The 57,671-nt window shown below is 48.0% G+C and carries 43 protein-coding genes and 1 riboswitch (1 of these 44 running past the window's edge); of the genes, 9 read left to right on the top strand and 34 right to left on the bottom strand.

Going from position 1 to position 57,671, the window contains the following annotated elements; all coding sequences use genetic code 11:
• The 3 genes from C233_RS0114665 to C233_RS0114655 all read right to left on the bottom strand — a co-directional run.
• Positions 1–975, bottom strand: partial view of a SusD/RagB family nutrient-binding outer membrane lipoprotein gene (locus C233_RS0114665; RefSeq protein ID WP_018668330.1) — the 5' end (the start) only. 1,002 nt of this gene lie to the left of the window's left edge; the window shows 975 of its 1,977 coding nt (coding positions 1–975); the start codon lies at positions 973–975; its stop codon lies beyond the left edge, outside the window.
• Between the two features lie 24 nt (positions 976–999).
• Positions 1,000–4,197, bottom strand: a complete 3,198-nt coding sequence (locus tag C233_RS0114660) for a SusC/RagA family TonB-linked outer membrane protein (RefSeq protein ID WP_026314875.1) — start codon at positions 4,195–4,197, stop codon at positions 1,000–1,002.
• A 499-nt stretch (positions 4,198–4,696) separates the two neighbouring features.
• On the bottom strand, positions 4,697–5,899 hold the full coding sequence (locus C233_RS0114655; RefSeq protein ID WP_025068940.1) for a hypothetical protein: 1,203 nt from the start codon (positions 5,897–5,899) through the stop codon (positions 4,697–4,699).
• Between the two features lie 483 nt (positions 5,900–6,382).
• On the opposite strand from C233_RS0114655, the gene C233_RS0114650 reads away from it, so the two are divergent.
• The 3 genes from C233_RS0114650 (at position 6,383) to tnaA (ending at position 10,733) form a co-directional block, all read left to right on the top strand.
• Positions 6,383–7,069 (top strand): response regulator transcription factor, encoded by a 687-nt coding sequence (locus tag C233_RS0114650; RefSeq protein WP_025068939.1) that lies wholly within the window; start codon positions 6,383–6,385, stop codon positions 7,067–7,069.
• On the top strand, positions 7,047–8,843 hold the full coding sequence (locus C233_RS0114645; protein ID WP_018668326.1) for a sensor histidine kinase: 1,797 nt from the start codon (positions 7,047–7,049) through the stop codon (positions 8,841–8,843). The genes C233_RS0114650 and C233_RS0114645 overlap by 23 nt, the downstream gene beginning before the upstream one ends.
• Before the next feature lie 34 nt (positions 8,844–8,877).
• A riboswitch (cobalamin riboswitch) is annotated at positions 8,878–9,086 on the top strand.
• A gap of 273 nt (positions 9,087–9,359) precedes the next feature.
• Positions 9,360–10,733, top strand: coding sequence for a tryptophanase TnaA (gene tnaA / locus C233_RS0114630; protein ID WP_018668323.1), 1,374 nt, complete (start codon positions 9,360–9,362; stop codon positions 10,731–10,733).
• Between the two features lie 5 nt (positions 10,734–10,738).
• Here tnaA and C233_RS0114625 read toward each other — a convergent pair whose 3' ends face one another.
• From C233_RS0114625 to mutY, 4 genes are all read right to left on the bottom strand, one after another.
• The gene (locus C233_RS0114625) at positions 10,739–11,368 is read right to left on the bottom strand and encodes a 4'-phosphopantetheinyl transferase family protein (protein WP_018668322.1); all 630 of its coding nucleotides are present in this window, start codon (positions 11,366–11,368) and stop codon (positions 10,739–10,741) included.
• The gene (gldE, locus tag C233_RS0114620) at positions 11,368–12,720 is read right to left on the bottom strand and encodes a gliding motility-associated protein GldE (protein WP_025068938.1); all 1,353 of its coding nucleotides are present in this window, start codon (positions 12,718–12,720) and stop codon (positions 11,368–11,370) included. The genes C233_RS0114625 and gldE overlap by 1 nt, the downstream gene beginning before the upstream one ends.
• 23 nt (positions 12,721–12,743) lie before the next feature.
• Positions 12,744–13,199: a single-stranded DNA-binding protein gene (locus tag C233_RS0114615; protein WP_018668320.1), complete on the bottom strand. Its 456-nt coding sequence runs from the start codon at positions 13,197–13,199 to the stop codon at positions 12,744–12,746.
• Positions 13,200–13,271: 72 nt separating this feature from the next.
• Entirely contained in the window at positions 13,272–14,312 is a 1,041-nt protein-coding gene (gene mutY / locus C233_RS0114610; RefSeq protein WP_018668319.1) for an A/G-specific adenine glycosylase, read from the bottom strand.
• Positions 14,313–14,507: 195 nt separating this feature from the next.
• Between mutY and C233_RS0114605 the strand changes: the two genes are divergently transcribed.
• Together C233_RS0114605 and C233_RS0114600 are read left to right on the top strand one after the other, a co-directional pair.
• Positions 14,508–14,783, top strand: coding sequence for an HU family DNA-binding protein (locus C233_RS0114605; RefSeq protein WP_004290360.1), 276 nt, complete (start codon positions 14,508–14,510; stop codon positions 14,781–14,783).
• Between the two features lie 299 nt (positions 14,784–15,082).
• Positions 15,083–16,657, top strand: a complete 1,575-nt coding sequence (locus C233_RS0114600) for an Rne/Rng family ribonuclease (protein ID WP_018668318.1) — start codon at positions 15,083–15,085, stop codon at positions 16,655–16,657.
• Between the two features lie 147 nt (positions 16,658–16,804).
• Here C233_RS0114600 and C233_RS0114595 read toward each other — a convergent pair whose 3' ends face one another.
• From C233_RS0114595 to C233_RS0114560, 8 genes are all read right to left on the bottom strand, one after another.
• Complete coding sequence (locus tag C233_RS0114595) at positions 16,805–17,977, bottom strand: iron-containing alcohol dehydrogenase (RefSeq protein ID WP_018668317.1); 1,173 nt, start codon at positions 17,975–17,977, stop codon at positions 16,805–16,807.
• Between the two features lie 33 nt (positions 17,978–18,010).
• Positions 18,011–18,781, bottom strand: a complete 771-nt coding sequence (locus C233_RS0114590; protein ID WP_018668316.1) for a hypothetical protein — start codon at positions 18,779–18,781, stop codon at positions 18,011–18,013.
• Between the two features lie 98 nt (positions 18,782–18,879).
• A complete protein-coding gene (locus tag C233_RS0114585) occupies positions 18,880–19,812 on the bottom strand; it encodes a phosphoinositol dihydroceramide synthase (RefSeq protein ID WP_018668315.1) in 933 nt (310 codons plus the stop codon).
• On the bottom strand, positions 19,812–20,462 hold the full coding sequence (locus C233_RS0114580) for a CDP-alcohol phosphatidyltransferase family protein (RefSeq protein ID WP_018668314.1): 651 nt from the start codon (positions 20,460–20,462) through the stop codon (positions 19,812–19,814). The genes C233_RS0114585 and C233_RS0114580 overlap by 1 nt, the downstream gene beginning before the upstream one ends.
• An 11-nt stretch (positions 20,463–20,473) precedes the next feature.
• Positions 20,474–20,983 (bottom strand): GtrA family protein, encoded by a 510-nt coding sequence (locus C233_RS0114575; protein ID WP_018668313.1) that lies wholly within the window; start codon positions 20,981–20,983, stop codon positions 20,474–20,476.
• A complete protein-coding gene (locus tag C233_RS0114570; protein WP_018668312.1) occupies positions 20,968–21,441 on the bottom strand; it encodes a phosphatidylglycerophosphatase A family protein in 474 nt (157 codons plus the stop codon). Before C233_RS0114570 ends, C233_RS0114575 begins: the two co-directional genes overlap by 16 nt.
• A gap of 135 nt (positions 21,442–21,576) precedes the next feature.
• Entirely contained in the window at positions 21,577–22,866 is a 1,290-nt protein-coding gene (locus tag C233_RS0114565) for an inositol-3-phosphate synthase (RefSeq protein ID WP_026314873.1), read from the bottom strand.
• A 108-nt stretch (positions 22,867–22,974) separates the two neighbouring features.
• Complete coding sequence (locus C233_RS0114560) at positions 22,975–25,512, bottom strand: DUF5686 and carboxypeptidase-like regulatory domain-containing protein (protein WP_018668310.1); 2,538 nt, start codon at positions 25,510–25,512, stop codon at positions 22,975–22,977.
• A 177-nt stretch (positions 25,513–25,689) separates the two neighbouring features.
• Here C233_RS0114560 and aspT point away from each other — a divergent pair, with 177 nt between their 5' ends.
• Together aspT and C233_RS0114550 are read left to right on the top strand one after the other, a co-directional pair.
• A complete protein-coding gene (gene aspT / locus C233_RS0114555; RefSeq protein WP_018668309.1) occupies positions 25,690–27,384 on the top strand; it encodes an aspartate-alanine antiporter in 1,695 nt (564 codons plus the stop codon).
• A 774-nt stretch (positions 27,385–28,158) separates the two neighbouring features.
• A complete protein-coding gene (locus C233_RS0114550) occupies positions 28,159–29,793 on the top strand; it encodes a bifunctional aspartate transaminase/aspartate 4-decarboxylase (protein ID WP_018668308.1) in 1,635 nt (544 codons plus the stop codon).
• A gap of 23 nt (positions 29,794–29,816) precedes the next feature.
• Here C233_RS0114550 and C233_RS0114545 read toward each other — a convergent pair whose 3' ends face one another.
• The 19 genes from C233_RS0114545 to C233_RS0114450 form a co-directional block, all read right to left on the bottom strand.
• Positions 29,817–31,130, bottom strand: a complete 1,314-nt coding sequence (locus C233_RS0114545) for a sensor histidine kinase (protein WP_018668307.1) — start codon at positions 31,128–31,130, stop codon at positions 29,817–29,819.
• 146 nt (positions 31,131–31,276) lie between these two features.
• The gene (locus C233_RS0114540) at positions 31,277–32,635 is read right to left on the bottom strand and encodes a sigma-54-dependent transcriptional regulator (RefSeq protein ID WP_018668306.1); all 1,359 of its coding nucleotides are present in this window, start codon (positions 32,633–32,635) and stop codon (positions 31,277–31,279) included.
• Positions 32,636–32,774: 139 nt separating this feature from the next.
• On the bottom strand, positions 32,775–34,262 hold the full coding sequence (locus C233_RS0114535; protein ID WP_026314872.1) for a TolC family protein: 1,488 nt from the start codon (positions 34,260–34,262) through the stop codon (positions 32,775–32,777).
• Positions 34,263–34,429: 167 nt separating this feature from the next.
• Complete coding sequence (gene hisB / locus C233_RS0114530) at positions 34,430–35,578, bottom strand: bifunctional histidinol-phosphatase/imidazoleglycerol-phosphate dehydratase HisB (RefSeq protein WP_018668304.1); 1,149 nt, start codon at positions 35,576–35,578, stop codon at positions 34,430–34,432.
• A 22-nt stretch (positions 35,579–35,600) separates the two neighbouring features.
• Complete coding sequence (gene hisC, locus C233_RS0114525; RefSeq protein WP_018668303.1) at positions 35,601–36,641, bottom strand: histidinol-phosphate transaminase; 1,041 nt, start codon at positions 36,639–36,641, stop codon at positions 35,601–35,603.
• A gap of 111 nt (positions 36,642–36,752) precedes the next feature.
• Positions 36,753–38,045, bottom strand: a complete 1,293-nt coding sequence (gene hisD, locus C233_RS0114520) for a histidinol dehydrogenase (protein ID WP_018668302.1) — start codon at positions 38,043–38,045, stop codon at positions 36,753–36,755.
• A 13-nt stretch (positions 38,046–38,058) separates the two neighbouring features.
• Entirely contained in the window at positions 38,059–38,910 is an 852-nt protein-coding gene (gene hisG, locus C233_RS0114515) for an ATP phosphoribosyltransferase (RefSeq protein WP_018668301.1), read from the bottom strand.
• A gap of 310 nt (positions 38,911–39,220) precedes the next feature.
• A complete protein-coding gene (locus C233_RS0114510) occupies positions 39,221–39,712 on the bottom strand; it encodes a PaaI family thioesterase (protein ID WP_018668300.1) in 492 nt (163 codons plus the stop codon).
• A 108-nt stretch (positions 39,713–39,820) separates the two neighbouring features.
• On the bottom strand, positions 39,821–41,623 hold the full coding sequence (locus C233_RS0114505; RefSeq protein ID WP_018668299.1) for a glycerophosphodiester phosphodiesterase family protein: 1,803 nt from the start codon (positions 41,621–41,623) through the stop codon (positions 39,821–39,823).
• A gap of 129 nt (positions 41,624–41,752) precedes the next feature.
• On the bottom strand, positions 41,753–43,552 hold the full coding sequence (locus C233_RS0114500; protein WP_018668298.1) for a RagB/SusD family nutrient uptake outer membrane protein: 1,800 nt from the start codon (positions 43,550–43,552) through the stop codon (positions 41,753–41,755).
• A 14-nt stretch (positions 43,553–43,566) separates the two neighbouring features.
• The gene (locus C233_RS0114495) at positions 43,567–46,926 is read right to left on the bottom strand and encodes a TonB-dependent receptor (protein ID WP_018668297.1); all 3,360 of its coding nucleotides are present in this window, start codon (positions 46,924–46,926) and stop codon (positions 43,567–43,569) included.
• A 270-nt stretch (positions 46,927–47,196) separates the two neighbouring features.
• Positions 47,197–48,180 carry a FecR family protein gene (locus tag C233_RS0114490; protein ID WP_018668296.1) on the bottom strand — a complete coding sequence of 328 codons (984 nt, stop codon included), beginning with the start codon at positions 48,178–48,180 and terminating at the stop codon, positions 47,197–47,199.
• A gap of 244 nt (positions 48,181–48,424) precedes the next feature.
• Complete coding sequence (locus C233_RS0114485) at positions 48,425–49,027, bottom strand: RNA polymerase sigma-70 factor (protein ID WP_018668295.1); 603 nt, start codon at positions 49,025–49,027, stop codon at positions 48,425–48,427.
• Between the two features lie 252 nt (positions 49,028–49,279).
• Positions 49,280–49,963, bottom strand: coding sequence for a DUF2490 domain-containing protein (locus C233_RS0114475; protein ID WP_018668293.1), 684 nt, complete (start codon positions 49,961–49,963; stop codon positions 49,280–49,282).
• Between the two features lie 100 nt (positions 49,964–50,063).
• Positions 50,064–51,338 (bottom strand): histidine-type phosphatase, encoded by a 1,275-nt coding sequence (locus tag C233_RS0114470; RefSeq protein WP_018668292.1) that lies wholly within the window; start codon positions 51,336–51,338, stop codon positions 50,064–50,066.
• Between the two features lie 238 nt (positions 51,339–51,576).
• Positions 51,577–52,092, bottom strand: coding sequence for a hypothetical protein (locus C233_RS0114465; protein WP_018668291.1), 516 nt, complete (start codon positions 52,090–52,092; stop codon positions 51,577–51,579).
• Between the two features lie 68 nt (positions 52,093–52,160).
• Complete coding sequence (locus tag C233_RS0114460; protein ID WP_025068934.1) at positions 52,161–52,820, bottom strand: CatA-like O-acetyltransferase; 660 nt, start codon at positions 52,818–52,820, stop codon at positions 52,161–52,163.
• Between the two features lie 60 nt (positions 52,821–52,880).
• Complete coding sequence (locus tag C233_RS0114455) at positions 52,881–54,914, bottom strand: protein-disulfide reductase DsbD family protein (protein ID WP_018668289.1); 2,034 nt, start codon at positions 54,912–54,914, stop codon at positions 52,881–52,883.
• Between the two features lie 23 nt (positions 54,915–54,937).
• Positions 54,938–55,237: a Dabb family protein gene (locus C233_RS0114450; RefSeq protein ID WP_018668288.1), complete on the bottom strand. Its 300-nt coding sequence runs from the start codon at positions 55,235–55,237 to the stop codon at positions 54,938–54,940.
• 102 nt (positions 55,238–55,339) lie between these two features.
• Here C233_RS0114450 and udk point away from each other — a divergent pair, with 102 nt between their 5' ends.
• Together udk and C233_RS0114440 are read left to right on the top strand one after the other, a co-directional pair.
• Entirely contained in the window at positions 55,340–55,945 is a 606-nt protein-coding gene (gene udk / locus C233_RS0114445) for a uridine kinase (protein WP_018668287.1), read from the top strand.
• 137 nt (positions 55,946–56,082) lie between these two features.
• Positions 56,083–57,420: an MltF family protein gene (locus C233_RS0114440; protein WP_026314871.1), complete on the top strand. Its 1,338-nt coding sequence runs from the start codon at positions 56,083–56,085 to the stop codon at positions 57,418–57,420.
• Positions 57,421–57,671 lie beyond the last annotated feature (251 nt).

The raw sequence follows: 57,671 nt of genomic DNA, 5'->3' as shown, positions 1-57,671 counted from the left end.
AACGATTTTACCGTCTGCATTCAATCTTACATTCTTCATCATGGCAGGAACCAGCTTGGACAAACGGGGGTCGTCCAGCCCCGAACCGCCTGTAAACTTATTAGTAAGCAGGTTAACATACCAGCGCGTCAGGCGTTGCGTCCCGCCGTATCCGGTACAGTCCCAGACTACGGAAGCCTGGTAAGGGTCGCTCACCGTGAAATTGACTTCATCGCCCTCTACGTTATAATGTTTCATAATGGTATTGTCATCATTCGACTGGGGAGCTGCGTTCAGTGCGGCCAAAATGGCTTCCGGGTCGTACATATCCGCTTTCTTAGACAGTTTCAGCAGGTAACGGGCTTTCAGACCGTAACACAATTTAAGCCATTTGGAGACTTCTCCGCCGTTCCACAAATCGCCTTCACTCAATGCCGGGGCAATGGCATTCTGCTGTTTGCCGAAATTCTCAATGGCTTTATCCAAATAGCCCATGCAAAGCTCGTACATTGCCTTACCGTCGTCGTAAGCCGGGTCGGTCTTGCCTATGAATGCTTCGCGCACCGGCAACTCGCCGTGCAAATCGAGCATCATCATAAATCCCATAGCTTTGATACAGTAAGCTGCGCCTTCGTAATGATAGGCTCCTTCCGCCTCCGCCTTATCAATCAATGCCTCGATGTTTACACCTGCACCCAGATAAAAATTCTGGTAGATAGTGGTACACGAGCTTTGGGCAGGATTCCACGACGACAGCAGGCTGTTGGCAGCCGTACCGGAAGTCTGCGTCATAATGCCGGCAATCGTATTGGTACGCATGCTTGCCGTACCCCACGCATAAGCGTAATAGTTCTGTATCCACGGCAGACGGAGCTGCGGCGATACGGTTTCGGCAACCGGATTATCCGGGTCTGTATTCACATCCAAGTAGTCCTCGCAAGAAGACATTCCGAACACAAGCGCCAAGCCAAGTGCAATATGTATTAGTTTCTTCATACTCTTATCTTTTTAAGTCTGTTATTAGAATGTAAGATTAATACCGAACGACATGCCGGCAGTGGCCGGAACACCGCAATAGTCGATACCGGCAGAGCCGGAGCCTCCGGTTCCGGAGCCGGAAACGCATGTCTCGGGGTCCATACCCTTGTAATTCGTCCATACAAACAGGTTGGTTCCCGTAACCGTGGCAGTCAGTCCCTTGATTATGTTCTGCTTCTTCAACAAGTCCTTGAAATCATAGGACAAAGATATAGAGCGCAGACGCAGCCAATTGGTATCGGTAATGAAGTTATAGGCATTCTTCGCATAATTCTTATAATATTCCTGAATCATGTACTTACCGGAACGGGTGGAGTTGCCCACCTGATAGGTTTCATTGGCATTATAAGTAATCGTTTTGGTTTCGTAAGCCGGATTGGCGGTAGTACCCGTATTGACGACGCCCGTAAACGATACGGACTCCCGGTTCGCCGTCTTCGTGCTCAGTCCTTTCGTAACGAGATAGTATTCGGTTCCGTTATAAATATCGCCACCCAAACGTATGTCGAGCAAGAAAGAAAGGTTGAAGTTCTTATAACTGAAGCTGTTATTGAAACCGCCTATCAGTTTCGGCTCGCGGTTACCCACGATATTGGTTTCGACCTGCGTATCCTTATACAAGCCGGTGGATGTATCGATTACATTGTACGTCTTGCCGTCGGGACCTTGGGCTGTCTGGTACTTGTTACCCGTCAATCCCAGGAAATAACCTCCGTTGGGTATCGAACCGGCCTTAGCCGCACCTATCTGGGCATCCGTTACATAGAAAACATCCACACCGTCGATAAAGTCGCCCAAACGACCGCGGTTACCGGAAAGGTTCAAGGTCGCTTCCCATTGGAAATCCCTTGTAACGACAGGCTTGCCGGTAATGGAGAGTTCCATACCCTTATTTTCTACCGAGCCGCCGTTCAGGGTGAGGAAGATATATCCCGTAGACTGTGCCAGGCGCGGTGCGCAAATCTGGTCTTTCGTCTTGCTCTGGTAGTAGGTATAGTCGAATCCCAAACGGCCGTTGAAGAAGCGCATCTCCAAACCGAATTCGTAGGAGTCCTGTATCTCGGGTTTCAAACCGACGCTGCCGCCTGTCCAGCTATTGCCCATACCGTACTTGCCGCCGTTCAGGGTAGCTACCGGCCACATATAATATCCTAAGGAATATGCATCGGCATCCTTACCTACCCGCGCCCAGGATGCACGAATCTTACCGAACGAAAGCACGTCGTTCTTCGGCAACAGTTCGGTGAACACGAATGAACCGCTTACGGAAGGGTAGAAATAGGAACGGTTGTCTACCGGCAGCGTGGAAGACCAGTCGTTACGTCCGGTCACTGTCAGATAAACGATATTCTTGTAAGAAGCACGGAATTCTCCATAAAGGCCTACCATGCGTTTACGTACCGTGCTCTCCTTGAAATACTGGTTGGCTTTAATGATATTGTTGAAGCTGTAAAGCCCTTCCGTAACGAAATTATATCCCCAACGGGTGTTGTTCGTGGTTTTCGTGGCTTCCGTAGTAGTACCTACCAGGAGGTTCAGGTCGAAATCGCCGAAAGTCTTGTGGAAATTAGACATTACATTCGTCGTGATATACTGATAGTTCACATCGCCTTTGGACATATAACCGTTCTGGTATATCTGCTTGACGGCGCCGCCTGCACGGCGAAGCGTGTTAGTGCTGGTAGTATATTTATCTATACCCGCACGTGCCGATACATCCCACCAGTCGGTCAGTTTCAGGCTTGCGTTGAGGGCGCCTGTAAAACGGGAGGTCTCGTCTCCCAGGGTATTTTTGTTCAAAATCCAGTACGGATTCTCGATATCGTCTTCCAAATCCTGCAACCCTTCCAGTATGCGGTATTTGCTGCCGTCGTCGTTCAGATAGCGGCTCATCTGGTCGTCTATAGGCCACCCGTAAACAGCGGTCATGGCGCCGTTGCCGCCCTGTCCGTACAAACCTGCGCTGGTCAGGGTCTTGTCGGTACTTGCCTGCGAATACGAAACGTTGGCTCCTACCGTAAGGATACCGTATTTCTGCTCGCCGTTGAAACGGAAAGTCGTCTTGTCGTACCCCGTCGTAGGAATGATGCCGGACTGGTGGTAATTGGAACCCGATAAATAAAAAGAGCCGGTTTTGCTACCGCCGGATACGCTTACGCTGTTATCCCAAACGCTGCTTCCCTGGAAGAAATCGCCTATATTATCATAAGTGGCGCCGTCAATCCTGTCGCCCCAGGAATCCATTGTCTTATTTAAGAAGCTCCCGGAAGTGTTATACTCTCCGCGGCCGTACAGATTTTGAACTTCCGGTAATTTGTTAGCCCATGAATATGTATATTTACTGCTTACATTTACTCTTACAGCCCCTTCCTCGCCTTTCTTGGTAGTAATGATGATAACGCCGTTGGCCGCACGCGAACCGTACAATGCAGCAGCGGCAGCGCCTTTCAATACGGACATGCTCTCGATATCCTCGGGGTTGATATCCATTACGCGGTTGCTGAAAGTCGTTGCCGTCTTCGTCATGCCGTCCGTGCTGGAGTTACCCGTATTTACCGTAGAGTTATCATAGATAATACCGTCTACAACGAACAAAGGCTGGTTGTCGCGGGATTCGCTGGCAGAGTTACCTCCGCGGATTACGATGTTGGAACCGGCGCCCGCAGCACCGCCCGCCTGGGTGATATTCACACCGGGGATTTTACCTGCCAGGGAGTTCACCACATTCGTCTGCTTATTCTTCATCAGCTCTTTCGAGTTAATATCTGAAACCGAATAGCCCAAAGCCTTTTTCTCTTTCTTGATACCCATAGCCGTTACGACGACTTCGCTCAACGACTGGGTATCGTCTTTCAAGGTAACAGTGTAGTCCGTCGCCGTCCCGACCTTCAATTCTGCCGTAGCATATCCCACAAACGAGACTACCAATGTGCTACCCACCGGAGCTTCTACCGAAAATTTTCCGTCGATGTCGGTAACAGAACCTGTGCTGGAACCTTTCACCAATACACTGGCTCCGATAATCGGTTCGCCCGCAACATCCACCACTTTACCTGTGATTGTCTTAGCTTGCTGAGTACTCCGGGAACTTGGCGCATTATCAGCGGCAATAGCCGAGTATGGCGCACACATCCCAAACAATGCAAGCAACACTAATGATAAGCAATAATTTCTTTTCATAAGCTCTATTTTATTTGGATTTGTTTGCAAATTTATAAATTAATTTAGCAAATCAAAGAGGGTGTAGATTAAAATATATTAAATAAATATTAATATATTTGTTTTTATGGTTCCGTAATGTTACCAAATATAAAACAATAAACCTTATTATTTTATATACATACGGGGAGTATGTTTAATAAACAAGCATGGCTTTAAAACAACATATACATCTGTTTTACAACACTATAATAAGACAAATTATCAGTCTGCATAGGCAAGCGGACATTTCGCAGGGAATAGAAATTTACCGACAAGAAGGGAGTTTTGTTAATGATTGAAAATAAATATTCAAACAAAACAAAATGTCAGGGGAAAGAAAACAAAAAAAGACCGGGGGCAGGACACATCCTGACTTATCAGAAACAAAGTTCCCGGAGAACTAACTCTGTGACCTCCGTGAAACTCCGTCCCCTCTGTGTTAAAAAAGTACTATTGCTACACCGGCAACTTCCCCGCTTTATTTCCCAATCGGCTGTATCCGCCTTCTTACATCCTTGGATATTTCCAGGAACATATAATTCAATCTACCCGAATGGATGCCTTCTTCATTCTCCTTATATTTCCTGCCCGCATATTCCTTGGACTTATCAAAGGTAATACGGGACATCTGATTCTGTGTTTTACCCACCATAGTAGAATCCAGTTGTTCGTCAGGAAAGAAATCATCCAAATCGACATCGCCAATCATAGTGGTTTCGAGAAACCTCATATCTTTATGGCTTGCATCGGTATAGTAACCGACGAACATATGTCCGGGCGTACGCACCAGTATCGGTTCCATATTAATGGCACGGAGCAAAGATGCAAACAACACGCTCCCGTCCACACAGTTTATCTGCGAAGACTCCAAGGCGTCATCGAACGTGCGGACACGCTGAGAGAAAACCACATTGCTGGACAAGCTCGTGTTGGAAACGGAGCTATACCGGAAATTGCGCTTCTGCAGGACGTTCCATAAAGCATAAACCTGGTTATCGACAGCCTCGGGACTGCCTTGATAGCCGAGAAAACGGTTCACGATACGGGTGTTCAACGCCTCGCGCAGCAACTGGTCTATCATGGGATTTTCCTCATTGACGTAAGCGGCAAAGAATATGCCGGTATCATGGAATTTCGTACCTCCCGTAACATATCCCAATAAGCATTCATTGATACTGCGCACGAAGAAAGTACGCACCCGCTGCCCCAACTCCTTGCCATTCATCTCCACCGTAACGGCAACGCTTATCGGTTCCGCCTGGTTATTATTCTTCAAAGCTTCGTAATTCCATATGATATCGGGATAAATGGTATATTCGGTACGCGGCTTAGCCAATACGAACTCCGAGACGGAACGTGAAAAGAAAGGTGTTTCCGCAACCTCCACCCTCACCCGGCTATAAGCCTTCGCAGAACGGAGTTTCACCGAGATGCAAGATTTGGGATTTCCCACGAACATCGAATCGGCCGGTACGATAACCTGAGCATCCGTTGTAGCAACAGACAAGATACTGGAGGGGAAGATATTACCGCCCAGTTCGTCCGTTATCTCAAAACCGGAGCGGAAAGGGGCAACATTCAGCCAGACCGACCCGATGATTACGACCGCCAGCACAACGACCGCCAGCGGCACATGCCGTTTATATTGTTTCCGCCTCATTATATCCATTAATTCCTTCATACAGCTATCCGCCTTAAAACAATACAAAGATACGCAAAGACAGCCAATCCGTTGCAACCGGCTGTCCTTATTTATTCCCGGTACGGACAAATAGTGCCAAAACCGGATGCCGCAAACAAAGAGTTAACATCATAAGCCGCATAAAGTTAACTTCATCGGTACAATGATGTTAACTTGCCGCACCGCACTCTGTTAACTTCGTCAGGACAACCGAGTTAACTTTCCGTATAGGGTAAGAAACCGAACGGAAAACCGCCTGTCTTATTGCCAGCACAAGGGCAGAAACCGGGAATCGTATTCCCGCGACATGCCCCCTTACAGATATAGGAATTGACCGCCGAAACCGGGATTTTGTAACTGTAATGTAATACTTGTTTCACTCTATCGTAACAAAAATGCCGCACTTTTGTCGAAGAAAAGAAATAAAGTTTAACTTTGTAATAGAGATGCCATATGTCTCTCATTACAATAATAGAAAAGACAATGAACGAATACCGGATTTTAGTAGTAGACGACGAAGAAGATTTATGCGAAATCTTAAAGTTCAATCTTGAGAACGAAGGCTACGAGGTAGATACGGCAAATTCTGCCGAAGAAGCCTTGAAAATGGATATCAGTGCCTACAACTTATTATTGCTGGATGTGATGATGGGCGAAATCTCCGGATTTAAAATGGCAAGCATGCTGAAAAAGGAGGAAAAGACTGCCAAGATTCCGATTATATTCATCACCGCCAAAGACACTGAAAACGATACGGTAACCGGATTCAACCTGGGAGCGGATGATTATATATCCAAACCTTTCTCCCTGCGCGAAGTGGCGGCGCGTATCAAAGCCGTGTTACGCCGTACGCAACAGGGAGAGACGGGACGCATGCCCGAGCAAATCGTTTACCAGTCGCTGGTGCTGGACATTGTCAAGAAGAAAGTCTGCATAGACGGGGAAGAAGCGCCGCTCACCAAGAAAGAATTCGAGATACTCCTGCTGCTGTTGCAAAACAAGGGGCGCGTATTTTCCCGTGAGGACATCTTAAGCCGCATCTGGAGCGACGAGGTATATGTATTAGACCGTACCATAGACGTAAACATCACCCGCTTGCGCAAGAAGATAGGGGCATATGGTAAATGTATTGTAACCCGTTTAGGATATGGATACTGTTTCGAAGCCTGACAACGACAGGCATTTCCTGTCATTCAGCCGGAAGTTGTTCCTTTCGGTCATCTCGTTATTCCTTGTATTTGCAGCCTGCTTTATCGCTTACCAGTACCAGCGGGAAAAGGAATACAAGGCGGAGTTGCTCGATACGCAACTCCAGGATTACAACGAACGCCTGCATCAGGAACTGCGAAACATACCCGACAGCCTGCGTATATCTGTCCTGGACGAATATACCGCCAAAGAAACGAACGAAGCGCTGCGCGTTACCATTATAAACCTGCACGGGGACGTACTGTACGACAGCTACAATAAAACTCCCCAAGAGTCATTCGGCAACCACATCGGGCGTCTCGAAATCCAGAAAGCGCTAAAGGACGGCAAAGGGTACGACCTGAGGCGTACCTCCGAAACGACCGGTATCCCCTACTTCTACTCGGCGACCCTTTACCGGGATTACATCATCCGCTCGGCGTTGCCCTACAATGTAGACCTCATAAACAGCCTGGCCGCCGATTCGCACTATATCTGGTTCACGGTTACCGTTACCTTGCTCCTGATATTCGTTTTCTACAAATTCACCTCCAAACTGGGTACGGCAATCAACCACCTGCGCGAGTTCGCCAAACGCGCCGACAAGAACGAACCGGTGGAAACCGACATACAGTCCGCCTTTCCGCACAATGAGCTCGGCGAAATATCGCAGCACATCATACAGATATACAAGCGCCTGCGCGAAACCAAAGAGGCGCTCTATATCGAACGCGAAAAGCTCATCACCCACCTGCAAACTTCCCGTGAGGGCTTGGGGGTCTTTACCAAAGACAAAAAGGAAATCCTGGTCAACAACCTTTTCACCCAATACAGCAACCTGATTTCCGACTCCAACCTACAGACCACCGAGGAGATATTCTCTATCTGCGAATTCCAGAAAATCACCGACTTCATCAGCAAGGCGCAAAGGCGGCCTTCGTACAAAGAAGAAAAGCGGCTCTCCATTAATATCAATAAAAACGGGCGCATATTCATCGTAGAATGTATCATCTTCCAGGACTCGAGCTTCGAGATTTCCATTAACGACATCACACTGGAAGAAGAACAGGTACGTTTGAAACGGCAGCTCACGCAGAACATCGCCCACGAGCTGAAAACTCCCGTAAGCAGTATCCAGGGCTATCTGGAAACTATCGTCAACAACGAGAATATACCCCACGACAAGGTGCAGACCTTCCTCGAACGGTGTTATGCCCAAAGCAACCGCTTGAGCCGCCTGCTACGGGACATTTCCGTACTGACGCGCATGGACGAGGCAACCAATATGATTGATATGGAGAAGGTGGACATCAGCACGCTTGTCGCCAACATAATCAATGAAGTATCTTTGGAACTGGAGGAGAAGCATATCGCCGTAACCAACAGCCTGAAACCGAAAATACAGCTAAGGGGCAACTACTCGTTGCTCTACTCCATATTCCGGAACCTCATGGACAATGCCATAGCTTATGCCGGAACCGATATCCGTATCGACATCGACTGTTTCCGCGAAGACGAGAATTTCTATTATTTCAGTTTCGCAGATACGGGAGTGGGCGTACCGCCGGAGCACTTGAACCGTCTGTTCGAGCGCTTTTACCGGGTAGATAAAGGGCGGTCGCGAAAATTAGGCGGAACAGGGCTGGGACTTGCTATCGTGAAAAATGCCGTTATCATCCACGGCGGAACAATCTCCGCCAAGAACAACCAGGGGGGCGGACTGGAGTTCGTTTTTACGCTGGCAAAGGAGAAATAATTTCTTTCATTCATTCTTGTTTATTACTTTTTTCATTATCTTTGCGATGCATTGGTTTGCCCTCCTTCTTTCGGGGAGGGCGATTAAAAGGGAATCAGGTGCAAGTCCTGGACAGTCCCGCTGCTGTAAGTTTCGCATAATGTTACAGGCAACAACTCTCTCCATGCCACTGGGAGCCTGCTTCCGGGAAGGCAGCCCGTAACAGAAACAAGTCAGAAGACCTGCCATGCACTATCTTATCATTGCTTTCGAGGAAAAAGCGTTGAGTCTAATGAACCGGATACTTCGTCCAATCATTTCATTCATCCAAACTCTTTCAAAGAAAGTAAAAGAGAATAAACTCTGCCAAGTTTATTTAAGTAATGTCCGGCCGAAGTGATTCGTCCGGACATTCATTTTTTCAAAAAGTCACAAAAAGATTGCCCATTACATATAAACTCACTATATTAGGCGTTTAAAAACAGAGCCGGCGGTTTTACGCGCTGACTTATTGTCAAACTTCTAAATAAATAAGCTATGGAATTACCATTTGCCGAGGCATGGAAAATCAAAATGGTGGAACCTATCCGCAAAAGCACCCGCCAGGAACGCGAACAATGGCTGAAAGAAGCCCATTACAACGTTTTTCAACTCAAATCCGAACAAGTATACATCGACCTCATCACCGACTCGGGAACAGGAGCCATGAGCGACCGGCAATGGGCCGGCATGATGCTCGGAGATGAAAGCTATGCCGGCGCTTCTTCCTTCTTCAAGTTAAAAGAAGTCATCACCCGCCTCACCGGTTTCGAATACATCATCCCCACACACCAGGGGCGTGCTGCCGAAAACGTATTGTTCTCCTACCTGGTGCACGAAGGAGACATCGTACCGGGGAACTCCCATTTCGACACCACCAAAGGGCATATAGAAGGCCGGAAAGCGACAGCGCTGGACTGCACGATAGACGAAGCCAGGCAAACGCAACTGGAAATACCGTTCAAAGGGAATGTAGACCCCGCCAAGCTGGAAAAGGCGTTGCAGGAGTACGGTGACCGGATACCGTTCATCATCGTGACCGTTACCAACAACACCGCAGGCGGACAACCCGTATCCATGCAAAACCTGCGCGAAGTCCGGAGCATCGCCGACAGATACGGCAAGCCCGTCCTGTTCGACTCCGCCCGCTTTGCCGAAAACGCCTATTTCATCAAGACGCGCGAGGAAGGTTACCGCGACAAGAGTATCAAAGAAATCACCCGGGAAATGTTTGCGCTTGCAGACGGTATGACGATGAGTGCCAAGAAAGACGGCATCGTAAACATGGGCGGATTTATCGCGACCCGCCGCCAGGACTGGTACGAAGGGGCGAAGGGATTTTGCGTACAGTTCGAGGGTTATCTCACCTACGGCGGCATGAACGGCCGCGACATGAACGCACTTGCCGTCGGTCTGGATGAAAACACGGAGTTCGACAACCTCGAAACCCGCATCCGCCAGGTAGAATACCTGGCAAGGAAGTTGGACGAATACGGAATACCCTACCAGCGTCCTGCCGGCGGGCATGCTATCTTTGTAGACGCCCCTAAGGTATTGACGCATGTTCCCAAAGAAGAATTTCCCGCCCAGACACTGACCGTAGAGCTGTACCTGGAAGCCGGCATACGCGGATGCGAAATAGGCTATCTGCTTGCCGACCGCGACCCCGTGACCCGCGAGAACCGTTTCAACGGGTTAGACCTGCTCCGCCTTGCCATTCCGCGCCGCGTATATACCGACAACCACATGAACGTAATAGCCGCTGCGCTAAAGAACGTGTACGACAGGCGCGGAACTATCACGCGGGGAGTACGCATTGCCTGGGAAGCTCCATTGATGCGCCACTTTACGGTACAACTGGAAAGGCTATAAGTATGTTACAGGCTTAATGTCAAGACAAAATCCGGAAACAAGTAGTAGTGAATGCTAAAATTCCGTTTCTCCGCCGTGCGGTATTCCTCGGCGGAGAATACTCCTTGTTCGTCAACAGTGAAAGGCAATATACGCAGATGTTCCCGGAAATCGACGCCGGAGGCATTCATACATTTAAACATGGTTTCTTTTGCAGACCAATGAAGCAGCAACGACCAGGTTTCCGTATTCCGGAATAAAGTGGTTTTCTCATCCCCGCGCATAAATCTGTGTGCCACCTTCCTCACCCGCTCGCCATAATATTCGATATCGATGCCCACCTCCCTCCCGGGCATGCCCAATATAACGGCCACATAGCCTTTGGTATGCGATATGCTGATAGAAGCGGAGCCGTCCGCCAGATAAGGCTTTCCACCGGTATGGTAACAGATTTCCTTCTCTTCGCCGAGCATCTTATACAGCAGCACACGGACAGCCAGCCATTCCAACCGGCGCGCATCGGCCGCAAACTGCCGGGCAGCCGCCCGGTACTTTTCTTTCCGGGGAAGCAGGGCAAGCAGTTCTTCCAACGTTTCGCTTACTCTCCATACGCCCCACCGGCAGGATTCCCCGATATATTGCTTGAATACAGGCATTACTTCTCCTCTCCGGCAACCTCCCCTGCCGGCTCATTGACGGTAAACTTTACCTTCAGGATACGGCGGTTATCCATTTCGAGCACCTCGAACTCGTAACGGCCGTACGTCACCTTCTCGTGGAGTGCCGGAAACTCTCCTTTCAGCTCCAGCAAGAGCCCTGCCAGGGTATCGGCATCGCCGGCCACTTCATCGAAAGTTTCCTCGTCTATCTTGGTTATTTTGTAGAAGTCCGTTAACTGCGTTTTTGCCTCGAACACCCATGTATGCTCGTTGAGCACGGCATAAGTCCGCTCCTCATCATCGTATTCATCGCGTATCTCGCCTACAATCTCCTCGATAATGTCTTCCATGGTAACGATGCCCGACGTCCCTCCGAATTCATCCACCACAATGGCGATATGAATCTTATTCGCCTGGAAGTCGCGGAGCAAGTCGTCAATCATCTTGGTTTCCGGAACGAAATATGCTGGACGAATCAGCGACTGCCAGCGAAAATTATCCCCTTTGTTCAGGTGCGGAAGCAGGTCTTTGATGTAAAGCACCCCTTTTATATTATCGCGCGTCTCCGCATAAACCGGAATACGCGAATACGCATTCTCCACGATACATTTCAGCACGTCCTTGAAGGGCGTCCTAATCTCCAGGTCTACCACATCCAAGCGCGATGTCATTACTTCCTTAGCCGTTTCACCGCCAAAGCGGATGATGCCTTCCAGGATATTGTTCTCCTCCGAAAGCTCCGTCTTATCCGTCAGCTCCAGCGCATGCGACAGCTCGTCCACCGAGATGTTATGGTTCTTACGCACAAAATGCCTGTTGAGAAACGAGGTAGAATGCACCAGTACCGACGAGAGCGGGTAGAACACGGAACGGCATGCCATAATGCCGGGGGCGGCAAAACGGCAAAACACCAGTGTTTTCTGCGCCGAATAAATCTTCGGCATAATCTCGCCGAAAAGCAGCAGCAGGAAAGTCAGGACGACCGTCAGGATAAGAAACTCCGCAATAGCCGAATGGAACCGGAACACGTTCATGAAGAAGTAGTTGCAGAGCATGATTATCGTTACGTTCACGAAATTGTTCGTAATCAATATCGTAGCCAGCAGCCGTTCCGTATCATCCAGCAGTTTACTGATTTTTTCATCGGAAGGATGCCGTCTTTCCTCAATAGTGCTCAAATCGGAGGGAGAGAGTGAAAAAAAAGCGATTTCGGATGCCGAGGCAAAACCGGAAGCAAGCAAAAGCGTACCTGCCAGAACAATGGCTATGATAGCCGGGATAGAAGGAGTAAGTACGGTTATACCGTTAAAAATATCTGCCAACTGGCATAAATAAGCGTCTGGGTCCAAAGGTTCTTGTTTTAGTTAAACAATTAGAACGGTAAGTCGTCCGTCGGATTATTCTGTGCAGGATAGGCCTGCTGTTGTGCCGGTTGTACAGGAGCACCTGCCTGCCCCGGCATACCGGTCTGCGGTGCGGTTCCGGATGCCGCGGGTTTTGCGGAAAGCATTTCCATGTTATCCACAAAGATTTCCGTTATGTAACGTTTCGCACCGGTCTGGTCGTCGTACGAGCGGGTACGGATTTTGCCTTCCACATAAAGCTTGTCTCCTTTATGCACGTATTGGTCTACAATCTCCGCCAGACGGTTGCGGAATACGAGATTATGCCATTCGGTACGGTCGGGTATCTGCGTTCCGTTCTGCAAGGTATATCCCTTTTCAGAAGTGGCGAAAGATACCTGCGCCACACAGTTTCCACCGTCATAATAGGTCACCTTCGGGGGCTGCCCTACATTTCCTAACAATATCACCTTATTTACCGACATAAGCCTGCATTTTTAAAATCTGCTGCCAAAATTAACGAGAATAATAACATGATGCAAGAATACGGACAACTTTTATACATATTTCTCCAAGAACGCATGTACCAAACGGGACACCGGATAGCGCTCCAAATCTTCCGCTGCAATACGCTGATAGCCGGAAAACGAGCGGGAATTTTCGGGCAGCACCACCTCATAAAAATTAGTATGAATGACCCTGTGGGACAGCACATGCCTTACATTACGGAATACGGAATGTACCACCGGCGTCTCCCCCTCCGCAAACAGCGCACGGAAAGGAGCCGATGCCAGAAATTCCTCTTCGGGCAAATCCCTGTCCGTTTCGACCAGCGGCAATTCGAACAGGTTTTTCCATATATCCTCACCCGTCCGCTTATGTATAAAGGTACACGCGCCCATGCGTACATATATATAATTGAAATAGCGGTCGGATGTTTTTGTCTTATGACGTTTTACGGGAAGCTGCATTACCAGCCCTTTCGACAAGGCGGTACAACTCCCGGCAAGCGGGCAAGACATGCAATCAGGAGACTGCGGCGTACACTGGATAGCTCCAAAATCCATAATCGCCTGGTTGTAAGCTGCCGGCCGGGATTTATCGAGCATCTCGCCCGCCAAAGCCGCAAAGAGTTTCTTGCCTTCCGCAGAGTCGATAGGAGTGTCGATGCCCCAATAACGGGAAAGTACGCGGTACACATTGCCGTCTACCACCGCATACGGCATATCGTAGGCAATGGAGCAAATGGCGGCAGCCGTATAATCTCCCACTCCCTTCAAAGCCCGTACCTCCCGGTAAGTTTCCGGAAACCTGCCGTTCATGCTTCGGGCGGCGGCATGCAGGTTACGGGCGCGGGAGTAATATCCCAGCCCCTGCCAGTATTTCAGTACCTCCTCTTCCGATGCCGACGCCAGAGCTGCCACATCAGGGAAACGGTGGATAAAACGAAGGAAGTATTCATACCCCTGCGCCACTCTCGTCTGTTGCAGGATGATTTCGGAAATCCATATCCGGTAAGGGTCGGCAGTATCCCTCCACGGCAAATCGCGTTTGTTGTCCGCATACCAGTCCAGCAAGGTTTTTGTTAATATATTCATACCAGGTTACGTGTTCAAAGAAAAATCATCTTCCCTTTCCGGAAGAACAAAAGTACGGATTTTCAGTCTAACAAAGCTTAATGCTTAGACTTTTTTCAAAAAATGTCCAGAATATATTTTTTAGAGCCGCCAAAAAGCTATATATTTGCAGTCCAAAAAATTAGAAAATTATAGTAATAATATTTTTTAAGAAAAATGACTAAAGCTGATATTGTAAACGAGATTACAAAGAACACCGGAATTGACAAAGTCACAGTACTTACAACCGTTGAAGCGTTCATGGACGCAGTGAAGGCATCTTTATCAAAAGATGAAAATGTTTATCTCCGTGGGTTTGGTAGCTTTGTAGTGAAGAAAAGAGCTCAGAAAACAGCTCGCAACATCTCTAAAAACACTACTATCATTATTCCGGAACACAACATTCCGGCATTTAAACCCGCTAAGACATTCACCATTGCTGTGAAAAAATAATAAACAATTTAGTATTAACCCATAAAATTTTGAAGCTATGCCAAGCGGAAAGAAGAAAAAAAGACATAAAATGTCAACGCACAAGCGTAAAAAAAGACTAAGAAAGAACAGACATAAAAGCAAAAAGTAATTTTTAGTCTGAAGGACAAAATAAAGAACAAACTTGTGAAGCTAAATTGTCTCGCGGGTTTGTTCTTTGTTTAAGTAACAAACCGGTTTGCCACCAATATCCGAGAGTGGTTTACCGGTAAATCCAAACAGAAAATATCTGTATAACTAAAATGTAAAAGCAAACTATTGTGACAAGCGAACTCGTTGTAGACGTACAGCCCAAAGAAGTCTCCATAGCCCTGATTGAAGACAAGAGCCTGGTGGAACTTCAGAGCGAGGGAAGAAACATTTCCTTCTCTGTGGGCAATATGTATTTGGGGCGCGTCAAAAAACTGATGCCCGGCCTGAATGCCTGCTTCGTGGACGTGGGTTACGAGAAAGACGCTTTTCTTCATTACCTGGACTTAGGTCCTCAATTTAACTCGTTAGAAAAATACGTAAAGCAAACTTTAAGCGACAAAAAGAAGCTTAATCCAATTACCAAGGCAACCATACTTCCCGACCTCGAAAAGGACGGAACCGTATCCAACACACTCAAGGTAGGACAAGAAGTAGTGGTGCAAATCGTAAAGGAGCCTATCTCGACCAAAGGGCCGCGCCTGACTTCCGAACTTTCCTTTGCCGGAAGATACCTTGTGCTAATCCCTTTCAACGATAAGGTTTCCGTATCGCAAAAAATTAAATCGAGCGAAGAACGCGCCCGTCTCAAGCAACTGCTGATGAGTATCAAGCCGAAAAATTTCGGTGTCATCGTCCGCACCGTTGCCGAGGGGAAACGTGTGGCCGAGCTCGACGGAGAGCTTAAAGTATTACTGAAGCATTGGGAAGAAGCCATTACCAAAGTACAAAAGGCAACCAAGTATCCGACACTGATTTACGAAGAAACCAGCCGCGCCGTAGGACTGTTGCGCGACTTGTTCAATCCTTCTTTCGAAAACATCTACGTGAACAACGAAGCTGTATTCAACGAAATCAAGGATTACGTAACACTCATCGCCCCTGACCGGGCAGGAATCGTAAAACTGTACAAAGGACAGCTTCCCATTTACGACAATTTCGGTATCACCAAGCAAATCAAGTCGTCATTCGGCAAAACCGTTTCGTACAAGAGCGGGGCATACCTGATTATCGAACACACCGAGGCGCTCCACGTAGTAGACGTGAACAGCGGCAACCGCACCAAGAACGCCAACGGACAGGAAGCCAATGCGCTGGAAGTGAACCTGGGTGCAGCCGACGAGCTGGCACGCCAGCTACGGCTGAGGGACATGGGTGGTATCATCGTGGTGGATTTCATCGACATGAATGAAGCCGAAAACCGACAAAAGCTTTACGAACGCATGTGCGCCAATATGCAGAAAGACAGGGCACGCCACAACATCTTGCCGCTCAGTAAATTCGGACTGATGCAGATAACGCGTCAGCGGGTACGTCCGGCAATGGATGTAAACACTACGGAAACCTGTCCTACCTGCTTCGGCAAAGGAACCATTAAATCGTCCATCCTCTTTACGGACACCTTAGAGAGTAAAATTGATTATCTTGTCAACAAACTGAAGATAAAGAAATTCTCGTTACACATCCACCCGTATATCGCCGCCTACGTCAACCAGGGAGTTATTTCCCTGAAACGCAAATGGCAGATGAAATACGGATTCGGTATCAAGATTATTCCCAACCAGAAATTAGCATTCCTGGAATATATCTTCTACGACCCGCAAGGGGAAGAGATTGATATGAAGGAAGAATTCGAAATCAAATAAAAGAAGGGGTTGTGCTGAGTTCATCACAGATTACCCGGGTTTTCACAGATTATCTATATCGATAATGGATTATTCAAATTCAATCTGTGAAAATCCGTGCAAATCTGCGGTGAGCTCCCGGCACAGCCCCTTCTTTATTATTCATTATCATAATGCCAGGCGGTAAATCTCTTTACTGTCCTGCTTAGCCAGCTTCACATAGTTGCCTACAAACTCTCCCTTATTACGGTGCAGGCTGTCTGCCAGGCGGTCTATATCGGGATTTTCTATACCCAGTTCCTTAAAGCTCACCGGCAATCCCATATACCGGAAAAAATGCTTCAAACGGACAATTCCCGCCAAAGCCGTCTCTTCAAGGTCTTCCGACTGAGGAATACCGAAAATGCGGTTGGCAAATTGGGCAATCTTCTTCGGATTATGCGCCGTAACGAACGTCATCCATGCCGGCACGATAACCGATAACCCCGCACCGTGCGTAACACCGTAAACGGCACTGACCTCGTGTTCCAGGAAGTGCGAAGCCCAGTCCTCCTCGCATCCCACGCCGCAAGTCCCGTTATGGGCGATAGTGCCGCACCACATGATATTGGCACGTGCACCATAATCCAGCGGGTTCTGCCTGATACGGTAAGCCTCCTTGATGATAGCCGTCAACGTGCCTTCGCAAAGGCGGTCGCTGATTTCCACATCCTGCGTATTGGTGAAATAACGCTCCATGATATGCACCATCATATCGGCGATGCCGCAAGCCGTTTGGAAAGGCGGCAGTGTATAAGTCAGTTCGGGATTCATAATGGAGAAAACAGGGCGCAACAGCTCCGGCACGCGTAAGCTAAGCTTTTGCAGGGTATCCACTTTCGTAATTACCGAGTTGCCCGAACCCTCGCTGCCCGCAGCGGGAATAGTCAGGACAACGGCAACTTTCAGAGCCTTCGCCACCTTTGCCTTGCCGATGAAGAAATCCCAGAAATCGCCCTCGTAAGGCACACCGGCCGCAATCGCCTTTGCCGTATCGATAACGGAACCGCCTCCTACGGGAAGCAGGAAATCCACCTGCTCGCGACGGCATATCCCGATACCCTCGTACACTTTCGTGTCCACCGGGTTAGGCTGTACGCCGCCCATTTCACAATACCGGATGCCGGCTTCCTGCAAAGACTGCCTTACCCTGTCCAGCAAGCCGCTCCGCACCACAGAACCGCCGCCGTACACAATCATCGCCTTCCGCGCGCCATACTTGTGCGCCAAAGTGCCGACCTGCATTTCCGCCGCCTTGCCGAACACAAATTCGGTAGGGCTGTAAAAGACAAAATTATTCATATTACATTCGTTTATAAATGAAAATTCAGCGACTTAAAATGTCAATCTCCGAGGCTTCTGCTCCGTATAAAGCTGCGACTTCAATACCCTGGGCTTCTTACGACCTCTGGAGTCGAAAAGAGGGGTAAAACCATATTTGCCCTCGAACACCTCTTTCAACAAATCGGTCGTATCCTTACCGACAGAAGGGGCTAATAAGATAGAGCGAATAAGCTCCGTGTTCCTGCACTGATAGTCCAGGTTTATACCCAGCTCCTTCGTCTTGTTCTTCTTGACGATTATAATACGGATTTCATCCTCATACTTGTATGCAATTCGTTTGAGCAACAACAGCCGCGCATACCATTCAGGACTTTTGATTTTGGGAACAGGAGCTTGGAACGGGATTTTACCGAGCTCCCGTTCGATATCCGCAATCCTCATATACTCCACTTTTCCTATGTATATATCGTATTGCCGGGTATATCTCCGCAGCTCATCCAGCAATTTCATTCTTTCTATCCTGAATTCGATACCTATCTGCTGGTGGGTATAAGTATTCCAATAAGCCTCGCTTGTCAGGGTCTGGGTCATGCAGATACAAAACACCTGGTCTTTCCAAATGAAATCGGTTTCTTTCCCGTTATCGTTATAACGCGCTTCGATAAACTTTTTTTCGAACGGGTCTTTCCACGTTACCGGATTCGAGAACCACAGTTGTTTGTTATTCAATGTTTTAAGCGCATACTCCAATGGCATATATCTATGAAGCAACTTCGTGCTCAGAAATTCCTTTTTCGTTATATTCAAAAACTTAATATCCATAGTATTCCATATTCCAGATTGCTAAACACAGCCTGCCCGGCATAAGCCGGGAGAAAACAGAAGGCTATCCGCCAAAGGTATAGCCCTGCTCCGAATTATCATTCCACATACCGGCTGTACCTCCCGAAGAAACGCCCGAACGCCCCCCACTTCATCAGTCCTTTCTCGAACACCAGGATACCCAGCAAGGCACAGCCGATACCCAGCATGACGTCAATCAGGTAATGATGCCCGGAATAGACGGCCGTCCACCAGATACCTACCATGATTACGGCAAACAAAGCAATCAACCATTTCCTGCAACGCCCTATAACGGCATACGCCAGGGCTACGACCATGTAAGCCGCATGCAGCGAAGGCACGGCAGCGAAAACATTGGCATTACGCCCGTAAATGGAGTGGAAAACGGAACACCCCAGCAACTCGTCGAAACGTCCCAGCCCCGCTACATTGCCCGGGGTATCGAGAACCGGCTCGAAACCATAGTTCATGGCATACCAGGGCGGTGCTGCCGGATGAATATAATACCCGGCAAAGCCGATAAGGTTTACCAGCAGAAAGACCATAGCGAAGCGAAGATACAGCTTACGCTCGCCTTTCAGGTAAAGCCACAAGCCGAATGCGATAGGCACGGGAACCCAGCAAAGGTAGAATATGCCCGCAAGGAAATCACCTGCCGCACAGTGGTTCCGTGCGAAATACTCGCAAGGTATCAGCGTCGTGCCGTCCACTGGGATGCCGAACAACGACTTCTCCGCCTCGTACAGCCCCTGCACGTCGATAGGATTTACCTGATAATTGGGATACACCCGCATCCAGTCGTAAGAAATGCCGAAAATGATGAAAGGAAGCAGCGCCACCGCCAGCTTACGGGTTGTTTTGCCGGCAAAGAACAGCGCCAGGAACAAGCCCGTCATCAAAAGATGCTCCGCACGCAAGCCGATACAGGCTGCCGTCAGCAACAAGAACACTACCGTAATGGCAAGGACGGGCACAGCCTCCCTCACGGAAGGGAATATATCTTTTCTCATTATTGTTTCTTTAATAGTTTATGGCAATGCGCGATGCGTGCAAATGCCGTCAAATTGGCGAGAACGGCTATCACAGCCATAGGGACGACCAGTATCAGCATGGGGTCGAACGCCGTGCAGTCTCCGAAAACACCGCAGAACAAAGCGCCGAGACTGGTAAGCACCACCCGTTCGGGACGCTGCATGAAACCTACCTTGCACTCCAGCCCCAGCCCCTCGGCGCGTGCACGCACATAGCTCACCATAAGCGAACCCACCAGTGCGATAAAAGTAATCATCGACCCCCACAGATACCCCTGCAAAATCAGATAATAAAATATGCCGAACAAGGTAACCATTTCGCTGTAACGGTCGAGCACGGAGTCGTACAACGCCCCAAAAGTGGAAGACATATTGCCTACCCGCGCCACACGTCCGTCCATCATATCGAACAGGCCGGCAAAGAGAACGATTCCTCCTCCCCAGCCCACATAGGCGAGCTCGCCCGGCTTGTACATGCCCGCATACACGAATACGCATGCAGCCGCGATGTTCAGCACCAGTCCGGTAGTAGTAATGAAATTAGGCGTAATGCCTATCCTAATCATGCCGTGTATAACAGGATTTATAATCTTGTAAATCAACTGTTGCAGCCAATCCCTATAATTCATATCAGTTCGTTTTAGTCCCTAAAATATTGTCGTATAAATTTCCTGAAGTTATGATTGCGGTACACGAAGACCCGTTGCAACTGGTAATTCCAGAAAAACGCCACCAGGACTGCCACGACAACCTTGGACAAGATAAACACATCGTCGATGTAATGTCCCAGCAACCCGTCTACCCAGTGCATACCGGTCAGCCACTCGGTCAGGGCGAATGTGCCCCATGTATTCAATAAAATACTACCTCCCCAGACAAAAAGATACTTCAGCGCAACGTGCGTTTTCTTGCAGTCGTCCGCATGGAATACCCACCCGTAGTTAATAGCGCAATTCACCATGCCGCCAGCCACGGAGCCCAAGAAAGTAGCATACAAATAAAAAAGTCCGGATAATTTAACTAACAGAATGGTTACGAAGAAGTCGGCCAAGCTTGCCACATACGACGAAAGCTGGGCCTTGGCAAAGACCCAAACAGCATGGCGCCAGCCTGCAAATCCCGTAGTTTCCTTCCTCAGCCTATCAGCCATCTTATTCCGATTAAGACTACAAAGCTATAAATTCCCGCCAGAATATCATCCAGCATCACGCCCAATCCTCCGGGAAAACTTTCCATGCGCCGGATACCCAGCGGCTTGAAGATGTCGAACAGGCGGAAAAGAGCGAACGCCCCCAGTGCATACCATACGTTTCCCGACGGTGCGGCAAGCAGAGCAATCCATACCCCCACCATTTCGTCCACTACCACGCGCGAGGGGTCTTCGCCCCAATAAGGTTCGAGACGGTTCGTAGCCCATACCCCCATTACCGTAAACAAGAGGATAAAAGCCGCCGTCAGCCATACCAGGCATGCAGCCGAAACGATGAAAGACAATCCGAACCAGATAAGCGCAGCCAGCAAAGCGCCCGCTGTGCCCGGAGCGAAAGGAGAAAAGCCCGAACCGAAGCCCGTACCGATGAGAACCGGGAAAAAAGAGGGTTTCTTCATTGATAAAAAAGTGATAATGCAATAAAGCGGTAAGGCGACAAAAGTGATAAGGCAGTAGAGTGATAAAATCCCGAAACGAAACTTGTTTATCACCCTATCACCTTATCACTTTTATAACCTTACCACCGTTTTATTTTAGTCCAGATAACTCGGTGCGGTTTCACCCACCATGTTGCGGAGCGTTTCCTTCACCATTCTCCACTGCTGGAACAGGTCGTGTACCGGCTGGTGATCGAAGTCGTGCATCGGGCTCTTGCAGAAGAACGACAGCCAGGTCTGGATGCCGCACATGCCCGCACGCAGGGCGAGGTCGCTGAAGATAACCAGGTCGAGGGCGATAGGAGCAGCCAGGATAGAGTCGCGGCACAGGAAGTTAACCTTGATTTCCATAGGATAACCCATCCAACCGAAGATGTCGATATTGTCCCATGCCTCCTTGTTGTCCTTGCGCGGCGGGTAATAGTTGATACGTACCTTGTGGTACACATCGCCGTAGAGGTCGGGGAATTTTTCGGGTTCGAAGATATTGTCGATAACGGACAGCTTGCTGACCTCCTTGGTCTTGAAGTTTTCCGGCTGGTCGAGCACCTCGCCGTCGCGGTTGCCCAGGATATTGGTAGAGAACCAACCGCTCACACCCAGCATACGCGTCTTGAACATCGGGGCAAGCACGGTTTTCATCAGCGTCTGTCCGCTCTTGAAGTCCTTACCGGCAATGGGTACATTCATTTTCTGCGAGAATTCCCACATGGCAGGAGTATCCACGCACAGGTTGGGAGCGCCCATGATGAACGGAGCACCCTCGGCAATGGCGGCATAAGCGTAGCACATGCTCGGAGAGATAACCTCCGTGTTGTTGTCCTTCATAGCTTTCTCCAGTGCGGCGAGCGATTTGTGCTCATCGGCCAGGGGAACGTAAATCTCGGTACTTGCAGCCCACAGCACGACGATACGGTCGCAGTTGTTCTCTGCCTTGAAAGTACGGATATCGTTGCGCAACTGTTCCACCATATCCCAACGCGTAGCGGCATTCTTGATGTGCGTACCGTTCAGACGCTTTGCAAAATTATGGTCGAAAGCGGCAGGCATGGGCTTGATAGCCTGCAACTCGTCTTTCACGAGATTCAGGTCTTTTTCCTTCAGCACCTCCGCATACACCGCAGCTTCGTATGCATCGTCCGCAAAAATATCCCAACCGCCAAAAACGATATCGTTCAAATCGGCCAAGGGCACTACATCCTTGATAAGGTGTTCCTTGCCGTCCTGCATACGCATAGTAGCCATTTGTGTGATTGAGCCTATAGCTTTTGCCAAACCCTTACGGGCAGCTAATGTACCTGTAATCATAGTGGTTGCAACCGCACCACCCACTCCGACTACCAGTACACCCAAACGTCCGGTTGCCGGCTTAATGTTTTCTTTCATTGCCATTGTTATTATTTAGAGTTTAAAAAATTGCTCAAATTTAGGGTATTTTACCCAATTGAGATTAGTCATTTTATCCGATTTAATGTTCTGTTAGTAAGATTTAAGTTAAAATGTCATGTGCAGGCTAATTCTGAGCCCGGATTTATCTGTATTCGGTAAATTCCGGTACGTCAAACGCCACACATAATCCACCCGGAGCACCTTCAGGATATTCTCGATACCCACCCCCGCTTCCACATACGGAGTATGCCCCATGGTGGTGCTTCCTGCCGGAAAAGCGAACAGCCCTCCGCTGAGTTCCGGGTTGTTCTTGTCGCTCAGGTTTCCGTAAATGCCCCGGCAGGACAATACCTCGCGCCATTTCAGTTTCTTCAACAACGGAATGCGGTTGAAGAGAAAACCGTTCAGGAAATAAGTCACGTCCCACGAAGCATATTCGTCGTTCATAAACTCCATGGCATTCATCAGCGAGTAAGACTCCGGCTGAATAGTGTAAGACAAGTTGGCGTTGGGAATGATAAGCAACGGAAAAGGAACCTTATTCCACACCTTGCCCGCCTTCAGGATAACATCCGTGTAGCCGAAAGCCGAAAACCAGAAACGTTTCTGGAAGCCCGCCTCCGTGTAATGATAGGTGTAGTCTCCGCCCAGCACCCCCTTGGCAGCCATTGTATGTGTCAGCGTAAATACCGGGGCATCCAGCGACACCGGGAAACGGTTCCACTGCGTCTGGAAGAACTTCTCGTTAGGGGCGTAACGCAATTTCAGCTCCAGCTCGCTGGTAGAAATACTCTTTACGAACGTCCTGTCCGCATCCTGCCTGATGAAAGGGATAAGATGCGAAGACTCGTCTTTCCGCAGACGTGTGGTCAACTGGAAAGAAAAGCCCGAATGGAACTCGTTGGTGTACGTCAGCTCCGCTTTCCGCTGATAGCCGATGCGGTCGTCCTTCTGGCGTTTCAAGGCAAGGAACACATTGTCCTGGCTGGTGTAAAGGTAATGCTGCCCGTACTGGTTGACGTCGGACAAGTAACGGAGCTTCAGCGAGTGAATGGGAAATTCGTTGGCATACTCCTTTTTCCTATGGAAAGAATATTCCAACTCCGCCAGCCCCTTCACCCGCTCGTCGCGGAAACCGTAAGCGGCATACCCCCTGCCGAACCAATGGGGATTGAGCCACGCCGTCGTCATGCCGCCGGCACGTACGCGCAGCCCTTCCAGCGTATTACCGCTAACAGTGGTATTCATCATGCCGATATAGAACAAAGGCTCTTTCTCTTTAGGAGCGGGGATATACCCCGTGAACAGCACCTTCAACACCTTCTCCGTCCAGTAATAAACCGGATAACTGCGCAACTGCGTCATCATCTTATCTACGGAAGTCTCCTTCCGGCTCACCTCCACAAACCGGTTGGCATCCCAGTAAGCATCGGAACGGGCGGAAGCCTCCATGCCCTCGATAACCTTCTCCGGCCTCCGGAACGCCTGCAAAGCATCATCGGTAGCCCCGTAGGCATAATTCCGGTAGTAAACATCGCGCTTGGCATAAATACCGTCACTGTTATCCACCAGCTTGAATTCCGTCGTGATGCTTTCGTCGGTAAGCTGCCTCGTGCCGTCGTCCGCACGGTCGAAGTTCTGCTCTATCTTCATGTAATCCACAAAGTTCAGGTTGATTTTCCGGGGGAAGTTCATCACCACGCGGCGTACGAAATACGTGCTGTCCAGCATCACGTACAGATGCCCCGTAAAGCCGAACGACTCGGAGTTGAAAGGTACGAAAGTAAGGTCTACGCAAGGCTTCCCCGCCACGGTCAGCGTATCCATGAGGTAGTATTTGTAGAACGAAGGGCCTATGGAAGAAAGCGGGCTGACGAACTTATTGGTGAACAGCGTTATATTGTTCCGGTAAATATCCACATCTGTCATGGTGACGCTGATAGCCTGCTCCATGCCCTGCTGGGATAGCATCTCGTCCACACCCGCCTGCCGGCGCGCCTTTACCCACTGCCTCTCGCTACGGGGCGACCGGCGGTAATAGTCCGTAGCCAGCAGCTCGCGGTTAGACACCGCCAGCACCGGTTTTCCGGTGACGGCGGAAGTATCCACATAATCGGTGAGGAACTTGAATTTGCGGTACAGCCATTTCTGCTGCTTCACGCTGTCGAAGTTATTAATGGCGAACGTCATTTTCTCGTAACGCTCGCGTTGCCAGTAGTCGTGCTCGTCCGGCGAGAAATCGTCCCGGTGCTCTATCATCTGCCGCACGAACTCCACCGCCGGATTGTCTTTCTTCCTGTAACGCTCGCGCTTGGGTTTCACCACCACCTCGTTCAACGCATAGGCAGTGGGGGCAAGCGCCACCCTTATACGCTCCCTGCGCGCCGGGTGAATCAGCCGGGTATATTCGTTATAGCCCACAGCCGAGACTACCAGCCGGGCTTCCGCACGATAAGTCTTGAAGGAAAAGGCTCCCTTGTCGTCCGTCATCCCCCCTTCCGTAGTCCCTTTCAGGTAGACCGAGGTGTATGGCAACGGCTCCCGCGTCAGCGAATCAGTGACAACGCCCTGCACCACATACTGCGCCCGCAAAGGCACGGCAATCGCCTGCAACAGCAGAAACAGCCTAATAAACAACCTCATACCTTACCCTTCTATCATTCAGTGCGCAAAGGTACGGAAGAAAACTTTTTCCGAAAGTCCGGTTTTACGGAATAAATGTTCTAAAAAACCACTTTTATTTAAAACACTTCCCGTTAAAACCCGTTGTATAGCGAAAGCAACTTGCAAAAAACATACGAATGACCTAAATTTTTAATTATGGAATGGATTTTCAACCAACTTAGGGAGCGTCCCGAATTAGCTATTTTCCTCACAATCTTCCTGGGATTTTGGCTGGGCAAGCTACGCATCGGCAAATTCAGCCTGGGAACCGTTACCAGCGTACTATTGGTAGGCGTGGTGGTGGGACAACTGAATATCGCCGTGCCCGGCCCTATCAAATCGGTATTTTTCCTCCTGTTCCTCTTTGCCGTAGGCTACAAGGTAGGTCCCCAGTTTTTCCGCGGGCTGAAAAAAGACGGGCTGCCGCAGGTAGCATTCGCGGTGCTGATGTGCCTGTCTATCCTAGGAGTAACCTGGCTGCTCTCCCTCCTCATGGGATACAATATGGGAGAAGCGGCAGGGCTGCTTGCCGGCTCGCAAACCATATCCGCCGTTATCGGCGTGGCGGAAGACACCATGGCCAATATGGAGTTGGACGAGGCACAACGGCAGAGTTACGCCAACATCATCCCGGTGTCGTACGCCGTGACCTACATCTTCGGTACTGCCGGCTCCGCCTGGGTACTCTCGTCCATAGGTCCGAAGATGCTGGGCGGGCTGGACAAGGTGAAAGCCGCCTGCAAGGACATGGAAGCCCGAATGGGTAACTCGCAGGCAGACGAACCGGGCTTCATGCACGCCGCACGTCCCGTAACCTTCCGCGCCTACCGCATCGAGAACGAGTGGTTCGGGAACGGGAAACGGGTGATAGACCTCGAAATGCACTTCCAGCAACAAGGCAAGCGCCTGTTCGTAGAACGGATACGCAAAGCGGGCGCTATCCGTGAGGTCGGCCCCAACGTGCAACTGGAAACTGGCGACGAAGTCGTACTGAGCGGACGCCGGGAGTACGTTATCGGCGAGGAAGACTGGATAGGACCCGAAGTAGTAGACCCGCAACTGCTCGACTTCCCGGCGGAGAGACTGCCGGTCATGATAACCAAAAAGACCTTTGCCGGCAAAACCGTTTCGGCAATCCGCAGCGAGAAATTCATGCACGGCGTCAGTATCCGCAGCATCAAGCGTACGGGCATCGACATTCCCGTTATGGCGCAGACCGTGGTAGATGCCGGCGACGTCGTAGAGATAGTGGGAACCCGCCAGGAGGTAGATGCCGCCGCCAAGCGCCTGGGCTATGCAGACCGCCCCACCAACCAGACGGACATGATTTTCGTAGGGTTGGGTATCCTCGTGGGCGGGTTGTTCGGTGCATTGTCCGTCCATATCGGCGGCGTGCCGATAAGCCTGAGCACCAGTGGCGGGGCACTGATAGCAGGGCTGTTCTTCGGCTGGCTGCGCAGCAAGCATCCTACCTTCGGGCGTATTCCCGAACCGTCGCAGTGGGTATTGAATAACGTAGGGCTGAATATGTTCATCGCCGTGGTAGGCATATCGGCAGGTCCCAGTTTCGTACAGGGTTTCCACGACGTAGGGGTCAGCCTGTTCCTGGTAGGCGCGGCTGCCACTACCCTCCCCCTGATTATCGGGCTGCTGCTGGCAAGGTATTTATTCAAGTTTCATCCGGCTATCGCCCTGGGGTGTTGCGCAGGTGCAAGAACCACCACGGCAGCGCTCGGAGCCATACAGGATGCCGTAGAAAGCGAAACGCCGGCACTGGGCTATACGGTGACGTATGCCGTGGGCAACACTTTACTCATTATATGGGGTGTGGTTATTGTCCTGCTGATTTAACGTGCCAAGACACTCTAAATCAACAGCCTGTAATTAGGGAACTGACCTGCAAAGCAATGCAATCTAATCTTACAAAAGTTGTTGTAAGATAACTTCACAGCTGTTGTATGATAAATCAACAGCTGTCGTAAGAAAACAACCCGGTTGTTGTACGAATAGTTTTCAGCTATTGCATGAATCATTCTCAGCACATGAATCATTCTCAGCATAAGTATTAGTGAATAAGTAATTGTTAGTGAATAAGCAAGTGTTAGTGAATAAGTAAATGTTAGTGAATAAGCAAGTGTTAAAATTTAATTTATATCAAGAGTATCTGTCATTCAACGTAGCAAAGTATGATTTGACAAATTCTAAGCCTGAAAGGCTTTTATCATACAGCCCGGGGTAACACCCCGGGAATGTGAATATGACTAACATTGCGCCCTGTAAGGGCAAAAGATAATATTCAAAGATTTTGCCCTTACAGGGCGCAGAATGCTGAGGACATTTATCCCCCGGGGTGTTACCCCGGGCTGTATTATAAAAGGCTTTCAGCCTTAGGAATGACAGACGTGCAACAATTTATCAGAATAAAGAGAATTTATTATCAGAACAAAGAGAACTTATTTTCAGAATAAAGAGAATTTATTATCAGAACAAAAAGAACTTATTTTCAGAACAAAGAAAACTTATTTCCGGAATAAAAAGAACTTATTTCCGGAATAAAGAAAACTTATTTTCAGAACAAAAAAAACCTATTTTCAGAATAAAGAAAACTTAAAAACTTCAGATTATATGGATACAAAACTTTTAGAAAAGAAAATGGAGAATATCAGCCCTTTCGAGCTGAAAAACCGCCTTATCGACATGGCAGACGAAAGCCTGAAAAAGACCGCCCGCAGCATGCTGAATGCCGGACGCGGTAATCCCAACTGGATTGCAACCACCCCGCGCGAAGCATTTTTCCTGTTGGGCAGGTTCGGGCTGGAAGAATGCCGCCACGTTATGTTCCTCCCCGAAGGCATTGCCGGAACTCCTACCAAGCAGGGCATCGCCGCCCGCTTCGAGCAATTCCTCAAAAGCAACACCTACCAGCCGGGAGCCAAGCTGCTGGAACAAACCTACAACTACATGCTGATGCAGCATGCCGCAGACCCCGACAGCCTTGTCCATGAATGGGCGGAAAGCGTTATCGGTAACCAGTATCCCGTACCCGACCGCATCCTGCACTTCACCGAGATACTGGTACGCGACTATCTGAACCAGGAAATGTGCGACAACCGTCCGCCCCGCGGCGCCTTCGACCTCTTTGCCACCGAAGGCGGAACGGCCGCCATGTGCTACATATTCGACTCTTTGCAGGAGAATTTCCTGCTGAACCAGGGCGACGGCATCGCCCTCATGGTTCCCGCCTTTACGCCCTACATAGAGATACCGCAGTTAAGCCGCTACCGGTTCAATGTAACCGAGCTGCACGCCAACCGCATGAACAAGGACGGGCTGCACCTGTGGCAATACAGCGATGAGGACATAGACAGGCTGAAAAATCCGGCTATTAAGGCGCTGTTCGTCACCAATCCGAGCAACCCGCCCAGCTACACGCTCAGCCCCGAAACAATGGCGCGCATCGTAAACATCGTAAAGGAGGACAATCCCAACCTGATGATTATTACGGACGATGTGTACGGCACTTTCAGCCCGCATTTCCGCTCGTTCATGGCGGAGATACCGTACAATACGCTCTGCGTATATTCCTTCGCCAAATACTTCGGCGCTACCGGCTGGCGCAACGCCGTCATCGCCCTACACGAATACAATGTGTACGACCGGCAACTGTCCCGGCTGCCGAAGGAGAAACGCGAAGCCCTCGACCGCCGTTACGCCACGCTCACCCTGCACCCGGAGAAGCTGAAATTCATAGACCGCATGGTGGCGGACAGCCGCCAGGTAGCGCTGAACCATACCGCAGGCCTGTCGCTGCCGCAGCAGATGCAAATGAGTCTGTTCGCCGCCTTCGCCCTGCTGGACAAGGAGAACAGATACAAGCAGAAGATGCAGGAAATTATCCGGCGACGCTTGCAGGCGCTTTGGGACAATACCGGTTTTACACTGTTGGAAGACCCTTTGCGGGTGGGTTATTACACGGAAATCGACATGCTGGTCTGGGCGAAGAAATTCTACGGAGACAAGTTCGTGGAATACCTTAAAAAGACGTACAGCCCCCTGAACGTCGTGTTCCGCCTTGCCAAAGAAACCTCCCTGGTGCTCCTGAACGGCGGCGGCTTCAACGGTCCGGAATGGAGCATACGCGCCTCCCTTGCCAACCTCAACGAGGAGGACTACGTTATAATAGGCAAAAGCATCAAACGCATATTAGATGAATATGCCGCAGAGTGGAAGAAAAGCCAAGAGGGAAAGGCGAAGAAGTAAAGGCGGACTGCCTTCCTCCGCTTTCAGCTAAACAAGATTCGGAAACGGGTCATGCCGTCGCTGTACGTACGCAAGGAGAAGGTACAACCGTGGCGGCTCAGCACTTCCCTGATAAATACCAGACCTATTCCCTGCCCGTTCGGTTTGGTGGAAAAGAAGGGGCTGAAAAGTTTGGCTTCGGTTTCTTTACTGATTCCAGGACCATTGTCTACGATTTCTATGGAAGCGGGGGCAATGGTCTTTACCGTTATCTCGCCCTGCCTGCTTGCCGCTGCGCCGGCGCTCTCTATGCTTTCGGCGGCATTCTTTATGATATTGACCAAGACCTGCTCGAACAGCGAAGCGTCCAGACGTACCTCACCCACCTCCGGGTCGCACTCCAGGCGGAGGGCGATGTTGCGGTCGTTGCACATCCCCTCCATAAAACGCTTGCACATGGATACCAACTCGTTCAGCCGCACAGGAGCCAGCGTGGATTCGGGAATTTTCACCACATCTGCAAAACGGGTGATGAAACGGCTCATGGAGAAACAGCGCTCCGTACACACGCGCATCACATCGCAGATATCCTCCATGCCTTCCTCGGTAGAGAGCGCCTGCTCCACCGTATCCAGCGTAGAGGTGATGCCGGCGGTCGTATTGTTCACCTCGTGGGCAATCATGCGGATTACCTTACCGTATGCACGCTTCTCGGCTTTCATCACCTCGTCCGTCATACGTTCTATCAGAAAGAAAGGATGCTTGAAGCCTCTGTCTATAAACGAGGAGTGGGTACATTTGTAGATATTCGCATCATTCAGCCGCACCACCGAGGTTTGCTCCTTGGGGATAGACGCCAGCTCCTCCGCCAACGGCGAGTCAATATGTTCCAGCCGCCTACCCTGTGCATCTTCCCGGCGGATACCCAGCATCTTTACCGCCATAGGGTTGAGCTGCGACACCTCGCCGTCCAGCGTCATGATGACGAGTCCCATAGGCGACGCCTGAATCAGCAGGTCGAGAAAATGGTTCTGCTCGCGCATGCGCAAACGCTCGTTCTTGAGCTGCTCCATCATACGGTTGAAGATGTTCACGATACGGTCGGCTTCGTACTGCCCCACCAGGCTGAGCCGGCTGCTGAAATCCTGCTCACGCAGCAGCTCCATACCGCTCCCTATCGTGCTCATCGGCTTTACAATCTTACGGTAGAATACCAGCAGATAGACGAGTATAAGTGCGATGCCCCCTTCGGCAACGTACAGATGTATGGAGTGCGTCCCGCCCCACAGGTATATCAAAGCCCCGCCCATGCCAAGCAGAAGCAATGCGAGGATGAAAAAGTAGAATTTGATGCGCATGTGAGTAAGGGATTAGGGGTTAGCGATTAGAGATTAGTAATTAGTAATTAGCGGTTAGCGGTTAGCGATTAGGGGTTAACAGTCAACGATTAACTGTTAGGATTTAAACGGATAAACACTTATCGCTAAACCCTAACCGTTAACCGCTAATCACTAACCGCTATTTTATATTTTTCCAACCGCCGGTACAACGCCGCCCGGCTGATGCCCAGCGCCAGCGCCACTTGGCTGAGGTTGCCTTTGTGCTGTTCCAGCGCCTGGAGGATAGTATGCCGTTCTATCTCGTCCAGCGTCATACCTGCAAAGGAAGTGCCTGCGGCGGCTCGCGCCGGCTCGTCGTGGCGCTGGTATTGCGACTCGAAGTCCGAGGCATCCAACATCTGCTTGCCGCTGACGAGAATGGTGCGTTCCACCAGGTTTTTCAACTCGCGGATATTGCCCGAATACGGCAGGCGGGAAAGGAAATTCAACGCGTCCGCCGAAAACTCGGTATGGGGCAGGCCGTTTGTCGCTGCCTGGCGGTCGGCAAAATGGCGTGCCAACAGAGGGATGTCCTCGCGGCGCTCGCGCAGGGCGGGCAGCTTTACGGTTATCAGGTTGATACGGTAGAAAAGGTCTTCGCGGAATGTGTGCTCGGAAACCATTTTGCGCAAATCGGCATTGGTGGCGGAGACTACACGTACATCGACCTTGCGCGGACGGCTGTCGCCCAGCACCTCGAAAGTCTGGTCTTGAAGCACGCGCAGCAACTTCACCTGGCAGGAGAGGTCGAGGTCGCCTATCTCGTCGAGGAAAATAGTGCCTTTGTTGGCAAGCTCGAAACGGCCTATGCGGTCGGCGCTCGCATCGGTAAAAGCTCCTTTCTTATGGCCGAACATCTCGCTCTCGAACAGGCTCTGCGAGATACCGCCGAGGTTTACTTTCACAAACGGCTGCTTCGTGCGCTGGCTGTTGATGTGGATAGCCTCGGCTATCAGCTCCTTGCCCGTGCCGCTCTCGCCGGTAATGAGCACGGAGGCGTTGGTGCGGGCAATGCGCGCCACGGTATTGAGCACTTCCATTAGTCCCTGCGATTTGCCTATGATGTGGCTGCGGTTCAGCCCTTCCGCCTGCTCCTCCGGCACTTCCTTCGGAGCGGCGCTCAGTTCCAGCGCCGTTTCGATACGTTGCAGGAGGGCGGCATTGTTCCACGGCTTGGTAATGAAGTCGAAAGCGCCTGCCTGCATACCCTGCACGGCAAGTTGTATGCTTCCCCACGCCGTCATCAGTATAACGGGAACATCGGGGCGGAAAACCTTTACCTGCCTCAGCAGGGTAAGCCCTTCTTCCCCGGTGGTGGAAAGCGTGAAATTCATATCCATTAATATCAGCGCAGGCGATTCCGCACGGACTATATCCATTGCCTCACGAGGGCCCGGAGCTGTTTTTACCTCATAACCGGCGCGCTTCAGCATAAAGCTGAGTGAAGAGCGCACGGCGCTATCGTCATCGACTATCAGTATCATGGTGTTTCGGTATTTCGTTGGTTGTCGGGTACAAAAATAACGATTTCACCACAGAGGACGCAGAGTTCCACAGAGTTTTTTTCGAGGTTGCGGTACGGGGGAAGGAACTCTGTGATGCTCTGCGTCCTTTGGGGGAAGGCTATCCTTTGATGATGTCCTCAAAGTCCGCTTCCAACTCCGTATTCCGTTCGAAATCCCAGAGGGTCAGGCTGCGGAGCTGATAGAAGTAGTACCAATAATAGTAGAGCTCGGAAATATGCTTCTGGCGGGCATCATCCTTGGAGTTCTGGGCGTCGTTCAGGTCGAGGGTACTTATCTTGCCAATCATAAAGGTTTCCACACTGGTTTTGTAGCGTTTCTCGGCTATCTGGTCGGCTTCTTCGGCTATCTCCAACTGTTGCGCCTGGTTGTTGAAGTTAGCTACCAACAGGAAGATGTCCTGGTTGAAGTCCATTTGTTCCTGGCGGATTTTGGACAGCACCACTTCGCGGTTGCTCTTGGCTACCCTTACCTTTCCGCGACGCTTTCCCCAGTCGAGGATAGGTATCTTTACGCCTACCTGCACTATCTGGTTATCCAGCAGGTCGTGGTAGGCAGAGGAGAATTCGTGGTTCTGCCCGGTATATCCCACGCTGGCAAACAGGTCGATGCTACGCAGGTTGCCGCGTGCCGTGGCTACTTCGTAATCTGCCTCCAACTGGCGACGGCGTATGTTCTGGGCAAACGAGTTGCGCTCCAACGCCTTGTTCAGCACGCGGTCATAGTCCATTTTGATGCCCGGAACGGCGGCGGGCACTACCGGATTGAGTCCCTCTTTTTCCGATACGCCGAGAAAAGAACGGAGCTGGAACATCTTGGCGTTCAGGTTGCTTTCGGCCTCCGTTACATCTGCCTTGCCTTGCAGGGAGTTCAGTTTGAGTTGCAGCAGGTCATTTTCCGAAATCTGCCCCATTTTACGCTTGGCAATGGCTACTTCGTAAAGGCGGTCTGAGTTCGCCTTGTTCTGCTGTGCCGTGCCGAGTGCTTCTTTTGCCAGCAGCAGTTCGAAAAAGTAGGTAATGGTTTTCATCGTCACCTCCTCCGTAGCCGATATAAAGGATGCCTTTGCCTCCGCATAGCGTACCGGCTCGATACGGCGGTTCCACTTCAGGCTGTTTACGCCGAATATGGGCTGTGTCAGTTCGAGGCTCACGGGCACGGACATGAACTGCTTGCTGCCGCCGGAGCCTAACTGCCTGAGGTAATCGAGGGAGGATGCCAGCGACAGCTTGCCGCCCGTAAACCAGATGTTCTGGTCGATAGACAGCTCGCCGGACAGCCCCAGCGTATTGTTGCGGACGAAGCTGTACGAGCCGTCCGAGTTCTGGTAGGTGCTGTACGATTTATTGTAGTTGGGCAGTGTGCCCGTAAAGTTTACTTCGGGCAGCAGGTCGGCACGGAAAGTACGGTATTCCCAATAGGCTGTTTTCAGCTCGTTCAAGGCCACCGCCGCATCTACCGACTGGGTACGCGCCAGTGCAATGGCTTCTGCCAGCGTGATGTTGCGTTCGTGTACCACGGTGTCGTTTTGTGCCGAAGCAGCCAGCGGCATCCAAAAACAAGCTACGAGTAAAATATTCTTTTTCATGTCGGGGTCTTTAAATTTATCGCTGATAGAAAAGCAAAGAGTGTGCCAAGCAAGCAGGAGGGGCTTACGCAAGGGGGAGTGTCCGAAATCGGACACTCCCCCTGTTCGTTTGCGGACGGTCGGTAATATGCTGGCACGCGCAAATACGTCTTGAACGGCTTTCTTGCTTACAGCACTCCTTTCGAGCTCGGCAGCTCATAATGGTAGATATCCCGCTTTACCGCCATTTTCAAGGCTCTTGCCAAGGCTTTGAAGATGCCTTCTATCTTATGATGCTCGTTCTGTCCTTCCGCCTTGATATTGAGGTTCATCTTGGCTGCATCACTCAGCGACTTGAAGAAGTGAAGGAACATTTCCGTAGGCATCTCTCCTATCTTCTCGCGCCTGAATTCGGCGTCCCACACCAGCCAGGGGCGTCCGCCGAAGTCGAGGCAGACCTGGCACAGGCAGTCGTCCATAGGCAGCGCATACCCGTAGCGCTCTATGCCCCGCTTACTGCCCAGCGCCCGGTAAAGGCAGTCGCCCAGGGCAAGGGCTGTATCTTCGATTGTATGGTGCTCGTCTACCTCCAAGTCGCCTTTTACATGGATTGTCAAGTCCATACCGCCGTGCTTTCCTATCTGCTCCAGCATGTGGTCGAAGAAGCCGAGCCCGGTACGGATGTCGCAACTACCGTGCCCGTCCAGGTTTACGGCTACATGGATATCAGTTTCTTTCGTGGTACGGCGCACCTCGGCTTTCCGCTCGCCGGCAAAAAGGAATTCTGCCACTTTATCCCAGTCTTTCGTAGCCAATGCACAGACTTCCTCCAAGCCTTCGCAGGCGGCTTGCCCGCCGGCGGACTGCGGTTTCAGCATCTCCGTATCTTCCTGCAACAGAATGGCACGGCAGCCCAGATTCTTTGCCAGCTCCACATCCGTGGGGCGGTCGCCTATCACATAGCTGTTAGCCAGGTCGTATTCGGGATTGCCGAGGTACTTCGTCAGCATGCCTGTACGTGGCTTGCGGGTAGGTGCATTGTCTGCCGGCATGCTACGGTCTATGCAGATGTCATCGAACGTTATGCCCTCGCCTTCCAGTGTTTTCATCATCAGGTTATGCGCCGGCCAAAAGGTTTCCTCCGGAAAGGATGCCGTGCCCAGCCCGTCCTGATTGGTAACCATAACAAACTCGAAATCCAGCTTGCTACGCACGAAGCCGAGGTTGCGCATCACTTTCGGATAAAATTCCAGTTTCTCCAACGAGTCCAACTGGTAATCTACGGGCGGCTCAATCACCAATGTCCCGTCACGGTCTATAAAAAGTACCTTCTTCATATTATACTATTTATAAAAGGATTCATCCCTTATACCTCCCCAACGCCTCAACCAGTTTTTCATTCTCCGCCCTCGTACCTACCGTTACCCGCAGGCAGTTTCCGCAGAGCGATACGGAGTTGCGGTTGCGCACGATGATACCCTCGCCTACCAAGTAATTATAAATCTTCACGGCATCCGTTACGCGGGCTAAAAAGAAGTTGGCGTCGGAAGGGAATATCTTTACCGTGCAAGGCAGCTCCGCAAACTCTTTTTCCAGGTTGTTGCGCTCCTCTTTCAGGGTTTTCACCCAACGCTCTATTTCATAATAGCGGTGCAGCATCTCTATCGCCTGCTTCTGCGTCAGCCGGTTTACGTTATACGGGTATTTTATTTTGTTGAGAATCGAGATAATCTCTTGCGAAGCAAATGCCATACCTAAGCGTATGGCGGCACATCCCCATGCCTTGGAGAAGGTTTGGAGGACAATCAGGTTGGGATATCCGTCCAGTTCTTCCAGGAAAGAGGGCGCTTCTGAAAAGTCGTTATAAGCCTCGTCCAGCACTACCAGCCCGTCGAAGCTGCGGACAAGTTTCTCAATCTCACTGCGGAGCAAATCGTTTCCAGTCGGATTGTTGGGCGAACAGAGGAATATCAGCTTCGTATGTCCGTCGGCAGCTGCCAGCAGCCTGTCTGCCGAGAACTGGAAATCTTCATCCAGCAATACTTTGCGGTACTCCACATCGTTTACTTCCGCACATACCTGGTACATGCCGTATGTGGGGTCTATCGCCACCACATTGTCTACACGCGGCTCGCAGAAAGCGCGGAACACAAGGTCTATCGCCTCGTCGCTGCCATTTCCCAGAAAGATATGCTCGGAGGGGACTTTCTTTATCTTCGACAGCTCTTTCTTCAACTCTCGCTGCATCGGGTCTGGATAGCGGTTGTGAGGCATGTTGTACGGATTTTCGTTCGCATCGAGGAAAACGGATGCGGCAGCGCCGTTATATTCGTCGCGTGCCGAAGAATAAGGCTTAAGGCGCCAGATATTCGGCCGGGTAAGTTCTTCTAAGGTTCTCATAAGAGAAAGGGTATTTTTGATTTATGATGTATGAATTATAACTTATGATGTATGATGCAAGTGCTTGTGTTCAATTGCCTTATACTTACATTTATTACTTAATTATAGTTTTTAATGCCCGGCTTTCAACTTTCCCAGCCTGACAGTTACTGCATTTTTATGCGCATCCAGATGCTCGTTGGCAGCCATTTCCTCGATAGCAGACCCAATGGCGAGTATTCCTTCGGGGGTAATCTCCTGGAAAGTTATCTTGCGTATGAAGCTGTCGAGGCTCACACCGCTATATGCCTTGGCATAGCCGTTGGTAGGCAAGGTGTGGTTAGTACCGGACGCATAGTCTCCGGCGCTTTCCGGCGTCAGGGAACCCAGGAATACCGAACCGGCATTGACTATCCGCCCTGCAACGGACATATAATCCTCCGTCTCGATGATGAGATGCTCCGGTGCATAGGAATTCGTTAGTTCGATAGCTTCCTCCATATCGCGTACTGCAATCAGCTTGCTGTTGGCAAGGGATTTTTCCGCAATCTCCTTGCGGGGTAACAGAGCCAACTGGCGCTCCACTTCCTTTTTCACCGCTTGCAGCAGTTCGGGAGAGGTGGTAACCAGCATAGCCTGGCTGTCTACGCCATGCTCTGCCTGGCTCAGCAGGTCGGCAGCCACAAAAGCGGGATTGGCCGTTCCGTCCGCCAGCACTTCCACTTCCGAGGGACCGGCAGGCATGTCAATAGCTACATCGCGCAGGCTTACCAATTGCTTGGCAGCCGTTACGTATTGATTGCCCGGGCCGAATATCTTGTAGACTTTCGGTATGCTTTCCGTGCCATATGCCATTGCTGCAATGGCCTGTACGCCGCCGGCCTTAAAAATACGGCTTACTCCCGCCACCTTAGCTGCAAACAGTACGGCGGGATGCACCTTGCCGTCTTTGCCCGGAGGGGTACACAGCACTATTTCACGGCATCCCGCAATCTTTGCCGGAACAGCGAGCATCAGCACCGTGGAAAAGAGCGGAGCCGTTCCGCCGGGAATATACAGTCCTACTTTTTCTATGGCGACCGCTTTCTGCCAACAGGTTACTCCTGGCTGGGTTTCTACCCGCCTGCCTTCGAAACGTTGTGCCGCGTGGAATGTCTCGATATTCTGCTTTGCCAGGCGAATGGCTTTTTTCAGTTCTTCGCTCACCAGCGTTTCCGCCTCTTCCTGCTCCGCCTTCGTTACAGCCAGTGCAGCCAGCACAGCCTTATCGAACTTTTCTTCATATTCCAATACGGCACGGTCGCCTTCCGCCTTTACACGGTCTATAATAGCCCGTACCGTATCGAAAAGGTTCTCCGTATTCATTACCGGACGTTTCAATAATTCCGTCCATTGGGATTTATCAGGGTTGATGATTATATTCATAAGTTTAACGACTTTAAATTATCATTTTCTCAATCGGCAGCACCAGAATACCTTCCGCCCCCAGCGCCTTCAGTTTGCCGATAATCTCCCAAAAGCATTTTTCATCCAACACCGTATGCACAGAGCACCAGCCCTCTTGCGCCAACGGCATCACCGTGGGGCTTTTCATGCCCGGAAGCACGGCTACTATCTCGTCGAGCTTGTCTTTCGGAGCATTCATCAGCACATATTTTTTGTCTTCCGCAGTCTTTACCGCATCCATACGGAACAGCAGTTCTTTCAGTATCTCCTTCTTGTCCTCGCTCATATTCTTGTTGCCAATCAGCAGCGCTTCGGACTTCATCACCACTTCCACCTCTTTCAGGCGGTTACTCACCAACGTAGAGCCGGAACTCACGATATCGAAAATGGCGTCGGCAAGACCAATGCCCGGCGAAACCTCTACCGAACCGGTAATCACATGTATCTCCGCCTTCACTCCCTGCTCTTTGAGATAGCGGGAAAGGATACCCGGATACGACGTGGCAATCTTCTTTCCCTCAAACCACTGTACTCCAGGATATTCGACATCTTTCGGCAATGCCAGCGACAGGCGGCATTTACTGAATCCCAAGCGTTTTATAATCCCGGCATCTTCGTCCTTCTCCATGAACTCGTTCTCGCCTACGATACCCAAGTCGGCAACTCCTGTAGCCACTGTCTGCGGAATATCGTCGTCCCGCAAGAATAGCACTTCCAGGGGAAAGTTGGAGGACTGCACCAGCAACGTACGTTTCGTTGCACTCAGTTTAATATCCGATTCTTCAAGGAACGACATCGTCTCGTCGAAAAGACGGCCTTTAGCTTGCACTGCAATTCTTAACATGATTCGATTTTCTATTTAACGATTTATTATTCACTATTTCAACTTACGGCATGTTGTCCGTTTTGGCGCTCCGGACGGCGGAAAACGAAAAACGAGGTCTACCGCTGTTCGGTAAGCCTCGTTCTTTATATGTCCTTCGTTATACACATACACTCATACGCCCACCGAGTTATTCGTCAGGATGATAATGATGATAATGTGCAACGGTATTCTTCATGCTCTTTTTTATTTTCAATGCGACAAATGTAAACGATTTGTTTTAAACAGCCAAAGATTTATCACAAAAAGTTCATTTTTTCTTTCATTTTCATCAAATCAGCGGTAATATTTCATCCGGTTCTACATCGCAATGGTGAAAGCACATCTCTTTTTCGGCTTTCTCGCGGGGAAAGGTAAAATAGGTACAGGTAGCCTCCGTGCAGAGTTCGCCCATACTGTTATACAGCCTTGCCTCTATAACGGCGATATTACGCTTCTGCTCGCGCAGCGAGGCACGCAACACCACATGTGTATCGTCGGTAGATATGGACTTGCGGAAACGGGTTTCCATTTTAGATGTCACTCCGCCGGTCTGCAATTTACGGAATACCACCCAGCCGCAAATCTCGTCCAACAACACGGACTGAATGCCGCCATGCAATGTGTTCAACCACCCCTGATACTCCGGACGGGGCTTCCAGATGCTCACTACCTCATCGCCGTCTTCATAAAATTCCATTCTTACGCCCGCCTCATTGTCGGGGGAACAGCCGAAGCAGTTATAGCCTTCCATGCTTTTCCATGGGTTGATAATCTTCTTCATACAATATTCCTTTTATTTCCTCTCACAAAGATACGAATTCTTTATTATAGCAGAATAGAAGAAGTATAAAAACAATGTTCCCAACCAGTCTCTTTCATTTATGAGAATTCATCTATCTATTTGTATTTTCAGATAAGCACGATCATCAAATGAATAATTTCCTTTTTGTATTCCTTTAGTACTCTTATACAGCCGGATACATAAAGGATCTTTTTCCAAAATATCTGCTAAGTAACATTCCGACTCATGTAAAGTAGAATATAAATGAGGATAACCGTCAGAAGCCAATATCACTTCTTTCGCATCACCCACCGGAAAAATATTCACTTGCTCCATCTGTACAGTAAATCCGTCAAACACAGAAAAAGAGAACTGTTGTCCTTGTACCGGGCAATTCTGCAAAAATGCTTGTTTTTGCAGAAAAGGATAAATAAATTCCCGCCCCGGGTCACGAGACTCCAAATCTTTCATTGTAGCCCCACCCAACAAAGCAGCTTCGTTTACTACTGCACGAACATTCGCCATAATAGCATCGACCTCTTTCTCATTAGACGAATATAAATTATCAATGATGCACTGACAATCGCCTACCTGCCAGACTTCATTTCTGGCATAGCTGTAAATCACCCCATTAGCCGTAAAACGTTTACCCGGCTCAGCCTTCAATTCATCAAGCAGATTATGTTGCACATAAAAATCGTATATTTTTTTTGTTATCCGGCGAATGGCGTCAGCAGCGTCAATATCTTTCGGAAAATCACGTATAGCTTCCAAAACAAGTTCCATAGCCAACCTACCTGTTTTCTTACCTTCATAAGTGAAAGTAGATTTAGCCGTAGCCCCGTCAATCACCGCAGCAAAATAAGGAGTGACAATCATGCCATCCTCATTGGTCTGTGAGCTCTTCTTACCTTTCAGAAAACATTCCTCAACCTTAAAATAAGGAACGGAAGGAGCCTGAAATTCATTTTCCGATTGTAAATATGTCCAATCGCGTTCGCAATCCATAACTTTCGACTTATACTTCAAATAATCAATCAGGTACGCCGGACGGTCTGTTTGCAAAATCGTTGCACCTAAATTTTCTATTAGATAACCATACCCTTTATCCGGATTCACCAATGAGCAATCGTCATCATGTCCACCAGCATGTGTATCCCACAGAGTATTATACCAAATATGTGATTTCCCAGCCATTATCCTTTTCACCTCGTAGGGTAACGGATTCGTATCATGAGCGAATTTAAATTCGATAGCTACCGGTTTCAATATCCGAAGATAATCATTTAACTTACAGATAGCATCTTCATCATCCAAATTAACTTTTGGCATAAAGATTACTTTATCCAGATATTTTCCGTAATCGCGTTGTACATCTTCGGCCGACGCATCGCTTTTCATTATCACCAAATTAGTAGTTCCAGTCTTCTCCAATAATTCATAGACCTGATGAAAATAGTCAAAGGCCTTATCCAAGTTCAGCATCACCTTTCCTTTGGCTTCCAACAGCACTTCTTCCAGAGTAGGGACTTTATAGATAGTCTTGATATTACACCCGTTCCGCAACCGTAATCGCTTAATTTCCGCCAGTGTCAAGTCCTTAACATACCCTTTTCCAGTAGTTGTACGATCTACCTTGTCATCGTGCATTACTATCAGCTCGCCATCTTTTGTTCGTCCTAAATCTATTTCAACAATATCCACTCCCATCCGGATGGCATTCTTCACTGCCTCAACAGAATTTTCACAGGCATTTCTCCAGTCCCCTCGATGAGAAACGACCAGCACATCCTTATTATTAGGGTTAAACAATTTTTCACGAATAACTTCCACTTTATCTGTTCCCTGCGCCCGTATAACTACTTGGCAGAGCAACAAAAACAGTAAGATATAATTTCTTCTTTTTTTCATAACTCAGATGTATTCTTATTTTTATATTATTCGTATCTATCGCACTGAATGTAGTAAGAAATCTACTCTTTTCATATTACGTACACAAGAGATTCTTACCACATCCCAACTATGCTTTAATGCAAAGTACTAATAGTATCCCTCGTTTTGCTCCTCAGTAATCACACCAGCAGGATTCAATCTGTCAATATGCGTCTGAGGTATCGGGCGTAACTTATGGAATTCTTTCAAGCCAGTGGCATCCGGGTTAAATGTTTTTACCCACTCATAAAACTTCTCGGTACGTACCAAATCTTCCCAACGACAAGTTTCACCAAGCAGTTCCCGTCCCCGTTCGTCCAGCATAAATTCCACAAAATCCGTATTGCGCAGTTGAGCTTCAGTGACCTTAATCGCATCGAATGTACTATGTGTATCATTTACTCCTCCCTCAATGGTATAAAATTGTGGCGCCTTCACTTCCCCCTCATGCCATGCAGCACGTTCACGCACCTTATTCACATAAGTGGCAGCCAAATTATAATCACCTTTTCTCCCCGCAGCCTCGGCAGCAATCAGGTAAGTTTCTCCCAAACGCATCCGTACCCATTCGCGAGAGGACGCCTTCTCGGCAACCGACGGACGGTTAGGTGCCATATGCTTTATCAGATTAGGATAATGTTTCAAATCCTGCACTTCATACGGATAATAAGCATATTTTTTACCGGCACGTAGTTTCTTCATTTCCAAACTTTGCGCTTTAAAGCCTGTTTTTTCGACAGTATAATAAATGGCTGTATCACCTAAGGCAAACTTTTCTTTCCCTTCCACTTGTCCTTTGGCAGGATCGGGTGTGAAATATACACTTCCATCCTCTTCCAACTTCTTCCAAACAGGAATTGTTTCCTCGTTATTAGAAAGAAATGCCCAACGAAAACTCTTATAAAAACGAGAGTCATTCTTACGGTCGAATAAACCAAACAATGTTTTTTCGCTTGGACGGAACCGCTTGTATGGACGTCCGTAATTGATGTCACGCTGCATACCCGGTTCATCGTCATATACTGGCAACCAATATAAATGAAAAGTATTGCCACTATCATTAAAGATAGAATTGTTAGTAAATTGAATAGCAAAAATCACCTCCGAATTCCCCATATTATTGATATCCCATAAATCCGCAAAGTCCTCAAGCAGCTGATAATCTTTACCTTCCTTAATAACCTTTTCCGAATAATACAAAGCGCTATCCATGTCAGTAGATTTCTGTCCCCGCTTATCAGCAACCGCACTGCCCCGGGTGAGATAGACCTTTGCCAGCAGATGAGCCGCTGCATAAGAGGTGGCGCGTCCCTTTTCTTTAGTAGTAGGAGATAAGTTAGCAATACACTCCCGTAAATCCGTAATAATCTGTTTATAAACATCTTCAACAGAAGCTCTCTTAAAATCGGTTCTCACCTCCAAGCTGCCCTTCGTCACTAACGGAATGCGTCCGAACTGTTGCACCAAATCAAAATACAGAAATGCACGAATAAACTGCATTTCGGCATAACTTTGTTTCTTGTCGTTTTCACTCAGTCCAGAACCCAAGATACGTTCCATACCGATATTAGCTGTACCGATACCTTTATAATGATTCTCCCACATCTCGTCCAATATATCCAAATCCGGATTCAACTGCGTTCCATACATATTGAACGACGCTTTATAGTTACCATCACTTCCGGCGATGAATAAATCCGTACCCATCTCCGTCAAGACATCAAAGCGTTCACCGCCACATCCCCAACGCAGATAGCTGTAAGCAGATATGACGGCTGCATCCACTCCCTCCTTCGTTTCGTAATAATCATAAGTCAACTTCGGGGCTCCATCTTCACTCAGCCAGTCCGAGCACCCTACCAAAGCAGACGACAAGGCTATTACCATAAAAATTTTTATCGCTTTCATAATATTTTCTTTTTTTACATTGACAAATTAATACCGAACATCCAAGTGCTGTAACTCGGTGTTGTACGCCCGTTAGCACCTTCCGGGTCTATACCTGTAAAGTTGGTAAATATCGCCGGATTATTCACACTCAAGTAAATACGGATTTTATCCATCAGCATTTTCTTACTCCACATTTCGGGTAATGTATAACCCAAAGTAATATTCCGTATTCTGAGGAAATCTGCCTTGTCATACCCCAATGTAGAAATATAATCCAGTTTTTCCACATCCACACTCGGCCTTGGAAAAGCGTTGGTAGGATTGGTAGGAGTCCAGTAGTCCACTTTCACTGTATTACCTCGTCCCGGTTTTTCCATAAACTCAATCTCGTTTCTCAATAACCCGCCCACACTGGCATACAGAAACACAGACAAATCAACCCCCTTGAACTCAAAACTATTAACCATACTCGCTACAAACTTAGGGCGCATGCTTCCCAGTATTTGCTTATCTTCTTCCGTAATCTTATAGTCTCCATTCACATCCTCCAGCCGGATAGACCCAGGCTTAAAGTTAGCTCCATTCCCGTTGAACTTAGCCATTTCAGCCAAATCATTTTCCGTATTTTGCCAAATACCTATCTTCTTATAATTATAATAGACATCAATAGGTTGACCAATAAACCAAAGATTGCCCACATCGTCAATCTTTCCATTATACAATTCTACGATTTCCTCTTTATTGGCGGAAAAAGTCAAATCCGTACTCCAAGTAAAATTCCTGTTCATTATATTACGGGTATTCAACGTAATCTCAATACCTTTATTTCTGGTAGAGCCTACATTAGACATCACACTGGAAAAACCCGAAACCACAGGTAACTGGCGTTCGAGCAGCAAATCCTTCGTATTCTGAAGATATAACTCAATCGTACCGTTAATACGGTTTTTCAGGAAACCGAAATCGACACCTACATTCCATTGGTCAGTAGTCTCCCAGGTAAGCTGATTGTTTGCCATGACGGAAGGAGTATAGCCTATATATTCCGAACTTCCATTATTAAATACATAATGCCGCAAAGCCAGTTGTCCCTTAGTCTGATACGGGCTGACCGCAGAATTACCTGTCTTTCCGTAACCGACACGCAATTTTAGGTTATCCAACCAAAGAATTTTTTTCATAAACGGTTCATCACTGATACGCCAAGCCAATGCAGCAGAAGGAAAAAGTACCCATTTATGCCCCTCGGCAAGCCTGGAAGAACCGTCATAACGGGCAGACAACGTTAACAGATAACGTCCCATATAGCCGTAATTGATGCGTCCCATAAAAGAAGCCATATTCCATTTTATATAGCCACTCTCCACCCCATCAATCATCAATCCGGAAGCCAAATCATAATACTTTAGAATGTCAGAAGGCAATTTTTGTACTTTCCCGCTAAGGTCTTCCTGCAAATCCTGTTGAATGGATTGCAGCAAGGTCACGCCTAATGAATGCTTTTTATTGAAATCACGACTGTATGAAAAGTAGTTTTCCCACGTCAACATCGTATATTTAATTACGGAGTTAGAAGTAAAAGAGTTTCCTAATTGACGTTCGGTAGTAGCGGAAGCAAAATATTCATAATCCTGTTCCGTTCGAGAGTCTATACCCAGATTGGAACGAAAAGCAAGACCTTTTACCGGGAGTTTTATATCTGCAAAGTAACTACCCAAAAATCGGCTGTTTTTCAGCGGACGATCTACAGCTCCGTCTACCATATTCATCAATGGATTATACATTTGTGAGTCACCACCTACCAATCCGGGATAAGTTCCGTCCTCATTCTGAAATTTCCCAAGCGGAGTGATACGATACAAGTATATATCTTCTTCCATACCGCTTCCACGATTTTGTACAGAATGAGAATATTGCGTCTGCCCTCCTATCTTTATATATTCATTTATTTTGTGGTTAAGATTGAAACGAATGGAGAACCGTTCATAATTCTGATCTTTCATAATACCATTGTTTTTATTGTAAGTGGCTGAGGCCATGAAGTTTGTTTTTGCCCCACCACCTCTTACATTCACCTGATGGTCTGTAACAATACCGGTACGGGTAACTTGGTCGAACCAATCGAATGAACGAATCTTGGACGGATTATAATTTCCATTCTCGTCGTATGCCATCATCACAGATTCGAGTACATAGGCATCCTGCTTAAACATAGGTAGCAGCATATCCAACTCTTTATTGGGAACATCGGACAAGTATTTATTGGAACCTGTACTATTTCTATATGCTTCGCGCGTATATTCTGCATATTCAGCACCGTTCATCATTTCCAGTTTGTTCTGTATGGTCTGTATTCCCACATACCCATTATAGTCAACGTGTGTTCTTCCCTCTTTACCTTGCTTGGTAGTAATCAAAATAACACCGTTAGCACCACGCGAACCGTAAATAGCCGTTGCCGAAGCATCTTTAAGTACTTCCATGGATTCAATTTCCGCCGGGCTAATCTCGCCCATCCCTCCTGTCACCGGAATACCGTCTATTACGAACAACGGATCATTGCTGGCATTAATGGAACGCTTTCCGCGAATCAAGATAGAAGGCGATGAACCCGGTGACCAATTCGACGTAGATACCACTACTCCTGAAGCACGTCCTTGCAAAGCCTCTACAGCCGTAGTAGCCGGTACGGCAGATATGGTTTCAGCATTCAAGGAAGCCACAGAACCAGTCAGGTCACGTTTCTTTACAGTGCCATAACCAACAACTACAACCTCATCCAAAAGTTCATTATCTTCTTTCAAAGTAATCGTTGCCAAATTTTCATTATTCGCCTTAAATTCCACCGTTTTATAACCAATATACGAAAAAGATATTATTCCGTCTTCCGGAACATCAGACAAAGTATAGTTCCCATTAACATCGGTAATAATGCCATTGGTAGTACCTTTCAATACTACACTGGCACCAATTACCGGTTCTCCTGCCTGGTCGACAACCCTACCCGTAATCGTTGTAACCTTGACTTGCTTTTCCTCATCCATATTTTTCTGTTTACCCACAGAAATCGTATTATTTTCCCTATTGAAATATAATTTTGTTTGCAAAGAAATCTCGTCTAAAACAGATTGCAAAGAAGCATTATTAACATTTAAAGACACGCGGGGTGCGCTATTCACGATTGTCTGGTCATAGAAAAACTTCAACCCGGTTTGTAGGCTTAATCGATTAAAAACATTTTCTACCGTCTCATTTTGGACATTCAACGTAATGTTGTTCCGATTTTGTGCCAGGACATAATGGGGTGTAAATGAAAAGCATACGAAAAGTAAAAAAGCTAAAAACTTATAGGTATTTTTACTTTTCCTTTTAAGATTAAAAAGAATATTCATAAATTTGTGCGTTTTAGTAATTGAATAAATTATTTAAAACAATGGTTTGTAATACGCGATACGTTATTCACACGGGTCGAAACGAATGAATATTTGTCCGGATTACGGAATAGGGGCTTCTCTGAGAGACGGCTCCTATTTTTTCTTGAAAAATAGATTAAGTCGATGTTTTCATTTCTGTCTTTTTTAGAATTAAAGGTTAATATTCACAGGACTTATATACAATACACACTCACTTCCAGCAACAGGAGTGCAATTAATATATTTTCACTATTTATATAATAGAATGTGGCTTCCTTTTTTTCTATAATGAATACCGCTTGTATACTCAATAGACTGTAACACAGCCTCCAAGCTTTTATTATCATGTTCTCCCGATATAAGATTATCAAATTCCTGCCCTTCGGCAAAAGTAATACGGCAGTTATACATACGTTCCAATTCTTTAGCTACATCACGTATCGGGGTACTATTAAACCGCAATCCTCCTTTTCGCCAAACAGCTACCCCACGTTCTTCACGCCTCTTGTTGTACTCCCCCGAAACGGTATTTATAAGAATTTGTTCTTTAGCCTTCAGACGCATCATTGCTTCGGGTAAGTCTACTTGGACTTTACCACTTTCCACGTCTACCGAAACAAGCTCGTCAGAGGAGTAAGATTTGACATTGAAGCAAGTACCCAATACACGCACATCAAAACGGTGAGTGTTTACGATAAAAGGGTGCTCCTCATTATGATACACGCGAAAATACCCCTCGCCTTCCAATTCCACCTTGCGTTCTTTACCTGCAAAATGATTCGGATAACGAATGCGAGAACAAGAATTCAAAGTAAGTTGCGTACCGTCCGGCAGTAGTATTTGTTTACGCTCACCATAAGAAGTAGAAGCCTCCCAATAAGTAACTTGTTGTTCGTTTATATAATTCAGATAACTGATACTACCTACAACAAGACAGACTACCGCAGCTACGCTTGCTGCCACCAATGCAACGCGGCGCATCCACATATGCTTTTTATGCTCAATATGTTTTAGCAATAATCGTGCTTCCCTTTTGTATTGTTCCCGCTCAAGGTCGGTCTGCGGTTGTTGCAAAGAAGATTCTTCCCACACATCGGCCGCCAAATCTTGAAACATATCGGCATCATGTTCCGGATTCCGGAACTCGCTCATCAGCTTACGGGCATCTTCCGTTGTATATAAATTGTCCAGATAACGGCGAAACAGAGATTTGCTATTTTCATTATGTTCCATAATTCATGATTTAAGACATAAGGACTATCAAAATTATGCCTTTTATATAGAGTATACACATAAGAAAAAAGGGACTGGGGTGTGATTAATATTTTTTAAGAGATAAAATCCACTAAAAGACATATATAGGAAGTTAATATAATATTTTTAGGAAGTTAACTTATCGAACATCAATCAGTTAACATCATTACTGTTATGTAGTTAATTTATTATCAAAGAAGAAGTTAACTTCTATTGTAAGTTTTTATAAATTCAGACAAATAAGAAACAGGACAAGCTCGGCGCCAATTACCGAATTCTTCTCCAAGCAAGTACGTAGTGTCCTTAAAGATATGGAAATAGACTCCTGTACCGTATTAACAGAGATACCTAACGCTTCAGCTATTTCACGGTGTGACATCTGTCGTTCTCTGCTCATTTCGAAAATTTCGCGTTGGCGGGGCGTCAACTGCTGTAATGCACGGGAAATAAATTGCCGCAAATCATTGACAAGAATTTCATCTTTCGTCTCATTGGTATAATTTACTGCCTGTGAAAAAATTTGTTCTCTGAGTTTATCCCGATTGGCTAAATCGCGTAATTGATTCAATATGCGATTACGCATAATCGTATATAGATAAGCGGAGAACGATGCATCCGGATTAATGAAACGGCGACTTTGCCAAACAATCGTAAAAGCATCCTGAAAGATATCTTCCGCATATTCACGCGATTTCAAAAAACGCATTGCAAAATATATCAGGCGATTCTTATAAGCAGCATAGAGTTCACAAAAAGCATCTTCATCTCCTTCAATCAGTTGAAGGACAAGGGCGCGTTCATCAATGGAAATATCTGCTGCGTACATGTTATATATTTATTTTCGGACACAAAGGTATCGTTACAATGTTACAAACGTATGTAAATTCCGGGAAATAAAAAAGGAAAAAACAAGATTCTGTTCTTCATTATACTGAATTCCCATACAGGGATGTACGACTACTGCCGGAATAACTTTTCGCTGAACAACGGTTTCGGTACGCTGCAAATACGTATAGGGGCAATTCCTATCCGAAATAAAAGAATGTCGGAAGGAAAAACGATGACAGTCCGGTTGTAATCAGAAAGTATAGGTACAAGCCACTCCGACTATATCTTTCCGTGCCTTGCTCTCCCATTGCCGGCAATAGAAGATATCGGCTTCCCAATCGGAAGAAAGGGGTAAGGTCACCCCACCACGATAACGCATGCGTTGTACATCAAACCGTTCTCCGCGATTCAGCCCGTTATACATTTCGACAGAGGCATACGGTTCTATCTTGCACTGGGGAATATCATAGGCCAGCTTGATGCGCGAACGCCAGTAAAGTTCATCGTCGCTACGTTCAAGGGTGTGCTGGAAGCGTTCGCGAAGCGAGACTTTCAGCCTTTGTACACGTGTAGAAAGTGTTCCGTCAAAACGGTAGCGGTGACGGAATTTCCAACCGGCGCCCCCGCGGTTACGGTAATGTACCTCGTATCCTGCACCTACTTTCAAAAAAGGGCATACTGCGTATGTACCGCCTACATCCAGCCCCCAGCGGTCAGTTTTATCAAGATTGTCCTTGGTACGCCACTCTAAATTACCGGATAGGGTGAACGTCGGTTTTACTTTATATTTAAAACCGGCACTCGCCCATGTAGTGAAGTCCCTCTCCTGTGCATACAGGGAAACGGGCACGGCACATGCCAACGCTACCAACAAACTACAGATTCTCCATATACCGGAAGTCGTCTTTACCATAATTATCTCAGAATATATCATTTAGCATTTCGTTTGCGCAAAGCTAAAGATTAATTCTGGAATAATTCTATAATATCATATTTCTTTGGCCGGAGATTGTTTTTTGCAGTTAGTTACCCGGCTATTTCCTCAAAGCCGCAAGCTTATTCCTGTAATAAAGCTCTACATCTTTCCAATGGTAGTAAGGAGCGGCATCGCTTTTGACGGGTAGGCGGGCTTCGTGCTCGTTAAGCAGAACCTTTACCAAAATATCGTCGCTTCCTTTTTTACGGTAGAACACAAACTGTATGTTACAGGCCATAGGGAAAATCTTGTAATTGCGCCATGTGGCATCGAGCTTGCTAAGGTCGGCAGTCCGGTATCCGCAATCGTCCAGTTCCAGCAAGCAGGCCAAAGGGAGAAGGCAAGACTCGTGACCGAAACGCAAAGTGGCGTAACTGTCTTTTTTCACTATGCAAGTATCTGCCGTATTCAGGATATTTTCCAATAGATTGGCCTCTATGGAAGGCATCTCCCCCTTGGTCAACGGAGACGGGCCATGGGAGATATACCACCCTTTGTTGCTCAGTTGCCACAAATCGTAACACTCCTCTTTCGTGAAAAGGGAATAAAGCTCCATATCGGTATCATGGCTCTGCATATTGCTTGCCACGTTGAACAGAGAAATCATCAGTTCGCCTGCATTTACTTTCCACTTCAGATAGTCAGCATCGGTGAATAAAGTTTTCATCAGGCGTTCGGGATGTAGGTGTTCTTCCCTGATAGCCTTCTTCGCCGCTTCCACTTCCGGCAATTTACGTATCTCCCTGATGCGCGGCTCGCCGCTGAAATTCATATAATACATATCATGGTAGCTGGCATCGTTCTTGAACTGTAGTTTCGGGTTCAATGCCTGCAGTTGCATACATTCGGCCATCATGGACAGAATACAGCGTATAACGACCGTGGAGCGTGCATCGATTTCAATCTGTCCCTTGAAGATTTCGGGAAAATTCCTGTACATCCTTGCGGCAATGCCTCTGTGTTGGCGTGCGCCCAAAGGGGTAAGCTCGCCATATCTGCCTTTCGCCATACGCGATATACTGTCCAGTACACAGAGTGTTTTCTTGCCGAGCTCGGTAAGCACTCCGTTACGGTCGGCTTCGCGCATTACTTCCAGCGGCTTCTCGTAATCATCGGGACTGATGAGGAAACGGGAACCGTGACGGGCGTAATGGCTCAAGTAGAAAGGTTTGTAACCGGCAGGCGGAGCTGTCAGTTCGGCGGTAACGGCCGGATAAGCATAGTAATTGGCAGCAGAACGGTGAATATCTGCAAAAATTTCTTCTTTAGCAGTCTGAGCACTCGTTCCGAGTACCAGAAGACAAAGGACTGACAGTAAAAACAAGCGTTTCATAGTCGTTTATTTTGGATTTTAACAGTTTGATATACTCAATCGAAGAGCAAGCTTTTATCAAGGTATTCGATAAACAGAGGGAGCGATTCGATAACCGTACGGCTTTCAGCAGCTCACATGAAACGATGTTCCAAATAACTTTTTTACAAAAATACGATAATTCCCCGAACGGACATCATATCAGGCCGCTTTTTCGACGCCGCACACGGAGTATTCAAGAACTTCCGCCGCCGGAGGCTTATATATCGTCTACATTTATCCGGTAGCTCTTGTCTATCAAGACATAATTGTACTTTCTCGATATACATTGTTCCAGATTATACCGGTTGGCTTCGCTCATTTCCTCGAAGGCCGTATCTGCCGGCAGCCTTTGCTCTATGACATTCTCGTACTTCAGGATATCCCGGAAATTGTGCTTTATATACTCCTGGCTGAATATAAGGCAGATGTATTTTATCTGTCGCATGTATTCATCCGTAAAGTCTTTTTCCCAGCCGAAAGGGATATAGCACCCTTCGACAATTATATGTTGGGAGTTCTCGATGCAGGTTTTTATCATTTCCCTGACAATAGGCCACAGGTAATTTGTAAGCTCCGCATCATTGCTTTCGGCAGATAATTTGCACTGTCCGCTCCTGATGAGCCCCATTTTCAAATGGTCTATCGACAAATAAGGATACCGGTACTTCTCCAATAACTTTTGCGCCAAGAGGGTTTTCCCGGTATGCGTACCTCCTGCTATTAGAATAACCATAATTTTATAACTCCGTATTAACGTGCAACGTTCCGGATTCTTTTTGCGCGATATGCTTATCCGGTAATTTACCCGCGTGAGATTTCTTTCAGGTATTTCTCTATTTTCTCAAAAAAGGAAGCCAGGTGCGAACCGTCTACAAAGGCATGGTTCACATATATGGAAAGCGGAAAGACCAGGCGTTCTCCACGGGACACGACTTTACCCGCCGTCATCAACGGGTGGCTGCAACCGTTACCGGCTTCGGCAACGGTATAGGTAGTCGATGTGAAATACATCTTGGGCACTGCACTTAAATGTACCACATCGTAATCTCCTTGCTGCATCAATGTTTTCTCTGCCCCGTAAGGGTCTCCGTCCTCGGGGATATCCGTTATCAAAGTATGCGCTTCGGCGTAGAAACGCTTGAAATCCTCGTGATATGGAATACGGACTGTATAAAAAGTTCTGCCCGGAACTGCAATCGGCGAAATGATGTCTACCCGGTCGTGAAAAACGACTTGTCCGTCCTTGTCTATACGGTAGCGCAGCTCGTTCACCTCATTGGCCGAGCGGAGAACTGCGTACAGGTAATAAAGGAAGAACGAATGCTTCGCTTTCTTCGCGGCAGCACTTGCCTCCGTACAGTCTATTTCGGTTGTTACCGAATACCAGGAATTTAAAAATGTACGGAAGAAGCCGTAATTGTCGCGGCGTTCCCAAGTGTCGATGTCGATAATGTGTTTCATAAATAAAAAATGAGCTATGAAAAAAGGACGCTTACACAGCATCCTTTTTCCGATTTAATCTTATTGTTTCTCTTTTTTGTAATTTTCCAGCCCTGTCTGCAAGAACTCAATGTATTTGGGAATACTTTCATCGTACGAATACGACTTGTTGAGCGGCTCTCCTTCATTGTTAATCAATACATAGAAAGGTTGTGCATTAGCGCCGAACTTAACGCGCTGCAAGTAGCTCCATTTGTCGCCCACCGTACGTAATGTACGCTCCGTACCATTCTCCATTATCTTCACCGGAGAAGGGAGCGGAGTTTTGTTGTCTACATAGAGTGTAATCAGTACATAGTCGTTATTGATAATATCGCTCACCTTCGGATTAGTCCATACGGCAAGCTCCATTTTGCGGCAGTTTACACAACCGTAGCCGGTAAAGTCCAGCATAACCGGTTTGCCGTGTTGACGGGCGTATTCCATGCCGAGGTCATAGTCGTCGAACTTGGCATGTACCTCATTATTATAAAGATTGAAATCCTGTGTCTGCATAGGCGGTGCAAAAGCGCTGACCGCCTTCAACGGCGCTCCCCACAGGCCGGGAAGCATATATACGGCAAATGCCAGGGAAGCCAGCGCCATAAAGAAGCGGGGTACACTGACTTTCGTGTCGTCATCGTCATGCGGAAACTTGATTTTGCCCAACAGATAGAAACCGAGCAAGGCAAACAATACAATCCACAAGGCAAGGAAGGTTTCACGGTCGAGGATACGCCAACCGTAGGCTAAATCGGCTACGGAAAGGAATTTCAAGGCGAACGCCAATTCCAGAAAGCCGAGTGTCACCTTGATAACATTCATCCAGCCGCCGGACTTGGGCATCGACTTCAGCCAGGACGGGAACAAGGCAAACAGAGTGAACGGCAATGCCAAGGCAATGGCAAATCCCGACATTCCGATAGCCGGAGCTATCATATTACCGGTAGTGGAGACTTGCACCAGCAGGAAACCTATAATGGGACCCGTACATGAGAACGATACCAGTGACAAGGTGAATGCCATTAAGAATATACTAAGCAAACCGCCGGTCTTTTCCGCTTTAGAGTCTACCGCATTGCTCCATTTGGAAGGAAGCGTAATTTCAAAAGCGCCGAAGAAGGAAGCGGCAAAAACGACCAGCATCAAACAGAAGAAGATGTTGAAAACGGCATTCGTGGATAATGAATTCAGGGCATTGGCGCCGAAAATCCCGGTTACCAACAATCCCAAACCGACATATATCACTACGATAGATGCACCGTACGTCCAGGCATCCCGAATGCCTTTTTTCTTGTCTTTGCTGCGTTTCAGGAAGAAGCTGACAGTCATCGGGATAATAGGCCATACGCAAGGTGTGAACAATGCCAGCAATCCGCCGATAAATCCGGTCACGAAGATATAAATCCAGGACATATCTTCCTGGGAAACGGGTTCGCCCAACGCTTTCAGCTCTTTGATTACCGGTTTCCAAAGGTCTACTGCCGCATTATCAGAAACAGTTATTCCAGTGACTCCTTCCGCTCCGCCGATAATGGCCGCATCCGCCTGGGGGGTAGCTCCAGAAGCCGTTTCCTGCTGAACGGAGGGGGCGGCAGCAGTCGTTTCTTTAGTTGTTACGCCTTCCGCTTTGCCCGAAAACTTAAACGGCACTTGGGTAGGAGGTAAACAGTTTTCATCATTACAAGCTCCATACTCCAAGTAACCTTCTATCTTATATGCCCCGCCGGTCAACTTCAATTTCTGTACAAACTGTACGGCATCCGCAAAATAGCGCACTTTCATTTCGAACAACTTATCGAATGCGGCGATTTCCTTTCCTACGGGTTGCAGCTTACCTATAAGCTCCGCACCCGACATTTCTTCGATATTGAACGTTGCGGAAATAGGGCCTCCGTCTCCCAAATCGGTAGAATACACATGCCAGCCTTTATCGATAGTCCCGGTAAATACCACCTCGACTTCGCCTGTCTGCAAAGTTTTCAGTTCGGACTTGAACTTGACCGGCTCTTGTATCTGTGCCTGTACCGCCACGGTGAATAGCAACAGGAGAATGGAGAATATACTTTTCTTCATTGTTTCTTGTTTCGTTTTTTTATTTATACTTCATAGTCCACGCAGGCGCGGCTTTCCTTAACTCCGGCAATGAGTTTGCCGGCGGCTACATGGTCTGGGTGCGTAGCATAGGACTTGACATCGTCCAGCGTATCGAATTCGCTGTAAAGGGCAATGCTCCAGGTTTCGGAGGGGTTGATATTCAATCCGACTTCAATCTTACGGATAACGGGTATTTTGGCAGGAAGGGCTTCGATAGCCTCCTTGAAATTATTCATTGCAGCTAACTTTTCGTCAGCAGGCGCTTCGTCTTTCAGCTTAAACAATACAATATGCTTTACCATAACTTTGTTATTTAAATGATTTATATCTATATTTGTCAACCGAAACGGTTGCTTTTAGAACCGCAAAAATACTCGTTTTGTTTCAAATATACACTTAAACGGATGTTAATAATAGGAATTGCAGGCGGAACCGGGTCGGGAAAGACCACCGTCGTACGTAAAATTGTCGAAAGCCTGCCGGCGGGTGAAGTGGTGCTGTTACCTCAGGATTCTTACTACAAAGACAGTAGCCATGTGCCCGTAGAAGAGCGGCAGAACATCAATTTTGACCACCCGGATGCTTTCGACTGGGGACTGTTGTCCAAGCATGTATCCATGCTGCGCGAAGGCAAAAGCATCGAACAGCCCACCTATTCGTACCTGACATGTACCCGCCAGCCCGAAACCGTTCATATCGAACCCCGGGAGGTTATCATCATCGAAGGTATTCTTGCCTTGTGCGACAAGAAACTGCGCAGCATGATGGACCTTAAAATCTTTGTGGATGCAGACCCCGATGAACGTCTCATCCGTGTCATCCAACGCGATGTCATAGAACGGGGACGCACGGCGGAAGCTGTCATGGAGCGTTATACCCGCATCCTGAAACCTATGCACCTGCAATTCATTGAACCGTGCAAGCGCTATGCCGACCTTATCGTACCGGAAGGCGGAAATAACCAGGTGGCAATCGACATCCTGACGATGTATATCAAGAGGCATTTATAAAAACCGGAACCGAGAGTTGGAAATAATCCGAATAACTTAATCGTGCGTATATGACTGACAATCCCTCCCCTGCCAAGCACAAACCGTCCATTTTCAATTGGCAATTATCCGTTGCAATACTTTTGCTCTGCTGTATCATGGGATGCCGCGGCAACCGCAGTACGGCACATGAGAAAGAGGAAATCAGCGATTTGCAACAGATAAAAGACAGCGGAGAGTTGGTAGTGCTGACTTTATACAGTTCTACGTCCTATTTTATCTATCGCGGCCAGGATATGGGGTTTCAATATGAGCTGAGTGAACAGTTTGCCCAAAGTCTCGGTGTAAAGTTGAAGATAAAAGTTGCCAAGAGTGTACACGACCTCATTGAAAAGCTCCTTGCCGGCGAAGGCGACCTCATAGCCTATAACCTACCTATAACCAAGGAATGGAAAGACAGCCTGACTTATTGCGGCGAAGAAGTGATTACGCATCAAGTTATCGTACAGCGTACCGGCGGACGTGCCAAGCCACTGAAAGATGTAACGGAACTTATCGGAAAGGATGTATATGTGAAACCCGGTAAGTATTATGAACGGCTTGTCAACCTGGACAAGGAACTGGGCGGCGGCATCCGTATCCATAAGGTAAGTAACGACAGTATCACGATAGAAGACCTTATCACGCAAGTGTCGCAGGGTAAGATAGCTTATACCGTAGCGGATAATGATGTTGCCCGGCTCAATACCACATACTATCCCAACTTGAATATCGGGCTTTCTATCAGTTTCGACCAACGGGCTTCGTGGGCTGTGCGCAAAGACTGTCCGCAACTGGCAGAGGCTGCCAACAAATGGCACGAGAATAATATGACTTCTCCTGCTTACACGGCAAGTATGAAACGATATTTCGAAATCAGCAAGGCTGTTCCCCACTCTCCGATTCTGTCTCTGCGGGAAGGAAAAATATCGCATTTCGACCACCTTTTCAAGAAATATGCATCTGATATCAATTGGGACTGGCGTTTACTGGCATCCCTGGCTTATACGGAATCCAACTTCGACACCACTGCCGTTTCGTGGGCGGGTGCAAAGGGCTTGATGCAGTTGATGCCTGCCACAGCCCGTGCAATGGGAATGCCGCCGGGAAAAGAGCAAAACCCGGAAGAGAGTATCAAAGCCGCCACAAAGTACATTGCCATTACTACCAGGAGTTTTTCGGCAATCCCCAAAGAAGAACAGATTAATTTCGTGCTGGCATCGTACAATTCCGGCATCGGGCATGTACTTGACGCCATGGCATTGGCAGAGAAGTACGGAAAGAATAAATATGTATGGCGGGATAATGTGGAGAACTTCATCCTCTTGAAAAGTAATGAGGAATACTTCACAGACCCGGTTTGCAAGAACGGTTATTTCCGTGGTATAGAGACTTATAACTTCGTAAGGGACATTACTGCAAGGTTCGAACAGTATAAGAAGAAGATAAAGAATTAATGCAAATTATATAGGGGTCACCACAGATTGTACGGATTGACACGGATTTTTTAATTTCTTAGCGGATGATATAGATTTCACAGATTTTATTTTAGGGATATTCAGTAAATGTCCCTAAAAATCAAGATGGCATATGAAGATGATAGAGCATACTCACTTCATATGCCATTTTTATAGTCCTATTCCTGTAATTTCTCACACAATCTTACCCTACAAGACATGACGCTCGGGAAGAAGTCTGAAGACATCTT

Origin of the sequence: Bacteroides gallinarum DSM 18171 = JCM 13658 (genome assembly GCF_000374365.1) — a bacterium.
Classification (GTDB): domain Bacteria; phylum Bacteroidota; class Bacteroidia; order Bacteroidales; family Bacteroidaceae; genus Bacteroides; species Bacteroides gallinarum.
This window is presented reverse-complemented; position numbering and strand designations above follow the sequence as displayed.

Coding starts and splice junctions, on each gene's coding strand:
- C233_RS0114660 (WP_026314875.1), bottom strand. CDS start 4,197: ATGAAAAGAAATTATTGCTTATCATTAGTGTTGCTTGCATTGTTTGGG.
- C233_RS0114655 (WP_025068940.1), bottom strand. CDS start 5,899: ATGAAGGAATTAATGGATATAATGAGGCGGAAACAATATAAACGGCAT.
- C233_RS0114650 (WP_025068939.1), top strand. CDS start 6,383: ATGAACGAATACCGGATTTTAGTAGTAGACGACGAAGAAGATTTATGC.
- C233_RS0114645 (WP_018668326.1), top strand. CDS start 7,047: ATGGATACTGTTTCGAAGCCTGACAACGACAGGCATTTCCTGTCATTC.
- tnaA (WP_018668323.1), top strand. CDS start 9,360: ATGGAATTACCATTTGCCGAGGCATGGAAAATCAAAATGGTGGAACCT.
- C233_RS0114625 (WP_018668322.1), bottom strand. CDS start 11,368: ATGCCTGTATTCAAGCAATATATCGGGGAATCCTGCCGGTGGGGCGTA.
- C233_RS0114615 (WP_018668320.1), bottom strand. CDS start 13,199: ATGTCGGTAAATAAGGTGATATTGTTAGGAAATGTAGGGCAGCCCCCG.
- mutY (WP_018668319.1), bottom strand. CDS start 14,312: ATGAATATATTAACAAAAACCTTGCTGGACTGGTATGCGGACAACAAA.
- C233_RS0114605 (WP_004290360.1), top strand. CDS start 14,508: ATGACTAAAGCTGATATTGTAAACGAGATTACAAAGAACACCGGAATT.
- C233_RS0114595 (WP_018668317.1), bottom strand. CDS start 17,977: ATGAATAATTTTGTCTTTTACAGCCCTACCGAATTTGTGTTCGGCAAG.
- C233_RS0114590 (WP_018668316.1), bottom strand. CDS start 18,781: ATGGATATTAAGTTTTTGAATATAACGAAAAAGGAATTTCTGAGCACG.
- C233_RS0114585 (WP_018668315.1), bottom strand. CDS start 19,812: ATGAGAAAAGATATATTCCCTTCCGTGAGGGAGGCTGTGCCCGTCCTT.
- C233_RS0114580 (WP_018668314.1), bottom strand. CDS start 20,462: ATGAATTATAGGGATTGGCTGCAACAGTTGATTTACAAGATTATAAAT.
- C233_RS0114575 (WP_018668313.1), bottom strand. CDS start 20,983: ATGGCTGATAGGCTGAGGAAGGAAACTACGGGATTTGCAGGCTGGCGC.
- C233_RS0114570 (WP_018668312.1), bottom strand. CDS start 21,441: ATGAAGAAACCCTCTTTTTTCCCGGTTCTCATCGGTACGGGCTTCGGT.
- C233_RS0114565 (WP_026314873.1), bottom strand. CDS start 22,866: ATGAAAGAAAACATTAAGCCGGCAACCGGACGTTTGGGTGTACTGGTA.
- C233_RS0114560 (WP_018668310.1), bottom strand. CDS start 25,512: ATGAGGTTGTTTATTAGGCTGTTTCTGCTGTTGCAGGCGATTGCCGTG.
- aspT (WP_018668309.1), top strand. CDS start 25,690: ATGGAATGGATTTTCAACCAACTTAGGGAGCGTCCCGAATTAGCTATT.
- C233_RS0114550 (WP_018668308.1), top strand. CDS start 28,159: ATGGATACAAAACTTTTAGAAAAGAAAATGGAGAATATCAGCCCTTTC.
- C233_RS0114545 (WP_018668307.1), bottom strand. CDS start 31,130: ATGCGCATCAAATTCTACTTTTTCATCCTCGCATTGCTTCTGCTTGGC.
- C233_RS0114540 (WP_018668306.1), bottom strand. CDS start 32,635: ATGATACTGATAGTCGATGACGATAGCGCCGTGCGCTCTTCACTCAGC.
- C233_RS0114535 (WP_026314872.1), bottom strand. CDS start 34,262: ATGAAAAAGAATATTTTACTCGTAGCTTGTTTTTGGATGCCGCTGGCT.
- hisB (WP_018668304.1), bottom strand. CDS start 35,578: ATGAAGAAGGTACTTTTTATAGACCGTGACGGGACATTGGTGATTGAG.
- hisC (WP_018668303.1), bottom strand. CDS start 36,641: ATGAGAACCTTAGAAGAACTTACCCGGCCGAATATCTGGCGCCTTAAG.
- hisD (WP_018668302.1), bottom strand. CDS start 38,045: ATGAATATAATCATCAACCCTGATAAATCCCAATGGACGGAATTATTG.
- hisG (WP_018668301.1), bottom strand. CDS start 38,910: ATGTTAAGAATTGCAGTGCAAGCTAAAGGCCGTCTTTTCGACGAGACG.
- C233_RS0114510 (WP_018668300.1), bottom strand. CDS start 39,712: ATGAAGAAGATTATCAACCCATGGAAAAGCATGGAAGGCTATAACTGC.
- C233_RS0114505 (WP_018668299.1), bottom strand. CDS start 41,623: ATGAAAAAAAGAAGAAATTATATCTTACTGTTTTTGTTGCTCTGCCAA.
- C233_RS0114500 (WP_018668298.1), bottom strand. CDS start 43,552: ATGAAAGCGATAAAAATTTTTATGGTAATAGCCTTGTCGTCTGCTTTG.
- C233_RS0114495 (WP_018668297.1), bottom strand. CDS start 46,926: ATGAATATTCTTTTTAATCTTAAAAGGAAAAGTAAAAATACCTATAAG.
- C233_RS0114490 (WP_018668296.1), bottom strand. CDS start 48,180: ATGGAACATAATGAAAATAGCAAATCTCTGTTTCGCCGTTATCTGGAC.
- C233_RS0114485 (WP_018668295.1), bottom strand. CDS start 49,027: ATGTACGCAGCAGATATTTCCATTGATGAACGCGCCCTTGTCCTTCAA.
- C233_RS0114475 (WP_018668293.1), bottom strand. CDS start 49,963: ATGATATATTCTGAGATAATTATGGTAAAGACGACTTCCGGTATATGG.
- C233_RS0114470 (WP_018668292.1), bottom strand. CDS start 51,338: ATGAAACGCTTGTTTTTACTGTCAGTCCTTTGTCTTCTGGTACTCGGA.
- C233_RS0114465 (WP_018668291.1), bottom strand. CDS start 52,092: ATGGTTATTCTAATAGCAGGAGGTACGCATACCGGGAAAACCCTCTTG.
- C233_RS0114460 (WP_025068934.1), bottom strand. CDS start 52,820: ATGAAACACATTATCGACATCGACACTTGGGAACGCCGCGACAATTAC.
- C233_RS0114455 (WP_018668289.1), bottom strand. CDS start 54,914: ATGAAGAAAAGTATATTCTCCATTCTCCTGTTGCTATTCACCGTGGCG.
- C233_RS0114450 (WP_018668288.1), bottom strand. CDS start 55,237: ATGGTAAAGCATATTGTATTGTTTAAGCTGAAAGACGAAGCGCCTGCT.
- udk (WP_018668287.1), top strand. CDS start 55,340: ATGTTAATAATAGGAATTGCAGGCGGAACCGGGTCGGGAAAGACCACC.
- C233_RS0114440 (WP_026314871.1), top strand. CDS start 56,083: ATGGGATGCCGCGGCAACCGCAGTACGGCACATGAGAAAGAGGAAATC.